Annotated in this window: 56 protein-coding genes (1 of these 56 only partly in view); 37 read left to right on the top strand and 19 right to left on the bottom strand. The window is 66.4% G+C overall.

Features of this window, described 5'->3' with window-relative positions; all coding sequences use genetic code 11:
- Positions 1–99 carry the beginning of a DUF2442 domain-containing protein gene (locus tag ACIGII_RS06735; RefSeq protein ID WP_314103618.1) on the bottom strand. The gene continues 375 nt to the left of window position 1, outside the view, so 99 of the gene's 474 nt are visible here — the first part of the coding sequence; its start codon is at positions 97–99; its stop codon lies off the left edge, out of view.
- A gap of 753 nt (positions 100–852) precedes the next feature.
- Here ACIGII_RS06735 and ACIGII_RS06730 point away from each other — a divergent pair.
- On the top strand, positions 853–1,332 hold the full coding sequence (locus tag ACIGII_RS06730) for a hypothetical protein (protein WP_399635905.1): 480 nt from the start codon (positions 853–855) through the stop codon (positions 1,330–1,332).
- Between the two features lie 187 nt (positions 1,333–1,519).
- Complete coding sequence (locus ACIGII_RS06725) at positions 1,520–1,789, top strand: DUF333 domain-containing protein (protein WP_399635903.1); 270 nt, start codon at positions 1,520–1,522, stop codon at positions 1,787–1,789.
- Between the two features lie 191 nt (positions 1,790–1,980).
- On the opposite strand, the gene ACIGII_RS06720 is transcribed toward ACIGII_RS06725, so the two are convergent.
- The 4 genes from ACIGII_RS06720 to ACIGII_RS06705 form a co-directional block, all read right to left on the bottom strand.
- Positions 1,981–2,103, bottom strand: a complete 123-nt coding sequence (locus tag ACIGII_RS06720; RefSeq protein WP_399635901.1) for a hypothetical protein — start codon at positions 2,101–2,103, stop codon at positions 1,981–1,983.
- Between the two features lie 43 nt (positions 2,104–2,146).
- A complete protein-coding gene (locus tag ACIGII_RS06715; protein ID WP_399635898.1) occupies positions 2,147–3,073 on the bottom strand; it encodes a hypothetical protein in 927 nt (308 codons plus the stop codon).
- 150 nt (positions 3,074–3,223) lie between these two features.
- Complete coding sequence (locus ACIGII_RS06710) at positions 3,224–4,177, bottom strand: alpha/beta fold hydrolase (RefSeq protein WP_399635896.1); 954 nt, start codon at positions 4,175–4,177, stop codon at positions 3,224–3,226.
- Between the two features lie 117 nt (positions 4,178–4,294).
- Positions 4,295–5,215 carry an MBL fold metallo-hydrolase gene (locus ACIGII_RS06705; protein ID WP_399635895.1) on the bottom strand — a complete coding sequence of 307 codons (921 nt, stop codon included), beginning with the start codon at positions 5,213–5,215 and terminating at the stop codon, positions 4,295–4,297.
- 173 nt (positions 5,216–5,388) lie between these two features.
- Between ACIGII_RS06705 and ACIGII_RS06700 the strand changes: the two genes are divergently transcribed.
- Together ACIGII_RS06700 and ACIGII_RS06695 are read left to right on the top strand one after the other, a co-directional pair.
- Positions 5,389–6,150 carry an oxygenase MpaB family protein gene (locus ACIGII_RS06700; protein ID WP_399635893.1) on the top strand — a complete coding sequence of 254 codons (762 nt, stop codon included), beginning with the start codon at positions 5,389–5,391 and terminating at the stop codon, positions 6,148–6,150.
- A gap of 105 nt (positions 6,151–6,255) precedes the next feature.
- On the top strand, positions 6,256–6,510 hold the full coding sequence (locus ACIGII_RS06695; protein WP_399635891.1) for a type II toxin-antitoxin system prevent-host-death family antitoxin: 255 nt from the start codon (positions 6,256–6,258) through the stop codon (positions 6,508–6,510).
- 649 nt (positions 6,511–7,159) lie between these two features.
- On the opposite strand, the gene ACIGII_RS06690 is transcribed toward ACIGII_RS06695, so the two are convergent.
- Complete coding sequence (locus ACIGII_RS06690; RefSeq protein WP_399635890.1) at positions 7,160–9,715, bottom strand: TonB-dependent receptor plug domain-containing protein; 2,556 nt, start codon at positions 9,713–9,715, stop codon at positions 7,160–7,162.
- 311 nt (positions 9,716–10,026) lie between these two features.
- On the opposite strand from ACIGII_RS06690, the gene ACIGII_RS06685 reads away from it, so the two are divergent.
- Positions 10,027–11,178 (top strand): Fic family protein, encoded by a 1,152-nt coding sequence (locus ACIGII_RS06685; RefSeq protein ID WP_399635887.1) that lies wholly within the window; start codon positions 10,027–10,029, stop codon positions 11,176–11,178.
- 3 nt (positions 11,179–11,181) lie between these two features.
- On the opposite strand, the gene ACIGII_RS06680 is transcribed toward ACIGII_RS06685, so the two are convergent.
- The 5 genes from ACIGII_RS06680 to ACIGII_RS06660 form a co-directional block, all read right to left on the bottom strand.
- The gene (locus ACIGII_RS06680) at positions 11,182–11,376 is read right to left on the bottom strand and encodes a hypothetical protein (RefSeq protein ID WP_399635884.1); all 195 of its coding nucleotides are present in this window, start codon (positions 11,374–11,376) and stop codon (positions 11,182–11,184) included.
- A gap of 82 nt (positions 11,377–11,458) precedes the next feature.
- Complete coding sequence (locus tag ACIGII_RS06675) at positions 11,459–13,861, bottom strand: PAS domain-containing protein (protein ID WP_399635883.1); 2,403 nt, start codon at positions 13,859–13,861, stop codon at positions 11,459–11,461.
- The gene (locus ACIGII_RS06670; protein WP_399635881.1) at positions 13,854–14,327 is read right to left on the bottom strand and encodes a response regulator; all 474 of its coding nucleotides are present in this window, start codon (positions 14,325–14,327) and stop codon (positions 13,854–13,856) included. Before ACIGII_RS06670 ends, ACIGII_RS06675 begins: the two co-directional genes overlap by 8 nt.
- On the bottom strand, positions 14,324–16,561 hold the full coding sequence (locus ACIGII_RS06665; RefSeq protein ID WP_399635879.1) for an ATP-binding protein: 2,238 nt from the start codon (positions 16,559–16,561) through the stop codon (positions 14,324–14,326). Before ACIGII_RS06665 ends, ACIGII_RS06670 begins: the two co-directional genes overlap by 4 nt.
- Positions 16,562–16,720: 159 nt before the next feature.
- On the bottom strand, positions 16,721–16,882 hold the full coding sequence (locus ACIGII_RS06660) for a hypothetical protein (protein WP_399635876.1): 162 nt from the start codon (positions 16,880–16,882) through the stop codon (positions 16,721–16,723).
- A gap of 168 nt (positions 16,883–17,050) precedes the next feature.
- On the opposite strand from ACIGII_RS06660, the gene ACIGII_RS06655 reads away from it, so the two are divergent.
- The 12 genes from ACIGII_RS06655 to ACIGII_RS06600 all read left to right on the top strand — a co-directional run bounded on the left by ACIGII_RS06655 (position 17,051) and on the right by ACIGII_RS06600 (position 27,426).
- Positions 17,051–18,013 (top strand): acyl-CoA dehydrogenase family protein, encoded by a 963-nt coding sequence (locus ACIGII_RS06655; RefSeq protein WP_399635875.1) that lies wholly within the window; start codon positions 17,051–17,053, stop codon positions 18,011–18,013.
- Positions 18,001–18,759 (top strand): PIG-L deacetylase family protein, encoded by a 759-nt coding sequence (locus ACIGII_RS06650; RefSeq protein WP_399635872.1) that lies wholly within the window; start codon positions 18,001–18,003, stop codon positions 18,757–18,759. Before ACIGII_RS06655 ends, ACIGII_RS06650 begins: the two co-directional genes overlap by 13 nt.
- On the top strand, positions 18,756–19,343 hold the full coding sequence (locus tag ACIGII_RS06645) for a methyltransferase (protein ID WP_399635870.1): 588 nt from the start codon (positions 18,756–18,758) through the stop codon (positions 19,341–19,343). Before ACIGII_RS06650 ends, ACIGII_RS06645 begins: the two co-directional genes overlap by 4 nt.
- Positions 19,340–20,041, top strand: a complete 702-nt coding sequence (locus ACIGII_RS06640) for a glycosyltransferase (RefSeq protein WP_399635867.1) — start codon at positions 19,340–19,342, stop codon at positions 20,039–20,041. Before ACIGII_RS06645 ends, ACIGII_RS06640 begins: the two co-directional genes overlap by 4 nt.
- Entirely contained in the window at positions 20,041–20,340 is a 300-nt protein-coding gene (locus ACIGII_RS06635) for a PQ-loop domain-containing transporter (protein ID WP_399635865.1), read from the top strand. The genes ACIGII_RS06640 and ACIGII_RS06635 overlap by 1 nt, the downstream gene beginning before the upstream one ends.
- A gap of 152 nt (positions 20,341–20,492) precedes the next feature.
- Entirely contained in the window at positions 20,493–21,350 is an 858-nt protein-coding gene (locus ACIGII_RS06630; protein ID WP_399635862.1) for an STAS domain-containing protein, read from the top strand.
- A gap of 1 nt (position 21,351) precedes the next feature.
- Entirely contained in the window at positions 21,352–21,720 is a 369-nt protein-coding gene (locus ACIGII_RS06625; RefSeq protein ID WP_399635860.1) for an STAS domain-containing protein, read from the top strand.
- A complete protein-coding gene (locus ACIGII_RS06620) occupies positions 21,717–22,118 on the top strand; it encodes an ATP-binding protein (RefSeq protein WP_399635858.1) in 402 nt (133 codons plus the stop codon). Before ACIGII_RS06625 ends, ACIGII_RS06620 begins: the two co-directional genes overlap by 4 nt.
- Entirely contained in the window at positions 22,109–23,125 is a 1,017-nt protein-coding gene (locus ACIGII_RS06615; protein ID WP_399635856.1) for an ATP-binding protein, read from the top strand. Before ACIGII_RS06620 ends, ACIGII_RS06615 begins: the two co-directional genes overlap by 10 nt.
- Positions 23,122–23,982, top strand: coding sequence for a sensor histidine kinase (locus ACIGII_RS06610; RefSeq protein ID WP_399635854.1), 861 nt, complete (start codon positions 23,122–23,124; stop codon positions 23,980–23,982). Before ACIGII_RS06615 ends, ACIGII_RS06610 begins: the two co-directional genes overlap by 4 nt.
- Positions 23,969–25,909: a response regulator gene (locus tag ACIGII_RS06605; protein WP_399635852.1), complete on the top strand. Its 1,941-nt coding sequence runs from the start codon at positions 23,969–23,971 to the stop codon at positions 25,907–25,909. Before ACIGII_RS06610 ends, ACIGII_RS06605 begins: the two co-directional genes overlap by 14 nt.
- A 56-nt stretch (positions 25,910–25,965) precedes the next feature.
- Positions 25,966–27,426, top strand: coding sequence for a SulP family inorganic anion transporter (locus ACIGII_RS06600; protein WP_399635850.1), 1,461 nt, complete (start codon positions 25,966–25,968; stop codon positions 27,424–27,426).
- Between the two features lie 69 nt (positions 27,427–27,495).
- Here the strand turns inward: ACIGII_RS06600 and ACIGII_RS06595 are convergent, their stop codons facing one another.
- Together ACIGII_RS06595 and ACIGII_RS06590 are read right to left on the bottom strand one after the other, a co-directional pair.
- A complete protein-coding gene (locus ACIGII_RS06595) occupies positions 27,496–27,885 on the bottom strand; it encodes a DUF2628 domain-containing protein (protein ID WP_145479098.1) in 390 nt (129 codons plus the stop codon).
- 86 nt (positions 27,886–27,971) lie between these two features.
- Positions 27,972–29,081: an acyltransferase family protein gene (locus ACIGII_RS06590; protein WP_399635848.1), complete on the bottom strand. Its 1,110-nt coding sequence runs from the start codon at positions 29,079–29,081 to the stop codon at positions 27,972–27,974.
- Positions 29,082–29,226: 145 nt separating this feature from the next.
- Here ACIGII_RS06590 and ACIGII_RS06585 point away from each other — a divergent pair, with 145 nt between their 5' ends.
- From ACIGII_RS06585 to hemC, 6 genes are all read left to right on the top strand, one after another.
- Positions 29,227–29,400 (top strand): hypothetical protein, encoded by a 174-nt coding sequence (locus ACIGII_RS06585; protein ID WP_399635845.1) that lies wholly within the window; start codon positions 29,227–29,229, stop codon positions 29,398–29,400.
- Between the two features lie 462 nt (positions 29,401–29,862).
- The gene (gene mdoH / locus ACIGII_RS06580) at positions 29,863–31,767 is read left to right on the top strand and encodes a glucans biosynthesis glucosyltransferase MdoH (protein ID WP_399635841.1); all 1,905 of its coding nucleotides are present in this window, start codon (positions 29,863–29,865) and stop codon (positions 31,765–31,767) included.
- A gap of 50 nt (positions 31,768–31,817) precedes the next feature.
- Positions 31,818–32,492 carry an alpha/beta hydrolase gene (locus ACIGII_RS06575; RefSeq protein ID WP_399635838.1) on the top strand — a complete coding sequence of 225 codons (675 nt, stop codon included), beginning with the start codon at positions 31,818–31,820 and terminating at the stop codon, positions 32,490–32,492.
- A gap of 3 nt (positions 32,493–32,495) precedes the next feature.
- The gene (locus ACIGII_RS06570) at positions 32,496–33,542 is read left to right on the top strand and encodes a sensor histidine kinase (RefSeq protein WP_399635835.1); all 1,047 of its coding nucleotides are present in this window, start codon (positions 32,496–32,498) and stop codon (positions 33,540–33,542) included.
- Positions 33,543–33,552: 10 nt separating this feature from the next.
- Entirely contained in the window at positions 33,553–34,281 is a 729-nt protein-coding gene (locus tag ACIGII_RS06565) for a LytR/AlgR family response regulator transcription factor (protein WP_399635833.1), read from the top strand.
- Between the two features lie 226 nt (positions 34,282–34,507).
- Entirely contained in the window at positions 34,508–35,419 is a 912-nt protein-coding gene (hemC, locus tag ACIGII_RS06560) for a hydroxymethylbilane synthase (protein ID WP_399635830.1), read from the top strand.
- Positions 35,420–35,699: 280 nt separating this feature from the next.
- Here the strand turns inward: hemC and ACIGII_RS06555 are convergent, their stop codons facing one another.
- Complete coding sequence (locus tag ACIGII_RS06555; protein WP_399635827.1) at positions 35,700–36,479, bottom strand: YdiY family protein; 780 nt, start codon at positions 36,477–36,479, stop codon at positions 35,700–35,702.
- 115 nt (positions 36,480–36,594) lie between these two features.
- Complete coding sequence (locus ACIGII_RS06550; protein WP_399635825.1) at positions 36,595–37,242, bottom strand: hypothetical protein; 648 nt, start codon at positions 37,240–37,242, stop codon at positions 36,595–36,597.
- Between the two features lie 59 nt (positions 37,243–37,301).
- Between ACIGII_RS06550 and ACIGII_RS06545 the strand changes: the two genes are divergently transcribed.
- Positions 37,302–38,267, top strand: coding sequence for a helix-turn-helix transcriptional regulator (locus ACIGII_RS06545; RefSeq protein ID WP_399635823.1), 966 nt, complete (start codon positions 37,302–37,304; stop codon positions 38,265–38,267).
- A 99-nt stretch (positions 38,268–38,366) separates the two neighbouring features.
- Positions 38,367–39,161: a MetQ/NlpA family ABC transporter substrate-binding protein gene (locus tag ACIGII_RS06540; protein WP_399635821.1), complete on the top strand. Its 795-nt coding sequence runs from the start codon at positions 38,367–38,369 to the stop codon at positions 39,159–39,161.
- A gap of 75 nt (positions 39,162–39,236) precedes the next feature.
- Here the strand turns inward: ACIGII_RS06540 and glpK are convergent, their stop codons facing one another.
- From glpK to ACIGII_RS06525, 3 genes are all read right to left on the bottom strand, one after another.
- The gene (glpK, locus tag ACIGII_RS06535; protein WP_399635819.1) at positions 39,237–40,736 is read right to left on the bottom strand and encodes a glycerol kinase GlpK; all 1,500 of its coding nucleotides are present in this window, start codon (positions 40,734–40,736) and stop codon (positions 39,237–39,239) included.
- Positions 40,737–40,795: 59 nt separating this feature from the next.
- The gene (gene glpD, locus ACIGII_RS06530) at positions 40,796–42,310 is read right to left on the bottom strand and encodes a glycerol-3-phosphate dehydrogenase (RefSeq protein ID WP_399635817.1); all 1,515 of its coding nucleotides are present in this window, start codon (positions 42,308–42,310) and stop codon (positions 40,796–40,798) included.
- Positions 42,311–42,444: 134 nt separating this feature from the next.
- Complete coding sequence (locus ACIGII_RS06525; protein WP_315387879.1) at positions 42,445–43,077, bottom strand: OmpW family outer membrane protein; 633 nt, start codon at positions 43,075–43,077, stop codon at positions 42,445–42,447.
- Positions 43,078–43,268: 191 nt separating this feature from the next.
- On the opposite strand from ACIGII_RS06525, the gene ACIGII_RS06520 reads away from it, so the two are divergent.
- The 4 genes from ACIGII_RS06520 to lpdA all read left to right on the top strand — a co-directional run bounded on the left by ACIGII_RS06520 (position 43,269) and on the right by lpdA (position 48,192).
- A complete protein-coding gene (locus tag ACIGII_RS06520; protein WP_399635814.1) occupies positions 43,269–43,793 on the top strand; it encodes a DNA-deoxyinosine glycosylase in 525 nt (174 codons plus the stop codon).
- A 156-nt stretch (positions 43,794–43,949) separates the two neighbouring features.
- On the top strand, positions 43,950–45,674 hold the full coding sequence (aceF, locus tag ACIGII_RS06515) for a dihydrolipoyllysine-residue acetyltransferase (RefSeq protein WP_399635812.1): 1,725 nt from the start codon (positions 43,950–43,952) through the stop codon (positions 45,672–45,674).
- A gap of 50 nt (positions 45,675–45,724) precedes the next feature.
- A complete protein-coding gene (locus tag ACIGII_RS06510) occupies positions 45,725–46,366 on the top strand; it encodes a hypothetical protein (RefSeq protein ID WP_399636364.1) in 642 nt (213 codons plus the stop codon).
- Between the two features lie 17 nt (positions 46,367–46,383).
- Positions 46,384–48,192, top strand: a complete 1,809-nt coding sequence (gene lpdA / locus ACIGII_RS06505; RefSeq protein WP_399635810.1) for a dihydrolipoyl dehydrogenase — start codon at positions 46,384–46,386, stop codon at positions 48,190–48,192.
- Positions 48,193–48,299: 107 nt separating this feature from the next.
- Here the strand turns inward: lpdA and ACIGII_RS06500 are convergent, their stop codons facing one another.
- Entirely contained in the window at positions 48,300–49,115 is an 816-nt protein-coding gene (locus ACIGII_RS06500) for a hypothetical protein (protein WP_399635807.1), read from the bottom strand.
- 444 nt (positions 49,116–49,559) lie between these two features.
- On the opposite strand from ACIGII_RS06500, the gene ACIGII_RS06495 reads away from it, so the two are divergent.
- The 8 genes from ACIGII_RS06495 to atpD all read left to right on the top strand — a co-directional run.
- Positions 49,560–49,928, top strand: a complete 369-nt coding sequence (locus tag ACIGII_RS06495; RefSeq protein ID WP_399635805.1) for a hypothetical protein — start codon at positions 49,560–49,562, stop codon at positions 49,926–49,928.
- Positions 49,929–49,959: 31 nt separating this feature from the next.
- Positions 49,960–50,754, top strand: a complete 795-nt coding sequence (atpB, locus tag ACIGII_RS06490) for a F0F1 ATP synthase subunit A (RefSeq protein ID WP_399635802.1) — start codon at positions 49,960–49,962, stop codon at positions 50,752–50,754.
- Positions 50,755–50,817: 63 nt separating this feature from the next.
- Positions 50,818–51,117 carry a F0F1 ATP synthase subunit C gene (atpE, locus tag ACIGII_RS06485; RefSeq protein WP_145479115.1) on the top strand — a complete coding sequence of 100 codons (300 nt, stop codon included), beginning with the start codon at positions 50,818–50,820 and terminating at the stop codon, positions 51,115–51,117.
- Between the two features lie 111 nt (positions 51,118–51,228).
- Positions 51,229–51,699 carry a F0F1 ATP synthase subunit B gene (locus tag ACIGII_RS06480; protein WP_070208722.1) on the top strand — a complete coding sequence of 157 codons (471 nt, stop codon included), beginning with the start codon at positions 51,229–51,231 and terminating at the stop codon, positions 51,697–51,699.
- A 3-nt stretch (positions 51,700–51,702) separates the two neighbouring features.
- Positions 51,703–52,230 (top strand): F0F1 ATP synthase subunit delta, encoded by a 528-nt coding sequence (locus tag ACIGII_RS06475; protein ID WP_399635800.1) that lies wholly within the window; start codon positions 51,703–51,705, stop codon positions 52,228–52,230.
- 44 nt (positions 52,231–52,274) lie between these two features.
- Positions 52,275–53,822, top strand: a complete 1,548-nt coding sequence (gene atpA / locus ACIGII_RS06470) for a F0F1 ATP synthase subunit alpha (RefSeq protein ID WP_399657471.1) — start codon at positions 52,275–52,277, stop codon at positions 53,820–53,822.
- Between the two features lie 80 nt (positions 53,823–53,902).
- Positions 53,903–54,766, top strand: coding sequence for a F0F1 ATP synthase subunit gamma (gene atpG / locus ACIGII_RS06465; RefSeq protein ID WP_102945926.1), 864 nt, complete (start codon positions 53,903–53,905; stop codon positions 54,764–54,766).
- Between the two features lie 39 nt (positions 54,767–54,805).
- A partial coding sequence (gene atpD, locus ACIGII_RS06460) for a F0F1 ATP synthase subunit beta (RefSeq protein ID WP_399657468.1) occupies positions 54,806–55,956 on the top strand: 1,151 nt, incomplete at its 3' end.

Below are 55,956 nucleotides of genomic sequence, written 5' to 3'. Positions count from 1 at the left end.
GAGATCAACAACTACATCAATGCCGTCACCAAACTGCAGCCCCAGGCGACCAGGTGCCAAGGCGGTGACGTTTCGAATCACAAATTGTGGCTGGCTCATGGATTCAACTCCTCCCACTTGGCGCTGAGAACTTGCATGTTTGCCCCAGCCTACGCGAGGGCTTCGGCTAGTTCGCGAGGCTTGATGGAGGCGGACAGTCCTGAATGGCCGGTCCGCGGCCACTATCCATTAAGCGGGTTATGGCGGCAGCCGATCACCTGGTACGCAATCCATTCGCGTAAGAGTGCTTCGGTTGTAAACGAACCGGCGTCAAGGCGGGCCTGGTTGAGGTCGTTGTCCAGCACTTCCAAGCACGCAGTCCACGGCGTATTTGTATGTAAACCGGAGGGCGGTGCAATGCAAAGTATTTGAATCGTAAGGCATAAATGCATGGCACTTGCCTCCGGCTGACGGAGTGAGGCTCTTGCCGATCCAACCTCCAATCTGACCAACATGGAGCCATGAATTTTTCCGTATGCGGAGCTTCTTGGTGGACAACTTATGCCTCCAGGCCGCGGAAAATTTATGCTTCTACGAACAGCCTCCCCTGCATACGTGTATCGCGTAGAGTTGTGGCAAGCCCCATGTCGCGAAAGGCCAGCGATGCCAGTGCATGCTTCACATTTCGTGGGGGACGCTGATACCCCGCGCACAGATCGGTGTCCGCCGCGTTGACGCGCGGCACTTTCAAGAATCAGGATGGTATCGTCACCGCAACATCGGTGGCCGGGATTTGCAGCCCGAAAAGCAAGGCGCATCAGCGCCCAGCCCGTTGCAGGGCGCTGGATCTCAACTCAACTGAGGAATCCCGCCATGTCATCCGAAAATCTCACCGCGCCTACGCGCACATCCGTCGACTTCACCCACTACTTCGGCCAGATCGCCGATACCCTGGAGTGGGGGAGCTCCACCTGGCTTACGCTCGAAGAGCATCTCACTGCCAACGACACGCCGTTCGAGTCGCTTACGCTCAGCGATGTCATTGGTGCCATTCACTCCACCCGCAGCGCACACCCTCACGCACCGGGTACCTTGGTCAACCGGTTGATCGGCGTGGACGATGTATCCAGGACGGATCTGTTCCGGGTCATCCGCGAGCTGCTGCGCATCTATGATCTGCGCATCGTGGAACTGCTGGCACTGATCGACATCCTGGAGCACTGCCCGGGAACCGTGGAAGACCTGACCGTCAGGAACCTGCTGGCGTTGATCTCCGTTGTGGATGTCTACAACTCGCCGCTTACGCCTGCGGCTGTTACGGAAGCCACCAAGGCGGCTGCGGCGGTGCACTAGGGTCCTGCAGATGTCCGTGACTGCCCAGCTGGGGCGCGGATGATGGAGGCGCGGCCCGCATGTTGTCGCGAGCTGGGTGGAGAGTCGCCGGACCAACGGTCCGGCGCTACCGGGGTTGCTGCTACAGGACGTTCACAACTCCGGTCCCACACTGCCTCAGCCACTAGGGCAGTTCTGGAGATGGCTCATGCGTCGCATCAATGTCGCTTTGCTCGCTGCTGCCATCGCGGTCGCCGGAGCAGCGGGATGTTCCCAGCAGAACCAGGAGGCACGCGAGAATGGAGTTCCTGTTGGCATGGCCAACCCGGCGTCCGAGTACTGCGTGAAACGCGGTGGAAAGGTCATGATCGAGAAGGACCGGGATGGCAATGAGCGGGGCATCTGCCACTTGCCGGACGGCAAACGGATCGACGAGTGGGAACTGTTCCGGCGGGACGGCGGGCAGAAGCAGCGCTAACGCCTGTCCGATCCCAACTTTCAATCAAGTTGGCTTAAACGATAGGTGCGACGTATCAACGACCTATAAAGTCTTACTAAGTTTTATAGCAACTTGATAGCAAGGCCATGCGGGCGCATCAGCATCGCAGGCAAACGCCGGACCAACGGTCCGGCGCACCCGGTACCTCGCGACCGCTGACCGCAAGCGCCCTACTTGTACTTCTTGCCGCCCTCTTTGGCCGCACGATCAATCGTATCGGCCACCACCTTCGGCTGGGTCATGAAGACGGCATGGCTCGCAGGCACTTTGGTGATCTGCGCATTGATGGCCACCCTTCTCGCCGCCGTGCAGCTGCTCCTGACCCGGTTTGCCGACTCAGCGCTGAGCCGGGTGCATGCCAGGCAGCGCAATCTGGTTTGCCGCACGGCGGTGCTCGATCACGCGGATCACCTCATAGTCGGTCTTGGCGCCGTTCTGGGTATGCCACTGGGTGACCTTGACCTCGCAGATCAGCACGTCGCCCTTTGAGAACGATGCCTCGTTGGCATCCACGGCGGAGTGGAACGCTGCATCGGAGATTCTTGCGTTGATGGTGTGGTTCCCATCTGACAGCCGCCACTTGTTGTCTTCCTTGAAGGCCAGCGAGACGATGGAGAACGCCATCGTCCGGGTGTCTTCCAGGAGTGGCTCGTCCGGACCGGTCGGCGCGCAGAAGTACCTGCGTTCTTCCTCCCGCACGATCAACGCGAATGAGTGGTCGTCACCCGCAGCGAATGTGTCGATTCCTTCCCGGTCCAGCGGGGCGAGAACACGGTCGAAGGCCTGGCGGACCGGAATATCGCGTAGCAGCACCAGCACCGGGTACTCCACCACCACGGCGTCCTCACCGGAATGAAGGGTGACCTGTCCTTCTTGCGTCATCTGGACGTGGGTGATCCTGCGCCCGCGCAGCCATTGCAGCACCTGGGCGACGCCGGTGTATCCCGTTTTCGCGGCCAGGCCCAGTGCGGTCAGTACCGCAGTGGCGTTGGCGATGGCGGTAATGCCCTCGCCAGCAAAGATGTCCTTCGCGGCCTGCAGCAAGCTGACGGATGTCGTGAAATCGACGCTGAAGCTGCCTGTCTTGAAAGAACCCTTTACATTGATCTGTGCCTTGGCGCGATCGCCCTGGAGTGCGCGCACGCTGGTGTCCAGAAGGTCGGCCATCGCCATCAAGGCAGGAGCCAGTTCCCTGGCATCCATCTCATGTGCAGCGAGCGCCGGGCCGTCATAGGTGATGCGGATCTGTGCCATGTCGTCCATGGTATCGCCCTGATTTCTGTCGGGTCACTCTGGGACGAGCGCGCCAGCATCGCCATAAGCGCTTACCCTGCGTTTGCGTAGGCAAAAAGAAGGCGCCGGATCTTCATCCGGCGCCTCGCGCAACACGGCGGCCATTGGCCGAACGCGACATTACTTCTGCTGCAGGAACGCCAGCAGGTCCTGGTTGACCTTGTCCTTGTGGGTCTCAGTCAGCCCGTGCGGCGCGCCCGGGTACACGATCAGCTTGGCGCCTTTGATCTGCTTGGCTGACATGCGGCCGCCGACATCGATCGGCACGACCTGGTCGTCGTCGCCGTGGATGATCAGTGTCGGGACGTTGAACCGCTTCAGGTCCTCGCGGAAGTCGGTGGCCGAGAACGCGGCAACCGAGTCGTAGGTGTTCTTGATTCCGCCCAGCATGCCCTGCGCCCGCCAGGAGTCGATCAGCGCCTGGTTGGGCTTGGCACCGGGACGGTTGTAGCCATAGAACGGACCGCTTGCCACGTCGCTGAACAACTGCGCGCGGTTTTCAAGCTGGCCCTTGCGCAGGCCGTCAAAGACCTCGACCGGGACGCCGCCGGGGTTGTCGGCGGTCTTGAGCATGAAGGGCGGCACCGCGCTGATCAATACGGCCTTCTTGACCCGGCCGGTGCCATGTCGGCCGATGTAACGCGCCACTTCGCCGCCACCGGTCGAAAAGCCGACCACCGTGATGTCTTTCAGGTCGAGCGTGTTGATCACCGTGGCCAGGTCGTCGGCGTAGTGGTCCATGTCGTTGCCTTCCCACGGCTGGCTTGAGCGGCCATGGCCGCGGCGATCATGCGCGACCACGCGGTAGCCGTGGTTGGCCAGGAACATCATCTGTGCATCCCAGCTGTCCGAATCCAGCGGCCAGCCGTGGCTGAAGGTCACCACCGGGCCATCCTTCGGGCCCCAGTCCTTGTAATACAGCTGCACGCCATCGGCGGTGGTGATGGTGCTGGGGGTGTGGGCAATGGCGGTGACAGCGGCGGGGTTCACCGGTGCAGCGGCCTGCGCGGCGGTACCGGCCTGGACAGCAATGGCCAAGGCGGTGGTGGCCAGGGTGCGGGTAAGCGTGTTCATCGGGTGGTCTCCTGCAGAGGGAAGGGGATGCGACAGGCGCTACATTGGACCCCTCGGGTGGACTGGGGGTGGCTGAAAGTCCCTGAAACTTGACCGAGGGTACAAACGTCAACGAACTCAGAAGTCCCAGAACACCGGCACCCAGCGGAAGACGTCGCCATCGGCCGAGACGCGGCCGACCGACGGGAACGGCAGGTGGGTGGCCACCAGCATCTCGCCGGTACCGGCCAGCTCGTTGAGCAGGGTGATGCGCACCTGCGCGGCGCCTTCTGGATCGTGTTCGAACCCGTTGTGCCAGTTCGGCTGCTCGAAGCCCACTGCGAAAATGGCGTCACCGGCAAAGGTCAGTGCCTCGCCGTTCGAGTTCAGGCGCACCACGCTGTGGCCGGGCGTGTGGCCGCCGGTGCGGTGCGCGGTGACGCCCGGCGCAATCTCCTGGACCTCGTCAAAGGTGCGCACGTAGCTGCCGTACTCGGCCAGGAAGTGGGTAGCGGTGGCGCGCAGCGCATCCGGGAAGCCTGGCGGCATGTTGGTGCGGGTGAAGTCGGGCGCCTTCCAGAAGTCCACTTCGGCGGCGGCCACGTGGATGCGCAGCTCCGGGTGCAGTTGTTCCTTCACGCCCTCCACCAGCAGGCCACCGATGTGGTCCATGTGCAGGTGGGTGATCACCACGTCGGTGATCTCGCCAAGGTTGATACCCGAAGCGCCCAGGCGGCGGATGAGCTGGCCGGCGCGCGGCAGGTTCAGGTCGGGGTCCATGCCCAGGCCGGCGTCGATCAGGATGTTGCGGTCCCCGCTGCGCACCACCATCACGTTCAACGCCCAGTCCAGCGCATCCGGCGGCAGGTACATCTCTTTGAACCACGGCGCGCGCTCGGCGGCGGAGACGTTGTGGCCGAGCATCTGGGTGGGCAACGGCAGCACGCCATCGCTGACCACCAGCACGTCGATATCGCCCACCTTGAGCGCGTACCGTGAGGGAACCAGTTCGTCGAGCGCGGGCGGGGGCGGGGCTACGGTGTTTTCCAGGGTGAACATGAGGAAATCTCCTTGGCGGGATCCACGGCAGGGGCGCCGTGCGGGATCAGCCTAGGGAAGGGCGCGCGCGGCCAGTAGATCCGCGCAGGGGCTCACACTGTTGCCGATCACGCAGCAATGCCGGCGCGTTACCGGTGACGGCGAACCCACATGCGGGTATCTAGACTGGGCCCATGCCCAACCCCACACCTGTCCGCTTGGCCGATATCAACATCGAGTCCTACATCTTCTTCGGTGCAGGCGCGGCGGTCGCGTGGCAGCTTGCCGACCCCGGCGTGGGGCGCGGCGTGGCCCGCCACAGCCAGACATTAAGGCGGCCGTTCTCAAGGCTGCGGGCCACCATGAGCTACATCTACGCGGTGTCGCTGGGTACGGACGAGGACCGGGCGAGCATTGCCCGCCATGTCAATCGCGCGCATGTGCCCGTGCAGGGCGAGGGCTACAGCGCATTCAATCGCGACCTGCAGTTGTGGGTCGCGGCAACGCTCTACCGCGGCGGGCTGGAGATGTACGAACTGTTCGTTGGCCCGGTTCCTGAAAGCAGCCGCGAACCGTTGTATCAAGAGGCGTGGGCCTTCGGTCGCACGCTGCAGGTGGCAGACGAGCAGTGGCCGCCCACGGCCGATGCCTTCGATGCATGGTGGGAGAGTCGTCAGCCGGAGCTGCGCGTGGACGGGGAGGTCCGCGCCTATCTGCACGCCGTGCTGGGAAACGGCGCGCCGTGGTACCTGCGCCCGGCACTGCCACTGCAGGCGTTCGTCACCCGCGCATTGCTGCCACCGCACATAAGGCAGATGTTCGGCCTGCCGTGGACCGAAACAGACGAGAGGCGCTGGGCGCGCTTCCGGCGCTGGGCGCCGCGTCTGTACTGGCTGCAGCCACGCTGGTTGCGACACCTCCCGGCGCATTACTTCCTGGGCAAGTTGAGCCGGTAAAGGCCTGTATGACTGCTCCCCCATGAGCTGACGCCAGCAGCACTCGCCAGATTGACCCTAAGAGGTTGTTGTAGAACGTACTACGTTGATGGCAGGAGGTGCGTCGTGGCGATTACTACCCTATCAAGTCGAGAGCTGAATCGGGATGTCACCAAGGCCAAGAAGGCCAGCAAGAATGGGCCGGTCTTCATCACTGATCGGGGCAGGCCTGCGCATGTACTGCTGAGCTTTGAGGATTACCCGCGCCTGGCCAGACAGCGTCGCAAGATCGCCGATGCCTTGGCGATGCCTGGCGCTGAAGATATTGACTTCGCTCCGCCCCGGGTCAGCTTGGCCATCAAGGCGGCTGAATTTGAATGATGTACGTCCTTGATACCAATGTCGTGTCCGAGCTTCGAAAAATCCGCTCGGGTAAGGCGGACGCGAACGTCATGGCATGGGCGGACAGCGTCGGAGCGACCAACAGCGCTGGTGCACGGCATGGCAGTGGTACTCCGCAACGTAGCGGACTTTGAATCGAGCGGAGTTGCCGTCATCAACCCGTGGGAACCACTGGCCTAAAACGTCATTTGACGCGCCAGCCGAGGTGCAAGCACCCAGATGAGCGATTCATGGAAGCAGACGTGTCCCGGGAACGCTCTACTACGCCTTCGCCGTGTGTGGCGAGAAACCCCGAATGCAGTCGTTGGCAACGGGTTATGGCTGTATGAAGCAGAGAGGATGCGTTGCGGACGCGGGTTCGATTCCCGCCAGCTCCACCACATGTGCACCAGCCTTGGTGCCCAGCTGAAGGGGCTGCACTGGTTTCGACGTGGCGAGCAGTCAATGTGGACAGCCCGAGAGGCGACCGACGTAATCGGCGCAAACACTGTAATCGCCAATGCTGATTACTACGATCAGAACGAACAGGACACCCTGCTCGCAGCCTGATTCACGCAAGCGCACGTGATTACCGAACGCGCAACCACCCCGCCGGCAACGGCGGGGTGGCTTCATGCGTCAATTGGCATCAGAACTTCCAGCCCACCCGCGCGTAGTAGAAGCCGCCGTTGAAGCCGTACGGTGAATGCACCGGGTACTCCGCACCTGCCACGCCGGACCACGGGTTCTTGGCCGGGGTGCGGTCGAACAGGTTCTGCGCGCCCAGGCTGAAGTACAGGCCCGAATCGAACTTCCAGCCCACTTCGGCATCCACGATCAACGCGCTGCCGCCGTAGATCGGCAGGCCGCCGTCCGCCGCGGAGATCACGCCGCTGTCCAGGTGATCCTCGTACCACGAGCTGTAGTAATTGAAGCGCAGGTTGGCGTTGAAGATCTGGCGCTGGTGATGGATGCTGAAGTAGCCCTTGGTCTTGGGCAGCGACTTCTCCAGCTTGTACACGCGCGCTTCGTCGATGAAGTCCGGGTCGAAGCGGTCGACCTCGGTCCGGTTCCAGTTGGCGGCCAGCGAGTAGGTGGTGTCGCCCCCGAAGTGGGTGCTCTTGAAGCTGGTGACCAGGTCGACACCGGTGGTAGTGGTATCAAACGCATTGCCGAAGTAGGTCACCTGCGAGATCGAGGCCGCTTCCGGGTTGCCGCCGGCCACCAGCGCGGCACGTTCTTCCGGGGTCACCGCGAAGCTGGTGCTCAGCGCGATGCGGTCTTCGACCTTGATCTGGTAACCGTCCAGGGTGATCAGCCAATCGCCTTCGGTCCACACCGCACCCAGCGAAACGTTCTTCGACTCTTCCGGGGTCAGCGGCTGGGCGCCTTTGAGCTGGGCGATGGGATTGGTCGGCGGCAGGGTGGCGATGTCTTCCAGTGCGGTGCCACCGAACACGGTGCTGATCTGGCTGATGTTCGCCTGGCCGGGGGTCGGGGCACGGAAGCCGGTGTTGTAGGCACCGCGCAGCGCAAAGTGCTCGTTGAAGTCGAAGCGCGCGGTGACCTTGCCGTTGGTGGTGCTGCCGAACGAGTCGAAATCTTCGAAGCGCAGCGCGCCGGCCAGCAGCAGGCGCTCGGTGACCTGCGCTTCCAGGTCTGCATACGCGGCCCAGTTGCGGCGGTCGAAGGTACCGGCGGTACGCGTGCTGAACCCGTTGAAGCCGTTGGAGCCCAGCGCGAAGCCCTGTTCGGTCAGCGGACCGATCGCGGTGGACGGACCGCCGCCGGGACTGATCTCGAAGCTCTCTTCGCGCCACTCGGCACCCATTGCCAGGCGCAACGGTTGGCTGGTGAAGCTGGTGGCGATATCACGGCTCACGTCGATGTTGGCGCTCTTCTCGGTCTGCGTATTGCCGCCGGGGCGGAAGTACAGGCCGGCCGGCTGGTCCGGGCCGAGCGAGGCATTGACGGTGTTGTAGATGATGAACTCGATATCGTTGCGGCCCCACGACCCGCTCACGTCCCAGTACCACTCACCCCAGTTGCCCTTGGCACCGGCGTAGATGGAGCTGTCTTCCAGCTTGCCGCCGAAGCGCGGGGTGAACCCGCCCGGCAGGCTGGACAGGAACGTGTAGCAGTTGGCGGGCAGCGCAGCGACCGCGCCGCTCACCGTGCTGTACGGCAGCAGGTTGCCACCACCATCGCGCAGCGCGATGGTCGGGCAGGCGCCGGCCCCGGTGAGGTTGCCGACCAGCAGCGTCTCGCCACCGTCGTTGGAATACACGCCCGAACGCGCGGTGGGATCGCGGAAGTAGAACCCGCCGTCCACGTCGCGCTTGGCGTAGTTGCCGAACAGGTAGAAGTCCACGCTGTCGGTGCTGAGGCCGAGGTTGGCGACCAGCTTGAGGTCGTCGTCCACCTTCGGCGATCCCCAGACCTGCGCCGGCTCACCGACACCCGGGTAACCGGCTGCGATGGCGGCTGCCGCGTCATCGCGCTGCACGCTGCGCGAGGTGTCGTCGACCTTGCGCCACTCGGCGGTCAGCGTGGCGAAGCCGCGCTCGGTCAGGGGCAGGCCGATCTGCGCCGAGTACTGGGTGGTAAGTCCGTCGCCCTCGTAATACTTGCCGGTGAACACTTCGGCGGTGCCCCCTTCGCGCAGTTTCTTCAGCCCGAAGTTGATGACGCCCGCGATCGCATCGGAACCATACTGTGCCGCGGCGCCGTCGCGCAGCACGTCCACCTGTTCCAGCGCGAGTGAGGGGAACACCGAGAGATCCGGGCCCTGCGCGCCATCAGAGAGGCCGTGGCCGAGGAAGGTGATGACCGCCGCGCGGTGGAAGCGCTTGCCATTGACCAGCAACAGGGTGTTGTCCGGCGGCAACCCGCGCAGGTTGGCCGGTCGGATCAGGCTGGCTGCGTCGTCGATGGGAATGGTGCTGACGTTGAAGGAGGGCACCAGCACCTTCAGCTGGTCCAACGCGTCAGTTGCGCCCTGGTTGCGGAATTCTTCGCCGCTGATGATGTCGATCGGCACCGCGGAGGAAGAGACGGTGCGGGGCTTGGTGCGGCTGCCCAGAACCGAGACAGTGTCCAGGGTGGATGTCTCAGGTGTTGCCGGTGGGGTGCTGTCCTGGGCCACTGCGATGGAACTGGTGAGCAGCAGTGCGGCGGCCAGTGCCGCCTTTACTGCAGATGCCAAGGGCGAGATTGCGGTTGGAGCGTGAACACACTTGCCAATGCCGTCGTTCATGCATGCACCTTGCAGTCGGGTTGTAGGTCGGTGGTCTCGTCAGGTCTTCATCGGGTTGATGCTCCTTGCGTGCCAGAGGGCCTGGTGCGCTGCACAAAGAATTAACAGAACGTAAACAGTACTGCAACGTATCTTTCGTTTTGACGTCATATCCGAGACGCAGGGCACGTCATGAGGCGAATACTCGCGTTATCCGCCTCACTCGATGAGGTGAATAGGTGGTTTAATCGCCTCAATAAGCCGAAATGGGGTGGAGGGACATGCCGACGACGTGGATCTGGCAGCGACCGGATTGGCCCACGTTCCGCTGGGAGCAGGCGTCGCTGGCGTCACTGCTTCGGGCCTGCGTGCAGGCGCAGGGTCACCTGATCGGATTGGCCAGCGCCGAAAGCGAGCCTGAGCGCGCCGACGACGCGCTCGACACGCTGCTGGCCAGTGTCATCACTTCATCGGCGATCGAGGGCGAGCGCTTGAACGTAGCCTCGGTACGCGCTTCGCTTGCACGACGCCTTGGCATGGATGCACCGGTGGCGATCAGCGCGCGCAGCGAGGGCCTTGCCGACCTGACCCTGGACGCCATCAGCCAGCACGACCAACCGCTGGACCTGGCACGCCTGCTCCAATGGCACCGCTGGTTGTTCCCCGCCGATGACAGCTTTCTTCCGTCCCGGATCCGGGTTGGAGCCTTGCGGGGCACCGAGCCCATGCAGGTTGTCTCGGGGCGCATCGATCGGCCCACGGTCCACTTCGAGGCGCCGCCCCGGGAGGGCCTGGACGCACAGGTGGAGGCCTTCATGGCGTGGTTCGCCGCGAGCCGGGATGACGCAACCCTCGATCCGCTGCTGCGGGCAGGCATCGCGCACTTCTGGTTGATCACCCTGCATCCCTTCGACGATGGCAATGGTCGCCTCAGCCGCGCGGTGACCGATCTGGCGCTGGCGCAGGCCCAGCCGCAGGTGATCCGGTTCCACGCACTGTCGGCGAGCATCCTGCACGACCGGGCCGGCTACTACCGGGTGCTTGAGGCCGCTCAGAAGGGCGATCTGGACATCACCGCCTGGCTGGAGTGGTTCCTGGCCACCCTGCAGCACAGCCTGGTGCAGGCGATCCATCGCATCGATGCGGTGCTCGCCAAGGCGCGGTTCTGGCGGCAGCATCGCCAGCTGGTGCTGTCTGCAGCGCAGATGACGGTCCTCAACCGCCTGCTTGATGACGGCGAACGCGGATTCGAAGGCGGAATCAACAGCAGCCAGTATCAGGCGGTGGCCAAGGTGTCGCGCGCAACCGCGTCGCGGCACCTGGCGGAACTGGTGGAACTGGGATGCCTGCGGCGCCTGCCGGGAGGCGGGCGCAGCACCCGTTACCAGATCAGCGACCGCCCGTTGGCCGATCCCGTGTCACAGGAACGCTGAGGCTCACGGCGTTTCCAGCGACGCCTGCAGCGCGGTTGCCAGCGCTGCATCGCCGTTCACCAGTGCTTCCCAGCGCAGGTCCAATCCCTTGCGGTGGCCTTTGCGGACCAGCTTCAAGCCTTCCGGATCCACCGTGAGCGTGTAGCTTTCGTCGCCGATCCGGACTTCGCGGCGCAGCGGTTTGTCGAGGGGCGTCATGGCGGCCGGCACGAGGGGAGGGTGGCCGCAGCGTAGCGCTTGCCGTGTGCGGCCAGCGTTACGTCACTGCGGACCGCCCCGCTCAGCTGCGGGGCAACTCCTGCAGCGACTGTCGGATCGATCCGGCCAGGTCGCTACGGGTGAACGGCTTGGACAGGATGGCGACGTTCCGGCCGACCGCGCCGCTGGCGTCGATATCGCGCGGATACCCGGAGGTGAACAGCACGCGCAGTCCCGGCTGGTGCGCCAACGCACGACGGGCCAGCTCCCAACCGGACATGCCCGGCATCACGATGTCCGAGAACAGCAGGTCGACCTCGACGTCGGTACGTTCCAGCAGGCGCATCGCCGACGCGCCATCGTGCGCTTCCAGCACCCGGTAGCCCAGTTGCCGAAGCGTGTCCACGGTGTAGGCGCGCACGTCGTCGTTGTCCTCGGCCACCAGTACGGTGGCTTCGTCCTGTGCTTCGTAGCCACCCAGCGCCGATCCCTCGGCGAGCGGCTGGCTCGGCAGCGCGGCGGTCGACCGCGGAAACAGCAGGGTGATCGAGGTGCCGACACCGACCACCGAGTCCAGCACCACATGGCCGCCGGACTGCTTGGCAAAGCCATACACCATGGACAGGCCCAGCCCGGTGCCGCGGCCGACTTCCTTGGTGGTGTAGAAGGGCTCGAACACCCGCGCCATCACCTCGGCCGACATGCCCTCGCCGTTGTCGCGCACGCGCAGCATCACGTACTGGCCAGCGGGCACGTCGGGGTTCTGGGTGGTGAAGTCCTCGTCCAGGTGGGCGTTGTCGACCTCGATGGTCAGTCGGCCGCCATGCGGCATCGCATCGCGGGCGTTGACCGCGAGGTTGAGCACCGACGCTTCCAGCTGGCTGGGGTCGATCTCCACGCACCACAGGTCCGGGCTGTGCACCACTTCCAGCTGCACCAGGTCGCCAAGCGCGCGCCGCAGCATGTCCTGCATGTCGCGCAGCTGCAGGTTGAGGTCCACCGGCACGCTCTTGAGCGGCTGGCGGCGCGAGAAGGCGAGCAGGCGCTGGGTCACGTTGGCCGCACGCATCACGCCCTTGAGTGCGTTGTCCAGCGCGCGCGCCGAATTGCCGGCGGCATCGCCCAGCCGGTCGGTGAGGAGCTTTGCGTATTCGACGTTGCCGGCGATCACGGTCAGGATGTTGTTGAAATCGTGCGCGATCCCGCCGGTGAGCTGCCCGACCGCCTCGATCTTCTGGCTCTGGCGCAGGGCTTCTTCGGCCTGGCGGCGCGCGGTGGTTTCGACCGCTTCGGACACCACCGCGGTGATCGCGCCCTGGTGGTCAAGCAGCGGCCGGAACGAAAATTCGAAGGTGCGCACGCCGGTCGGCAGGCGCAGTTGCAGTTCGTGGCGGGACGCATTGCCGGCGGCCGCCTCGAGCACGGCCTGGCAGACGATGGCCGGCACGCCGTCGGTATCGGCGAACCAGGCCGACTCACAGTACACGGCGTCCCGCACCTCGTCCTTGCTGGCCAGGATGGCGGCCAGCGAAGCGGAATTGGTGTCGATGATGCGGCCGTCCAGGGTCAGCAGGTTCTGATGCTGGAAACTGGACTCGAACAATGCCTGCAGCCGGCTTTCGCTGCGGTGCAGGGCGGAGGTGCGTTCGCTTACCTGCCGCTCCAGCGATTCGTTGCTCGCTTTCAGCAGCGCCTGGGCGTCCTTGAGCTCGGTGATGTCGCGGGCCATGGCGTAGTAGCCCATGACCGAACCGTCGGCATCCAGCTCGGGGACGAAGTCGACCTGCGCGTGGCGCGGGGCGCCCGCGCGGCGGTGGGTGAGCGCCTCGAAGCTGACCTTCTGGCCGGTCAGTACCTTGTCGAAGTGTTCCTGCAGCAGCTGGAAGCCGTCGTCCCCGACCAGGTCGCGGGCATGCAGCCCGACCACGTCTTCCGGGGCCAGGCCATGCCATTCCACGTATGCCTGGTTGGCAAAGCGGTAATGATGGCCGCGGTCCAGGTACGCAATCAGGGCCGGCAGCGAATCGGTGATCAGGCGCAGGCGCTGGCTGCTTTCCTGCAGTTCGCTCTCCACCCGGCGCAGGCGGCGGCGCTCCTGGGCTTCCTTGATCGCGCGCAGCACGGCTTCGGGCAGTCGCTGCAGGCGCGACTTGACCACGTAATCGCGCGCGCCGCGCTTGAGCGCTTCCACCGCCAACTCTTCGGTCAAGGTGCCGGAGACGAAGATGAAAGGCACTTCGGGCGCCAGCTCGCCTGCCACGAGCAGGGCCAGGTCGCCACTGAAGCCGGGCAGCACATGGTCGGCCAGGATCACGTCGAACTGCTGCGTTCCCAGTGCATCGCGCATGCCCTGGTCCGACCAGGTTCGCTCGACCGTGAACGGCAGGCCGGCGCGGCTGAGCTGCAGGGTGATCAGCTCCGCATCCAGCGCGCTGTCTTCCACCATCAGGATGCGGATCGACCTGCCGCTTGCATCGTCAGCCATCTTTTCGACTCTTGGCGCCAAACAGCGTGCCGTGCGGCGGCGGTTGGTTGGTGATGCCCCAGAACATGCCCAGGCCCTGGATGGCTTCCAGGAATTCCTTGAAGTCGACCGGCTTGACCACGAACGCGTTTACCCCCAGTTCGTAACTGCGGATAAGGTCCTGTTCCTCGCGCGAAGAGGTGAGCATCACCACCGGCGTGCTGCTGATCGCCGCATCGGTGCGGATCTCGCGCAGTACTTCCAGCCCGTTGAGCTTGGGCAGTTTCAGGTCCAGCAGGACCACCACCGGTCCCCCGTGCATGGCGCCCTCGTACCGGCCTTCCGCCCGCAGGTACTCCAGCGCTTCCACACCGTCCCGCACATGGGTGACATCGTTCAGCAGCTGGCAACGGGCTAGTGCAGCCATCGTCAGCTCAGCGTCCTTCGGATTGTCTTCCACGAGCAGAATCGGCCGCAGATCTCTCATACTTTGTCTCCACTAGCAAAGGGAATGCTGAAATAGAATCTGGCGCCCGCGCCTACCTCGCCTTCCGCCCAGGTCCTGCCGCCGTGGCGGGTGATGATGCGGTGCACGTTGGCCAGGCCGATGCCGGTACCTTCGTACTCGTCGGCATGGTGCAGGCGCTGGAATACGCCGAAGAGCTTGTCCACGTAGCGCATGTCGAAGCCGCAGCCGTTGTCCTGCACATAGAACACGTGCTCGGTATCGGTGCGGTAGCAGCCGACTTCAATGAGCGGGTCGGGCGTATCGCGGGTGAACTTGATCGCGTTGGACAGCAGGTTCTGCCAGACCAGGCGCAGCATGCCCGGGTCTGCCTGAACGCGCGGCAGATGCGGTATCACCCAGCGGATGCTGCGGCCGTCGTACTCCATGTCCAGTTTGTGGCGGACGTCCTCGACCAGGGCGGTCATGTCCATTGCGATCTGACCCATCGTGGACCTGCCCATCTGCGAGAAACTGAGCAGGTCGTCAACCAGCGTGCCCGCCGATTGTGCCGATTCGACGATGGTGTCGAGAAATCTCTTTTCTGAATCGTTTAGTCTCTCGCCGGCCGATGCCCACAGCAGCTCCGAATACCCCACGATATGCCGGAACGGCGCGCGCAGGTCGTGGCTGACCGAATACGAGAAGGCTTCCAGTTCCTTGTTGCTGCGCAGGAGCTGTTCGTTGAGTGCGGCCAGTTCCTCTGCCTTGCGCAGCACGATGTCGACGATGGCGGTGCGCAGTTCCAGCGCGGCGTCGCGGTCCACGTCGTTCCAGGGCAGGGACTGGCGTTGCACCGTTTCCTTCCAGCCTTCGAACGACGTGCGCGGTGACAGCGGCAGGCCGGTGTCCTCCTTTCGCGGGTCGCCGCCCCAGCGCACGGTGCGGACCACTTCGGGACGGAACCAGAGCACGTAGCTGTCGTGGATCTGGGAAATGGAAATGGCCAGCACGCCGCTGGCGACATCGGCGAAGGCCTCGGCGGGTGCCCAGTCCAGCGGCAACCGGTCGGTACAGACCAGATCGCTGTCATGCTGCTGCGCGGCCAGCCACTGCACCACCGACATCACCTGCTGCTCGGTCGGGCATTCACCGTGCAGGATGCATTCGCCGCGATGCACGATCGCCGCGCCGGCGGACTGGGTCAGCGCCAGCAGGCTCTGCTGGTCGCGTCCCAGGGCGGCCATGAAATCCTGGTCGCCGGCCATGCGACCCAGCAGGCGGACCTGGAATGCGCGGCGGGCGATGCGCTCTTCGACCATGGCCGCGCGTTCCTTCAGCGAGATCTGCAGCGACAGGATCTGGCCAATGAACTCGCAGGCGGTGCGCACGTGGTAAGGCACCCGCTTGGGCGCCTGGTTGTGGCAGGAAATCAACCCCCACAACTCACCCTCGCGCAGCAGCGATACCGACATCGATGCGCCCGTGCCCATGTTGCGCATGTACTGCAGGTGCACCGGCGAGACACTGCGCAGCATCGAAGGCGAGAGGTCGGTAGGCGGCGCATCGGCGTGGGCGGCCTCGCGCACCAGTGGAACGGCCTGGTAATCGCTGTCGGCGATCAGGCGGACGCGGTTCTGCCGGTACAGTTCGCGGGCCTGCGCGGGAATGTCCGATTCGGGAAAGCGCAGGTCGAGATAGCTGGGCAGCACGCCGCTGCCATCCTCGGCCACCACCGCGCCGTTCCAGTCCTTGTCGAACTGGTACACCAGGGTGCGGTCGAAGCCGGTGAGCTCGCGGATCTGCACCGCGGCCAGCTCGCAGAGGTCCTGGGTACTGCCGACCCGCTCGATGGCGCCCATGAAGCGACGGATTGCCGGGTACAGGTCTTCCAGCGATCCCGGTTCACCGGCGACCGGCGCCTCGAGCTCGATGATCAGGTCGTTGCCGTGCCGATGGGCGAGCACGTGGTGCCGGCCGTAGTCACCGACCGGATGGGACCCGAGGAACTGTGAGCTGTCGGGCGCCAAGGCCTCGATGACCGGCCGGCAGGCGGCCAGCGTGCCGCCCAGCACCCCTTCCACCGGCTGGCCCAGCGGGTCGCCGAAGCGTTCGATCAACCCAGGGTGCGACAGTGCGCGCTCTTTGACATGAAGGCTTGCAGGGTCCAGGACGAGCAGCACGCCATACGGTTGAATGGCGCCCGGCGTACGAATCGGCTCTCTTGCACAACTGTTGAGATCCAACGCGGGTTCACTCACTTTCCAGGACGACATTCGTTGACCCCCATCGGGTACCGTTGGCAAAAGATACTGCTGAAACACCGCAGGCCCCGTGCACCGGGCGTGGTAACCACGCCGCGGTTCGAGGCTCGCGCATATAGCTTCGCATATCAGTGACCCCGTTCCGTGAGGAAACGGGGTCGGAGCGGCCGGTCAGGGCGTCGGGCGTTCGTAGTCCTGCGGCGTGGCGGTGGTGTCCTGCTCGGGCATGTCCTTGTCCTTCCACTTCGCCTCGTCGTTGCGAAGTTTTTCCGGCGTATGCGCCTTCTGCTGGTCGTCCTTGCCTTCCAGCGGGTTGGTGTCAGGGGAGTTCATGGGCGGCCTCTAGCTTGGAGCGGGAGGTTTTCAGCTTGGGCCGGCCCAGGTGACGGCGGCGTCCGCAGCCGCTGCACGGCGCGGACACATCACAGTCACCGTGTGGCCACGTCGCGCGCGGTATCCCTTGATGGACCTGCCCGAAGACCACGGTCGCCCGCTTTCTCCATGGATCAGATTTCCGAACATGCCGCGCCGGCGCTGGCGTCGGCGGCACGCGAGGTGCTGGCCCGCCAGCCCACGCTTCCGCTGCCCGGACGCGGGCACACGCTGGAGCGTTGGCGCGCGCTGGCGGCCATTGCCGGTCGCGACCTGTGCGTGGCGAAGGTGATGGAGGCGCACTACGACGCCCAGGCGATCCTGGCCGACCTGGACCAGCGCGCGCTGGGTGACGGAACGCTTGCCGCGGTGTGGGCGGCGGAAGGCCCGCAGGCCACGCTCTGCTACGACGAGGAGACCGGCACCGTCAGTGGCGCCAAGCCATGGTGCTCGGGTGCGGGGCTGGTCGATGTGGCCCTGGTCACCGCACGCTGCGGGGACGGATCGCGGCTGGTCTGCCTGCGCACCGATGCACCGGGCGTGCTGCTGCAGCCACAGAGCTGGCATGCAACCGGCATGCGCGGCATTCCCAGCGGCATGGTGCAGTTTGACCAGGTACAGGCCGCACCGGTGGGGGCGCCCGGCGCCTACCTGTCGCGACCCGGCTTCTGGCATGGCGGTGCCGGCATTGCCGCGTGCTGGTATGGCGCCGCAGTGGCCCTGGCGTCTCCGCTGCAGCGCTCGGCGCGCGTGGAAGACGATGCCCAGGCGGCGGCGTTGCTGGGCCAGGTGGACATGGCGCTGCAGTCGTCTGCGGCCGTGCTGCGTGAACTGGCCGCGTGGATCGATGCGATGCCCGCGCAGCCGCATCGCTTCGACGTCATACGGGCGCGAAGCGTGGTGGAGCGTACCTGCACGCAGGTGCTGGATGCGGTCGGGCGCGCACTGGGACCTGCCCCCATGTGCCTGGACCCGGGCCACGCCCAGCGCTGGGCCGATCTCACCGTGTTCATCCGCCAGAGCCACGCGGATCGCGACTGGGCCGACCTGGGGCGGGCGGTCCAGCGCCAGGAGGGGCCATGGACCCTGTAACCGTGCGCATCGAGGGCCGCGGCACGCCCGAATCGGCGTGGCAGGCCTGCGCTTGGCTGGCCCGGTTGCCGCTGGTCGAGGCCGACGCCGTGCTGCGCGATGCCCGGTGCCTGGTGGTGGTTTCGCCACACCCGGACGACGAGGTGCTGGGCTGCGGCGGGCTGATGCAGGCAGCGCTGGCCAAGGGCTGCAGCGTGCATGTGGTGTCGGTCAGCGATGGCGAAGCCTGTTATCCCGACCACCCGCAGTGGCCAGCGGCACGACTGCGCGATGCCCGGCGGCGCGAACTGGCCAGCGCCCTGAAGGAACTGGGCATGGACGCGACCCACGTCAGCGCGCTTGGCCTGCCGGACGGGGCGATCGCCGCGCATGAAGCCCAGCTGGCCGCCCATCTGGTGGCACGCCTGTCGCCCCGCGACGTAGTCATTGCGCCATGGGTCAACGACGCCCACCCCGACCACGAAGCGGCCGGCCGCGCCGCACGCGTGGCGGCCGCCAACGCAGGGGCGCGATTCCTGCAGTACCCGGTTTGGGCCTGGCACTGGCTGGATCCGTCAACATCGGCCGGCCCCTGGCCGCGCGCCCAGCGCATCGCGCTGGATGCGGACGCCCAGGCGCGCAAGCAGCGTGCGATGGCGGCCTTTGCCACGCAGACCGGTGCGGTGGACGGGCTGGACCGTGAGCCGGTCTTGCCCGGCCACGTGCTGGACCGGTTCCGTCGCCCCTTCGAGGTCCTGATCGGATGAACACCGCCGCCTACTTCGAGCAGCTCTATGAGCGTCCCGATCCCTTCCAGTACCGCAATCGCTGGTACGAAGCGCGCAAGCGGGCCCTCACCCTGGCCTGCCTGCCCCACCAGCGCTATCACAATGCCTGGGAACTGGGCTGTTCCAACGGTGTGCTCACCGCTGCACTTGCAGAGCGCTGCGATGCGCTGCTGGGTACCGACCTGAGCGCCGCGGCGCTGGCCGATGCGTCCGTGTCGACGCAGGCGCATGCCAACGTGCGGCTCGAGCAGGCCTGTCATCCTGCCCAATGGCCGACGGGACGCTTCGATCTGATCGTGGTCAGCGAAGTGGGCTATTACCTGGCCCCGCAGGAGGTGGTGAGCATGGCGGCACAGCTGCGCGGCAGCCTGGCCGACGGCGGCCTGCTGCTGGCGTGCCACTGGGTGCATCCGTTCGCCGAGGCGCTCACTTCGGCCGCACAGGTGCACCGCGCCTTCGCGCGCGGGCTGGAAGAGGCGTTCTGTTACCAGGACGCCGACATGCTGCTGCAGGGCTGGAGCACCGGCCCGATCAGCGTTGCGCGCTGGGAAGGGCTGCGATGATCGCGGTCATCGTTCCCGCCCACGACGAAGCGCATGCGATAGGACGCTGCCTGGCATCCATCGCCGTTGCCGCTGCCGATCCCCGGCTGGATGGCGAAGCCGTGCTGACCGTGGTGGCGCTGGACGCCTGTACCGACGGCACCGCTGCCGTCTGCGCCACGCACGGTGCGGTCACGCTTGAAGTGGCTGCGCGCTGCGTGGGTACCGCGCGCGCGGCGGCGGCCGAGCATGCGCTGGCGCGCGGGGCGCGCTGGATCGCCAGCACCGACGCCGACACCGAAGTGCCGCCGGACTGGCTGTGGCGGCAGCTGGGCTGCGGCGCCGACGCGTTCTGTGGCGTGGTCGAGGTCACCGACTGGCTCGATTACCCCGATGGGGTGCGCCGTGCATTCTCGCGGCGCGAGGCCACGCAGGACGGTCACCGGCATGTGCACGGCGCCAACCTGGGCCTGAGCGCGGCGGCGTACCGCGCCGTCGGCGGTTTTCCCGCGCTCAGCACCGGCGAGGACGTCGCCCTGGTCGAAGCGCTGACCGGCAGCGGTGCCCGTATCGCCTGGCTGGCCCGGCCGGTGGTGGCCACCAGCGCCCGCCGCAGCGCCCGCGCGCCGCACGGCTTCAGCAGTTTCCTGCGCGCGCTGGAGCGCGAGGTACTGGGTGCGGGCGGGCCGCTGCGACCCTCGCAGCTGGTGCCGGAGTAATGGAGCAGCCGGCCGACCTGCTGGGGTGGGCGGCGACGGTGGTGCTGATCGCCACGCTGGTCAGGCAGATCGTCAAGCAGCACCAGGCCGGTTCGATGGAAGGCGTCTCCACCTGGCTGTTCGTTGGCCAGATCACCGCCTCGGTATTGTTCATCGCGTATAGCGCGTTGCTGGGATCGGTCGTGTTCGTGGTAACCAATTCGCTGATCCTCATCACGGCAGTGGCAGGGCAGCTGCTGGCGGTGCGGCGGCGGAGGTCCGCCAAAGACCGCAACGAAACGCAGGTGCAGCGTCGATAGCTGAACAAGTCAGGGTTGTGCGCCTGGCCTTCACGCGGCATGGGGTGTCGTGATGGTCCGTCTACCTGAATTCATTTAAGCTCAGGTGAAACCCAGGCCCCGTCACGTCCTCGTGGCGGGGCTTTCCCACCTTCCCAGCAGGAAACCACCCCATGGCGGCTTTGCAGCAGCGCACGATCGACCTCATCCGCAGCCACCAGGACGCCGTCGTGGCGCAGTGGGTGGAACAGCTGGCCGCTACCGGGCAAAGCCAGGACAGCCGCTTGTCCGCCCGCGAGGTCGACGCTCAGGTGCGCGAGTTCTGGCGCCTGTTCCAGGCCGCCCTGTCCACCTCCGGTACCGGCGTGGCCGGCAGCGAATGGCAGGAGCTTCGGCATTACCTCGAGCAGCTTTCGCGTGAACGCGTGCTCAAGGGCTTCACCTCGTCGGAAACCGCCAGCTTCCTGTTCTCGCTCAAGCGGCCGCTGTTCGAGCTGGCCCAGCAGCACCTCGCCAGCGATCCCCAGGCGCTCGGCGACCAGCTGTGGGCAATCTCCGAACTGATCGACGGCCTGGGCCTGCACAGCGTCAAGGTGTACCAGAAGACCCGCGAGGACGTGATCCAGCGCCAGCAGGAAGAAATGCTGGAACTGTCCACCCCGGTGGTGAAGCTGTGGGAAGGCGTGCTGGCGCTGCCGATGATCGGCACGCTGGATTCGCAGCGCACCCAGGTGGTGATGGAGTCGCTGCTGCAGCGGATCGTCGATACCGGGTCGGAAATCGCCATCATCGACATCACCGGCGTTCCCACCGTGGACACGCTGGTGGCCCAGCACCTGCTCAAGACGGTGACCGCCATCCGCCTGATGGGCGCCGACGCGATCATCAGCGGCGTGCGGCCGCAGATCGCGCAGACCATCGTCCACCTGGGCCTGGACCTGCAGGGCATCGTCACCAAGGCCAACCTGGCCGACGCACTGGCACTGGCGCTCAAGCGCACCGGCCAGATGGTCACCAAGGCCGCCGTCTGAAATGGATCGCATCCCGATCCTGCAGATGGGCGATCTGCTCCTGGTGACCATCCAGGTGGACATGCATGACCAGCTTGCGCTGACCCTGCAGGACGACCTGAGCGAGCGCATCCAGAACACCTCCGCGCGCGGCGTGCTGATCGACATCTCGGCGCTGGACATCGTCGATTCGTTCATCGGCCGCATGATTTCCACCATCTCCGCACTGGCCCGCATCATGGATGCCACAACGGTGGTGGTTGGCATGCAGCCGGCCGTGGCGATCACGCTGGTGGAGCTGGGCCTGACCCTGACCGGTGTGCAGACCGCGCTCAATGTCGAGCGCGGCATGAAGCTGCTGCAGCAGCGCAACGACGAAGACGCGCCATGACTGCCGTGCAGGGGTCGCTCCCCATCCTGGTCGAACAGGACGTGGTGCTGGCGCGCCAAGCCGCCCGCCAGGCGGCCGTGGCCTGCAAGCTGCGCCTGATCGACCAGACCAAACTGGTCACCGCTGCCAGTGAGCTGGCCCGCAACGCGGTCATCTATGGCGGTGGCGGCAGCATGGAGTGGGACGTGGTGGAATCGGGGCTGCGCCGTGGCCTGCGCCTGGTCTTCTCCGACAATGGCCCGGGCATTCCCGATACCGCCCAGGCGCTGACCGATGGCTGGTCCTCGGGCAGTGGCATGGGCCTGGGCCTGTCCGGTTCGCGGCGGCTGGTGGATGAATTCGAACTGGACAGTGCACCCGGCAAGGGCACGCGGGTTGCCATCACCAAATGGATCTGAATTTCTCCGGCCGCGTCACCCGGGTCGTGGCCGTTGAAGAAGTCTCGCAGGTGGGCCAGGCCCGACGCGAAGCGCTTGGCATGGCCGACGGCATCGGATTCGATGCCATGGACGCCGGCCGCGTGGCCCTGGCCGCCACCGAGCTGGCCACCAATGTGATCAAGCACGGGCGCGGCGGACGCATGTACCTGTCGGTGGTGTGCGGCCGCGGCGGCGAGGGCATCGAGCTGGTGACGCTGGATGCCGGGCCGGGCTTTTCGCTGGCCCAGGCGCTGCCCGACGGTTACTCCACCGGTGGGACGCAGGGCCTTGGGCTGGGTGCCATCCAGCGCCAGGCCGGCGTGCTCGAGGTGTGGTCCGACCACAAGGGCTGCGTGGTGGTCGTCCGGATCTACCCGAGCCGTGCCGCGCGCGACGTGGATGTGCCCTACGGTGCGCTGCGGCTGGCCATGCACCACGAAGACGCCTGCGGCGACGCCTGGCACCTGCGCGCGGACGCGCAGTCGGTGGGGGTGACCCTGATCGACGGTCTGGGGCATGGGCTGCCGGCAGCGGATGCTGCGCAGGCCGGCACGGCAGCGGCCACCCAGCGCGGTGCCGCCCCTGCGGCGGACGTGATTACCGCGTTGCACGCAGGCATGTCCGGTACCCGGGGCGGCGCGGCCGCCGTGGCCCGGGTCGATGCGGCCACCGGGGCGGTGGACTTTGCGGGTATCGGCAACATCGCGGCGACCCTGTGCGAGCCTACGACGACCCGTGGCATGGCCTCTCACCCCGGCATCGTCGGGGTGCAGTTCCGCAAGGCACAACCATTCCATTTTCACGCGGCGGCAGGCACGCTGCTGCTCATGCACAGTGATGGACTGCAGTCGCGCTGGACCCTGCGCGACTACCCCGGCCTGTTCCACCGCCACCCGGCGCTGGTCGTGGCGGTGTTGCAGCGCGACTTCGATCGTGGCCGCGACGACACCAGCATCATTGCCCTGCGGCTCGGAGACCTGCATTGAACGACGTTGCCCCCGAACAGGAACTCCAGCAGCTGCGCGCGCAGGCCGACGCGCTGCGCGCCGAACTGGAGGAAACCAACCAGGGCGTGCTTGCCCTGTACGCCGAACTGGACCAGCAGGCTGAACAGCTGCGCGAGGTGTCCGAACTCAAGAGCCGGTTCCTGTCCTACATGAGCCACGAGTTCCGTACGCCGCTGGGGTCGATCCTGAGCATGACCCGCCTGCTTGAAGATGGCCTGGACGGGCCGTTGAACGACGAGCAGCGCCGCCAGGTGCGCTTCATCAGCGGCTCGGCCAGCGAGCTGCGCGAAATGGTGGACGACCTGCTGGACCTGGCCAAGATCGAAGCCGGGCGGATCACCATTTCCCCGGCCTGGTTCGACCTGATGGACCTGTTCTCGGCCCTGCGCGGCATGTTCCGCCCGTTGATCGAAGGCAACCAGGTCGACCTGGTGTTCGAGGATCCGCCGGCCCTGCCGATGCTGTACACCGACGACAAGAAGCTGGCGCAGATCCTGCGCAACTTCATTTCCAACGCGCTCAAGTTCACCCCGAACGGTCAGGTGGTGGTGTCGGCCTGCCTGGTCGACGATCAGTCGGTGCGGTTCAGCGTGCGCGATACCGGCATCGGCATCCCGCAGGACCTGTTGTCGACCCTGTTCGAGGATTTCGTCCAGGTCGACACGCCGCTGCAGAAGCGCCTGCGCGGCACCGGCCTGGGCTTGTCGCTGTGCAAGCGGTTCGCCGAGCTGCTGGGTGGCGATGTCGGCGTGACCAGCGAGCTGGGGGTCGGTTCGGATTTCCATGTGACCTTGCCGCTCAAGCTCGCCGCGGAGACCGCCGATGCCAACGCGTGACCGGATCCTGGTGGTCGATGACAACGCGGCCACCCGCTACGCGGTTCGCCGGGTGCTGGAGCACCACGGGTTCCGGGTGGAAGAGGCGGGAACGGGCGGCGAAGGACTGGTCCGGCTGAGGTCGGAGGATTTCGGCGCGCTGGTGCTGGACGTCAACCTGCCCGACATGAGCGGCTTCGATGTCGTGCGGCAGTTGCGCGAGGAGCCGCGCATGCAGCTGCTGCCGGTGGTGCACGTCTCGGCAGCATCGATCGCCACCGGCGACCTGATCACCGGGCTCAACGCCGGTGCCGATGCCTACCTGGTGCATCCGGTCGACCCGGACGTGCTGCTGGCGACGCTGCGCAGCCTGCTGCGCGCGCGCCGTGCGGAAGAGGCGCTGGGTGAAGCCGAGGCGCGCTTCGGCGAGATCTTCCGCCAGATCTACGCACCGATCGGCGTGCTGGATGCCCAGCTGCAGGTGCACGAAGCCAATGACGCCTTCAAGCGGTTGCTGGGCGAGGGCAATGCTGCAGGCACCATCGAGTCGCTGCTCGAGCACCAGGTCGGGCCGATGAGCGCGATGAAAGTAGCGCTGGCCGAAGGCGAGCGCTGGCACGGCACGTTCGCCCTGCAGCTGCAGGGCAGTCGGCGCATGACCGAGTGGCGGGTCACGCCCTACAGCGCACCGGGCCTGGGCCTGGTGCTGGTGGAGGACATCACCGAGCGGCATGTGCGGGAGCTGGAACAGCGCCAGGAACTGGAAAGCGCCAACAGCGAACTGGCGTTCCAGATCGCCGAGCGCGAGCGCACCGAAATGGAGCTGATGCAGGCCCAGAAGATGGACTCGCTGGGACAGCTGACGGGCGGCATCGCACACGACTTCAACAACCTGCTGACCACCATCATCTCCGGCCTGGACATGATCGAAATGGCCGCTGACAGCGGCAAGTGGGACAAGGTCAGCCGCTACGTCGACATCGCCACGGCATCGGCGCACCGCGCGGCCGGGCTGACCCAGCGCATGCTGGCCTTCGCACGCAAGCAGCCGCTGGACCCGCAGCCCTTCGATGTGGTCGCGCGGGCCCACTCGCTGGAAGACATGCTGCGCCGCTCGATCGGCGAGAACATCGAGCTGGAGCTGGAGCTGGGCACGGAACCGCTGGTGGCGGTGGCCGATTCCAACCAGTTCGAGAATGTCATGCTCAACCTGGTCATCAACGCGCGTGACGCGCTGGCCGGGCACGGCCTGATCCGGCTGCGGGCCGGCCGGGTGCACATCGACCGGGACCACGAGCTGGCCCCGGGCCCCTACATCAGCGTCAAGGTGATCGACAACGGCAGCGGCATTCCGCTGGAGCTGCGCTCCAAGGTGTTCGAGCCCTTCTTCACCACCAAGCCGCAGGGGGAAGGCACCGGCCTGGGCCTGTCGATGACCTACGGCTTCGCGCGCCAGTCCGGCGGCAGCGCCCGCATTGCCAGCGAACCGGGCGAGGGGACCGAGGTCGAGCTGCTGCTGCCGGAGGGCCGGCAGCCGGCGGCGGAGCCGCAGGCCGATCCGGTCCAGCTCCAGCGCGGGGAGGCCGAGCGCATCCTGCTGGTGGACGACACCGACTCGGTGCGCATGATGGTGCGCGAGATGCTGGTCGAATCCGGGTACCAGGTGGTCGAGGCCATCAATGCCCAGCAGGCCCTGCTGGAACTGCATTCGGCGCGGGAGGTCCACCTGCTGCTGTCGGATGTCGGCCTGCCGGGCATGAGCGGCCGTGAGCTGGCCGATGCCGCGCGCGCGCTGCGACCGGCGCTGCCGGTGCTGTTCATCACCGGCTACACCGAAAGTGCCGCGGTACGCGATGAGTTCCTCGGTGAAGGCATGTCGCTGCTGCCCAAACCGTTCAGTGTCCACGAACTGCTGCGCAGCGTGCGGGGCATGTTCGGCGGGCCCTGACCGCGCCGCAGGTAGGGTATCCTGCGAGCCGCCGACCTTCATGCCGCGCCCCTCCCATGCCCATTTCCTATCCGCTGCGCCAGCAATGGCTCGGCAACATCCGCGGTGACCTGTTGTCGGGCACCGTGGTCGCGTTGGCGCTGATTCCGGAAGCCATCGCGTTCTCCATCATTGCCGGGGTCGACCCCAAGGTCGGCCTGTACGCCTCCTTCTGCATCGCGGTGGTCACCGCCATCGCCGGTGGGCGGCCGGGCATGATCTCGGCGGCGACCGGTGCGATGGCGCTGGTGATGGTCGATCTGGTCAAGGACCATGGCCTGCAGTACCTGCTCGCCGCCACTATCCTGGCCGGGCTGTTGCAGATTGTTGCCGGCGCGCTGAAACTCGGTGCGCTGATGCGCTTCGTTTCGCGCTCGGTGATCACCGGATTCGTCAACGCGCTGGCGATCCTGATCTTCCTGGCCCAGATGCCCGAGCTGATCGGTCGTTCCTGGCAGGTGTGGGCGGTCTGCGCCGCAGGCCTGGCGATCATCTACCTGCTGCCGCGGCTGACCCGGGCGGTGCCTTCGGCGCTGGTGGCGATCGTAGTGCTGACCGCCCTGTCGATCGGCCTGCACTGGGACATCCGTACCGTGGGCGACATGGGCGCGCTGCCCGACAGCCTGCCGACGTTCCTGTTCCCGGACGTGCCCTTGACCTGGGCAACGCTGGAGATCCTGCTGCCGGTGTCGGCAACGCTGGCCGTGGTGGGCCTGCTCGAATCGATGATGACCGCGCAGATCGTCGAGGACATGACCGACACCCCCAGCCAGCGCAACCGCGAGTGCGCGGGGCAGGGCCTGGCCAACATCACTGCCGGGTTGTTCGGCGGCATGGGCGGCTGCGCGATGATCGGGCAGTCGGTGATCAATGTGTCGTCCGGCGGCCGCGGCCGGCTGTCGTGCCTGGTCGCCGGCGTGCTGCTGTTGCTGCTGGTGGTGTATGGCGCGCCGTGGGTACGGCAGATTCCGATGGCGGCCCTGGTGGCGGTGATGATCATGGTCAGCATCGGCACCTTCCACTGGCGCTCGTTCGCCGAATTCCGCCTGCACCCGAAGAGTTCGTCAGCGGTGATGCTGGCCACGGTGGTGGTGACCGTGGCCACCCATGACCTGGCCAAGGGCGTGTTGACCGGTGTGCTGCTGTCGGCACTGTTCTTCGCGCGCAAGGTCGGCCGCCTGATGCGCGTCGAGGACAGCACCGGTGCCGATGGCGTGCGCACCTACCGGGTGCGCGGCCAGGTGTTCTTCGCCTCGGCCGGCCAGTTTGCCGAAAGCATCGATTACCAGCGGGTGCCCGCCCGGGTGGTGATCGACCTCACCGATGCACACTTCTGGGATCTCAGTGCGGTGGGCGCATTGGAACGGGTGCAGCACAAGCTGCGCACACATGGCGCGCACGTGGAGGTGATCGGGTTGAACGCCGCCAGCCAGACCCTGGTGGAGCGCTTGGGGCGGCCGCAGCCCGGCGGACACTGACGTCCCGGCTGCGCGCACGAAAAAACCCGGTCATCGACCGGGTTTTTTCTTGTCAGTGCCTTGTGCCGGTTACCAGCGCATGCCCTTGAACGGGTTCCAGCTGGTGTCGCCCTTCACCTGTTCCAGGTAGTAGTTGTAATTGGTGGTCAGCGCGATGAACAACGACCACGCGGCGGCCAGGCCGCGGCCGATCGGATCTGGCAGGAAGGCCAGCACCACGCCCAGGACCAGGGTCAGCCCGAGGATGGTCAGTGCCTTGCGCCACATGCCCAGGATGAACAGGTAGATGCAGCCGAAGAACAGCGCGAAGAAGTTGAAGTTGACCTTGATCTTCTGGCCGAACGGCAGTGCCTTGTAGGCCGCCTTGAAGGTCGGCGTGTTGGGCGCGCCGTGGGCGTTGAAGAAATCGAAACGAAACTGCCACTTGGGGCTGTGCGATGAGGCGATGTTGGAGTCCATATCCACTTGCGGGTTGTGTAAACGGTTACATGATAGACGCTGCATATCGTTTTGCGCCAGTTTTCTGACGCGGCAAGGGGTATCACTCAGGCCGTTGAACGCACGGCAGCGCGCGCGCTGATCATGGCCAGAACACGGTGGCCGGCACGGATCCCTGGCGTTTCCACCAGGCGGAATCCAAGGTGGGCCAGCGGCAGTGCAACGGCGAGGGTGAGCAGCGCGCAGGCCAGGTAGGCCAGATCGGGATGCGGCACCGCAGCTTGAAGGCGGCGGAACACCGGGATCAGCACGGCGATCACGATCGGGTGGATGAGGTACAGCGAATAGCTGACCTGGCCCAGGTAGCGCGTGGCGCGGTTCACGATGACCGCCAGGTGCACGCGCGACAGCGCCACCAGCAGCACCGCATAGCTCAGCCCGAACAGCATCCAGGCCGGGCCGGATGCAATGCGGTCCTGCGCCGATGTCACCACCACGGCGATCCACAGCACCGTCGCCGCCAGCAGCACTACCATGCCGAGGGCGCCGCGACGGTCCGCCTGTTCGTCATGCAGCCACGAGAACACGTGGTAAGCCAACAGTCCGTAGGCAAACACCGGCAGGTGGCGCAGCAGGCCATAGTCGCCGGTTGCAGCGCGGCCGGTGTCGCCGAATACGCCGGCATGGGCGAGCAGCATGGCGGCGGTGGCCAGCAGGGCCGCAATGAGCGCGCGCATCGGCGTGGTCACCACCCGGTACAGCAACGGAAACACCGCATAGAACAGCATCTCCACGCCAACGGCCCAGCTGGCCCAGACAATGCCCTGCTCCCAGCCACGGAACAGATTGAAGGTGAAGGTCAGGTTGGCCAGGATCTCGCCAGGCGGATGACCGGCATGGCTGCCGCGGCCGTCGCGCCAGATCGAGAACAGCAGCAGCACCAGAAACAACGGCGCGATGCGGAACACCCGGTGCAGGTAAAAGCTCAGCAGGGGCGTGCCCGATGCCTGGTGGCGGGGCATGGTGTAGCACAGCGAAAACGCACTGATGACGAAGAACAACGCCACGCCGGTGCCGCCGGCGGCAAGCACGGCGCCAGACACCGGCCCGGCCGGCAGGGTCGGTGCCGGCATGGCCATGACATGGAAGAGCACCACATAGATCGCGGCAAGGCCGCGCAAGGCGTCGAGAAAGGCGAGTCGGTGCAGTGCGGCCATGCGGGCTCCCAAGGGCAGGCCCGCATGCTAGCAGCCTGCTGCGCGGCCGTGGCCTCGTCACACATCCGTCCACGATTTCCTATAGGGTGCGCATTCCGTGGGGCGGGGGGTCCTGCGGCATATTGGAAGGAACGAGATAGAGAACATGTCGAGCGTCGTAACGTTGCCGCAGCGGCCCGAAGCGGGTCCGCGCATCCTGCCGTGTCCGGTGGCCACCCAGGCCCAGCATCTGCTTGCCCAGCTCCAGTTTTCCCAGGCCGGCTCCCGCGCGCTGGCACGGGCGCCGGTTGCGCCGGATATTGCCCCGCGCACCCCGTAACAGCCGCCTGCCGGCCACCGCGCCTCCACCCGCGGTTCGCCGTCGCCTGCACCCGTTTGCGCATTTGACCGGATGTCGCAGGCCCGACCGCAGGGCGGGCCGGGAGGCCGCCGCACAGTGTGACAGCGGCCCAGGCCGAGCAAGACTGAATGCGCGGCCTTAGCGCCACAGGGCGCGGCGCCGTTTGGATCGATTGAAGAAATCTCCCGCCCCCATACTGATTCCTGAATGGGGAGAATGCGGGGAAAGGCCCTTCGCACCCGGCTTACATTTGGCCCCCTATGCTGAGCCGCATTTTTCGCCTTAGCGCCGTGGAGAGTTCGTGGGTTCGGGTAGTCACACACATCAGCAGGGCGCCGCCCGTGGCCGCGCCGTGGCAGGACCCAACCGTGCCCTTGTGCGCGCCAGGATCGGGACGATCCACCGCCAGCCGGCCTTGACCGGCGCGCAGGATAGCCACGCATGAGTGTGCAGCACGTCAATGCGGTGCTGGATGCCGGACGTTCCGTGCTGCCTGCCGAAACCCCGCTGGGCATGCCGGAGCAGAGCTTCACCGACGGTCGGCTGCAGGTGGCGCGCCAGCGCACCGCGCCGCGCATGATCGCGCTGCGCCGTTTCTATGTCTTTGGCGGCACCGCCGCGATGACCGTGGCGGCCACGGCAATGATGTGGAAGGTGCTGGCGGTCAATGGCGTCACCGTCCTGGAGGGCTGCCTGCTGCTGCTGTTCGTGGCGCTGTTCGCCTGGATCGCGCTGTCGTTTGCCGGCGCCTTGGCCGGGTTTCTCACCGCGGTGTTCGACCGCGGCTACAAGCTGGGGATCGACCCGGACGAGCCGCTGCCACAGGTGCATACGCGCACCGCGCTGTTGATGCCCACCTACAACGAAGACCCGCGCCGGCTGCTGGCCGGCCTCCAGGCCATCTACGAATCGGTGGCCAGCACCGGGCAGCTGGAGCAGTTCGACTTCTTCGTGCTCAGCGACACCCGTCGCGATGACATCGGTGCGGCCGAAGAGCAGGCGTTCGCCGAGTTGTGCGACGCGGTGGATGGGCACGCACGCCTGTTCTACCGGCGTCGTGGCGACAACAGTGGGCGCAAGGCCGGCAATATCGCCGACTGGGTGCGCCGCTTCGGCGGCGGCTACCCGCAGATGCTGATCCTGGACGCGGACAGCCTGATGACCGGCGACACCATCGTGCGCCTGGTCGCCGGCATGGAACACAACCCCGACGTGGGGCTGATCCAGACCCTTCCGGCGGTGATCGGGGGTCGTACCCTGTTCGCGCGCATGCAGCAGTTCGGCGGCCGCGTGTACGGCCCGGTAATCGGGCGCGGCGTGGCCTGGTGGCACGGCGCCGAGAGCAATTACTGGGGCCACAACGCGGTGATCCGCACCGAAGCCTTCGCCGGGAACGCCGGCCTGCCGCCGCTGCCCGGCCGGCAGCCGTTCGGCGGGCATGTGCTGAGCCATGATTTCGTCGAGGCGGCCCTGATGCGTCGGGGGGGCTGGGCCACCCACATGGTGCCCTATCTCAAGGGCAGCTATGAGGAAGGTCCGCCAACCCTGACCGACATGCTGGTACGCGACCGTCGCTGGTGCCAGGGCAACCTGCAGCACGCCAAGGTGGTGGGGACGCGTGGCCTGCACTGGGTCAGCCGCATGCACATGATGATCGGCATCGGGCATTACTTCACCGCGCCGATGTGGGCGATGCTGATGCTGATCGGCATTGCCATCCCGCTGTTCCAGGGGGGCATCGACTTCAACGACGTGCTGCATCTGTCGCCCGGCGTGTACTGGCGCCAGCAGGACGAAACCCAGGTCATCCGCATGTTCGCCATCACCATGGCGGTGTTGCTGCTGCCCAAGGTGCTGGGCTACCTGGCCATGTTGATGGATTCGACCGAACGCCGTGGCTGCGGCGGCGGCATCCGCGCGCTGTTGTCCATGCTGCTGGAAACCATACTGGCGGCGCTGATGGCGCCGGTGGTGATGTACGTGCAGTCGCGCGGCGTGGCTGAAGTGCTGGCCGGCAAGGATTCGGGCTGGGATGCGCAGCAGCGCGACGACGGCGGCATTTCATGGCCGGCGCTGATCAAGGGCTACGGTGGGCTGAGCGTGTTCGGGCTGTTCATGGGCGTGCTGGCGTATGCGGTGTCGCCGTCGCTGGCTGCGTGGATGGCACCGGTGGTGGTGGGCATGGTGCTGGCCATTCCGGTCGTGGCGCTCACCTCTGACCGCCGCGCCGGTGCGCTGTTGCACCGCCTGCGGTTGATGGAAATACCGGAAGAAACCAGCCCGCCGACCATCCTGGTGCGCGCGGCGCAGCTGCGTCGCGCCGCCGCCGAGCGCGCCGGGCACTGATCCGGCGCACATCTACCCCATAATGGCCCGGAATGATCTGGAGCCGGACGATGTCGCACCCGCTGGAAACCGTAGTCAACGAAACCGCTGCCAACCCGGAATGGGCCGTGATCTGGCTGCATGGCCTGGGCGCCGATGGCCATGATTTCGCACCGATCGTGCCCGAACTGCTGCGCCCGCATTGGCCTGCGATCCGCTTCGTGTTTCCGCACGCCCCGGTACAGCCGATCACCATCAACAACGGCGTGCCCATGCGCGCCTGGTACGACATCCTTGGCATGGACTTCCGTTCGCGTGCGGACAAGGATGGGGTAGCTGCGTCGGTCCAGGCGCTGGGCGCGCTGGTCGATGCGGAGATCGCCCGTGGCATTCCCGCCAAGCGCATCCTGCTGGCCGGTTTTTCGCAGGGCGGGGCGGTCATCCTGAGCGCGGCATTGCGCTGGACCCGGCCCATTGCCGGCCTGATCGCACTGTCCACCTATCTGCCGGACCTGCAGGCAGCTGCCGACGCACGCGTGGCCGACGGCATCCGGCCGCCGGTGTTCATGGCCCATGGCCAGCATGACCCGGTCATTCCGCTGGCGGTCGCGGTGGATACCGCCGGCGTGCTGAAGACGCTCGGCTTCCCGATCCAGTGGCATGCCTACCCGATGGCCCACGCGGTCTGCGCCGAGGAACTGCAGGCGCTGGGCGATTGGCTGGACGCGCGCCTGGCTGCGGCCTGAGCCATGAACGACCCGCGCCAGCAACCCTGGTTGCCGGAGCTGTGCCGCCTGCCCCGGCTGGGCGCGATGCTGGGCCTGGCCGAACTGGTGGTGGTGGTGGTTGCGCTGGCACCCGATGGCAGCCGGCAGTGGAGCCTGCCCGACTTCCTGTCGGCCAGTGGCCTTGCGCTGTGGCTGGCGCTGGCGGTCACGGTCAGCCTGTGCGCTGCGCGCACCGTGCTGTCGCGGCTGCCTGAAGCGGTCGGCGCGGCCGTGGCGGTGGCGATGGCGGCACTGATCGCTGCGGCGTGCACCGGTATCGTGCACGCGTTGTATGCGGTGCTGGACATGCGCGGTTTCACCGGGGAAGTGGGCTTCTGGCGCTTCACCCTGGGCTGCGCCACGGTGACCGCGTTGATCGTGGCGCTGGCGTTGCGCTACTTCATCGTGAGCGACCGCTGGAGCGCGCAGACCGTGGCCAATGCACGCGCGCAGGCCGATGCGCTGCAGGCGCGGATCCGCCCGCACTTTCTGTTCAACAGCATGAACCTGATCGCCAGCCTGGTCCGTCGCGATCCGGAGGTGGCCGAGCGCGCGGTGCTGGACCTGTCCGACCTGTTCCGGGCCGCGCTCGGTGCGGGCGAAGGCGATTCCACGCTGCAGGCCGAGTGCGAGCTGGCCGAGGCATACCTGTCCATCGAATCGCTGCGGCTGGGTGAGCGGCTGCAGGTGGAATGGCAACGCCAGGAGCCGCTGCCGATGCAGCTGCCGATGCCCCGGCTGGTGCTGCAGCCGTTGGTGGAGAACGCCGTGCTGCATGGGGTTTCACGGCTGCCGGGCGGTGGCGCCATCGTCATTTCACTGGCGTGCGAAGGCAACCAGCTGCACCTGCGGGTGCGCAATCCGGCGCCCGACCCCGAGGCGCGTGCCCTGCCGCTGATGCAGGGCGCCGGTCACGCGCAGCGCAACATCGCACACCGGCTGGCATGGCGGTTCGGCCCGGCCGCGCGGATGACGGGGGCATGGGCCGACGGCTACTATGCCTGCGACATCTTCGTGCCCGTCCAGTGAGGAAGCCTGCTTGAGAGTGGTCATCGCCGACGACGAACCGCTTGCCCGCGAGCGCCTGCGCAGCCTGCTGGCCGAGCAGCCCGGGGTTGAGGTGGTGGCCGAGGCCGAGAATGGCGAACAGGCCCTGCACGCCTGTGCCGAACTGCAGCCGGACCTGGTGCTGCTGGACATCGCCATGCCTGGACTGGACGGCCTGGAGGCGGCCCGCCACCTGGCCACGTTCGAGCCGCGGCCGGCGGTGGTGTTCTGCACCGCCTACGACGCGCACGCGCTGTCTGCGTTCGAGGCGGCCGCCATCGATTACCTGATGAAGCCGGTGCGCAGTGAGCGCCTGGCGGCCGCGCTTGAACGTGCGCGCACGTTCCTGGCCGGTCGCAACGGCCAGCCTGCCGCGCCCAGCCAGCAGGCGCGCACGCTGCTGTGCGCCCGCCTGCGTGGCAGCCTGCGGCTGATTCCGGTCGACGATATCCACTACCTGCAGGCCGAGGAAAAGTACGTGGTGGTGCACCACGCACGGGGTGAGGACCTGATCGAGGAGTCGCTGAAGTCGCTGGAGGAAGAGTTCGCCAGCCGGTTCGTCCGCATCCACCGCAACTGCCTGATCGCCCGCCATGAGCTGGTGGAGCTGCGACGCAATGGCGCAGGCCAGGTACAGGCCGTGCTGCGTCATGGCAAGGCCCCGCTGGAAGTCAGCCGCCGCTGCGTGGCAACCCTGAAGCAGGACCTGAAACACCTGTAAAGCGCGCCACGACCAACGGTCGTGGCCTACCCGCTGTTGCCGTGGACGCGTGACCGGCTCGTCCGCCGCTGCCACCGCGCCCGCTGCTGCCATCGATGCGTGACGTGTCCCGTCCGCCGCTGCCATTGATGCGTGAGGCGGCCCGCCCGCCGCTGCCATCGATGCCTGACGCGCGGCGGTAGGTCACGACCGTTGGTCGTGACGCTCCCTCCGGCGATAATGGCGCATGGATACCCTGCGCATCGCCACCCGAAAGAGCCCGCTTGCCCTGTGGCAAAGCGAACACGTTGCCGACCGCCTGCGCCAGGTCCACCCCGGGCTGGAGGTGGTGCTGGTGCCGATGAGCACGCGCGGGGATGAAGTGCTGGACCGCTCGCTGGCGGCGATCGGCGGCAAGGGCCTGTTCCTCAAGGAGCTGGAACTGGCCATGCTGCGCGGCGACGCCGATTGCGCGGTGCACTCGCTGAAGGACGTCCCCATGGAACTGGATGCGCCGTTCGCGTTGCCGGCCATGCTCACCCGGCACGACCCGGCCGACGGTTTCATCTCCAACCTGTACGCCTCGGTGGACGCCCTGCCGATCGGGGCGCGGGTGGGCACCTCGTCGCTGCGCCGCCAGGCCCAGTTGCGTGCGCTGCGCCCGGACCTGGAGCTGCAGGACCTGCGGGGCAACGTCAACACCCGCCTGGCCAAGCTCGACAACGGCGGCTACGACGCCATCGTGCTGGCAGTGGCCGGGCTGGAGCGGCTGGGGCTGGGGCAACGCATCGTGGCGCGGCTGACCGCGCCGGACTGGTTGCCGGCACCGGCCCAGGGCGCGGTCACCGTCGAATGCAATGGCGACGATGCCCGGGTCGTGGCGCTGTTTGCCGCCCTCGACGATGCGCGCACGCGCGCCTGCGTGGAAGCCGAGCGCGCCATGAACCGGGCGCTGCATGGCAGCTGCCATGTGCCGGTGGCGGGCTACGCGCAATGGGAAGGCGAGGACCTGTACCTGCAGGGGCTGGTCGGCGGCGTCGCCGACGGCCGCCTGGTCCGCGCTGAAGCGCGTGGACCGGGACGGGATCCGGAGGCGCTGGGGAAGGCGGTGGCGCAGGGGTTGCTGGACGGCGGCGCCGGTGAGTTGCTTGCCGTCTGATGGAGTGTACCGACCAACGGTCGGTACCTACCGGTTGAATCGCCGGGGCGTACCGACCAACGGTCGGTACCTACTGGTTGAATTGCCGGGGGGTACCGACCAACGGTCGGTACCTGCCGGTTGAATTGCCGGGGTGTACCGACCAATGGTCGGTACCTGCCGGTTGAATTGCCGGGGCGTACCGACCAATGGTCGGTACCTGCCGGTTGAATTGCCGGTCGGTGCCAACCGTTCGCGTTGCGGGTAGGTGCCGACCGTTGGTCGGCACACGGCGCAGGAATTATTTGAACTTGTACACCACGTTCATGGTGGTCAGCGTATCGGTCTTGCGCTTGTCCTCGGCGACGTCGCTGTTGTAGCGCGCCTGCCAGGCCGCCTTCAGCGCGAGGTGCTCGTTCATGCTTACCGACACGCCGAAGTCGTTCTGGCCGAAGGTGTTGTACGAGCCCGATTCCACCAGCAGCGTGTTGATCAGGTCGGTGTTGGGGGTCAACGAATACTTCACGTCGAACAGACCACGACCGATCAGCCCGGTGCGGGTTTCATCGTCTTCGGTGTTGTGGGTGCGGCGCACACCAGGACCGATCTGCGCGTCCATGTAGAAGCGGTCGCGGTCCATCAGCCGGGTGCCGTAACCCAGACCGAACGAGCTCTGGCGGTCGTAGGTGGCGAAGTCATCGCGCTCGTAACGCACCGTGGCGGTGATCTGGCGGTGTTCGCCCAGCTGCAGCGCGCTGCCGGCGCTGCCGGTGTAACGGTTGGCGGTGGTGTTGCTGCGCTTGGTGACGGTGCCGTCCACCTCGTTGGTTTCGGTGTATTCCGAACGCGAACGCAGGCCGAACAGGTCCATGCTATGCACCCAGTCGTCATCGGTGTAGCGCAGGCGCAGGCGGCCGTTGGCGCTTTCGGTGTTGCTGTTGCCGCGTGCCGACGCAAAGCCCAGTTCGCCGCCGCTGCCGCTCCAGGGCGAGGTCATCGCAGCCGGGTCGGTGGTGTCCTGGGCGAAGGCCACGGGGGCACTGAGCAGCAGGGAGGCAAACAACGTAACGCGCAAGGACATCTACGGTTCTCCGGATCAGGCAGGGGGAGGAGCAACGCGTGATGATACTTGATGCCTTCACGCCGTTTTTCCTTTTTGCGCCCGTGCTTTAGGAGAGGTTTGGTCTTTTCCCTGTTCAGGGCAGCGCGATCTGCAGCGTGGGGTCGTTGAAGCGGCTGTACTCCACGGTCGCGGTGAACGCCTGTCCCTGGGTCTGGCCGCGACGTTGGATACGCAGCGGCAGGCCCTGCGCGCCGATCCAGTACAGCAGCCCGTCGGGCGCTGCCGTGGCATGGTGCACGCGGTAGCGCCGCGCCGGGAGGCCTGCGATGGGATCCTCGCCCAGATCCTCGACGTTGAGGTCGGCGGCCACCGCATCGGCCGGCAACGGGCTGCGCCACTGCGCCAGCATTCCCGGCGGCACCGGGACCTGGCGGACCTCGCCACGGCGCTGCAGGAAGAACGTGTCGCCGATGATGGTCTGGGTACCCTCGCCGGTCTGCAGCCGGTAACGGTCCGGCGCCACGAAGTCCAACGCCGCCTCCAGCGTGCGTGGCCCGTCCATGCGCAGCGTGGCGTGGAAACTCTGCAGCTGGCCGAAGCGCTGGCTGGCCGCCAACACCGCCTGGGCCGCATCGGCGGCGGCCGGCACCGTCGACGCCGGGCCCGCAGCCGGGGAGGCGGGTGCTGGCGCGCGCCCGCAGGCGGAAAGCAGCAGGGACAGCACGGCAACGGCAATCAGCAGGCGCATGGCAGGAGCGGCGGGGGTGGGCAGGGGCTTCACGATAGCCGAAGTTCGGGTCCGGGCCGCCACAACGGCGGCGACTCGGACATAATCGGGTCATGGACCGATATGAACGTATCAACGCCCTGCATCGTCTGCTGAAGTCCGCCCGCTATCCGGTCACGGTGGCGACCCTGCAGGAAAAGCTGGCCTGTTCCCGCGCCACCGTCTACCGCGACCTGGCTTTCCTGCGCGACGCGCTGATGGCCCCGGTAGAGGGCGATGGCGAGGCTGGCTTCCGCTACCAGGATGACGAAAGCGCCCGCTTCGAGCTGCCCGGGCTGTGGCTCAGCTCCGAAGAGCTGCATGCGCTGCTGGCCTCCCAGCACCTGCTGGCGCGTACCGGGGGCGGCGTGCTGTCCTCGGTGCTGGCGCCGCTGCAACAGCGCATCGAGGGCCTGCTGGCGGCACAGGCCGGTGTCTCCAGCTGGCCGGTGGACCGCGTGCGGGTCATTCCGCACCGTGGCCGCAAGTTCGACGAGGCCAGTTTCCGCGCGGTGGCCTCGGCGGTGCTGGAGCGCAAGCAGCTGGCCTTCGAGTACCGCGCCCGTTCCACCGATGAGGCGACCAAGCGCACGGTTTCCCCGCAGCGCATGACCCACTACCGCGACAACTGGTACCTGGACGCCTGGGACCACGGTCGCGAAGGCCTGCGCAGTTTTGCCGTGGACCGCATCTACAAGGCCAGGGTGATCGACACCGTCGCGCGCGATGTGGACGACAGCGAGCTGGACGAGCAGCTGGGGGCGAGCTACGGAATTTTCTCCGGCCCGCCCAAGGGCTGGGCGACCATCGTGTTCAGCGCCAAGGCCGCACGTTGGGTGGCGGACGAGCATTGGCATTCCAGACAGCAGGGGCGGTTCCTGGCCGACGGCCGCTATGAGCTCAAGGTGCCCTACAGCGTCTCGCGCGAATTGCTGATGGACGTCCTGCACTATGGTTCGGACGCGGAGATCATCGAGCCGGCCATGCTGCGCGAGCAGGCCAAGTCGCTGCTGGAGCTGGCGCTGACCAACTACGCCTGACCCCGCGCCCGGCCGGCGCCGCGCGGGGTCGGGATACCCGCGGTGCCGGGCCTTGCGGTATGGTTGAACGCTGACGCAGCCCCCCGGATTCCGCCCCCCATGAAAAAGTACCTGTTGCTCCCGCTGCTGGCCGCCTCGCTGGCCCTGGCCGCCTGCGGCAAGCCTGCTGCCGACTCCAGCAAACTGGTGGTCGCCGCCACCGCCGTGCCGCATGCCGAGATCCTGGCCGTGGTCAAGCCGATCCTGCAGAAGGAAGGGCTGGAGTTGGACGTGAAGGTGTTCAACGACTACGTCCAGCCCAACGACCAGCTGGTGCAGAAGCAGGTGGACGTGAACTACTTCCAGACCGAGCCCTATCTGGACGCCTACAACCGCGACCGCAAGACCGACCTGACCAAGGTCATCGGCGTGCATATCGAGCCGTTCGGTGCCTACTCGCGCCGTTTCAAGACGCTTGAAGAACTGCCCACCGGCGCCGACGTGGTGATCCCGAACGATCCAAGCAACAACAGCCGCGCGCTGATCCTGCTGCACAAGGCCGGCGTGATCACGCTGAAGGACCCCAGCAACGCACTGGCCACCCAGCGCGACATCACTGCCAATCCGAAGCAGCTCAAGTTCCGCGAACTCGACTCGGCCATGTTGCCGCGCGTGCTCGACCAGGTCGACCTGGCCCTGATCAACACCAACTACGCGCTCGACGCCGGCCTCAACCCGACCCAGGACGCGCTGGCGATTGAAAGCAAGGATTCGCCGTACGTGAACTTCCTGGTGGCGCGCCCGGACAACAAGGACGACCCGCGCGTGCAGCAGCTGGCCAAGGCGCTGACCAGCCCGGAAGTCAAAGCCTTCATCGCCGGGAAATACAAGGGCGCCGTCCTGCCGGCGTTCTGATTGGCATCGCGTGCGAGCCGACCAACGGTCGGCTCCTACCACCTCTGGTAGGTACCGACCGTTGGTCGGTACGCTTCAAGCGACCCGGAACCCCATCGTCGCCTCGACCGCCTGTTGCCAACCGGCGTACAACGCCTCGCGTTGTTCCACCGCCATCTGCGGTACGAAGCGGCGATCCACCGCCCACTGTTCGGCGATCTCCGCCCGGCTGGCCCAGAACCCGGTAGCCAGCCCGGCCAGGTAGGCCGCGCCCAGCGCGGTGGTTTCGCCCACCTGCGGGCGCAGCACCGGCACGCCGAGCAGGTCGCTCTGGAACTGGGCCATGAAGTCGTTGGCGATCGCGCCGCCATCGGCGCGCAGTTCGCTCAGTGCGATGCCGGCATCGGCCTGCATCGCCGCCAGCACGTCACGGGTCTGGTAGGCCATCGACTCCACCGCGGCGCGGATGAAGTGTTCCTTGCTGGTGCCACGACTCAGCCCGAATACCGCGCCGCGCACGTCGCTGCGCCAGTAGGGCGCCCCCAGGCCGACGAACGCCGGCACCATGTACACCCCGCCGTTGTCCGGTGCCCGTTCGGCATACGCCTGGCAGTCGCTGGACTTGCCGAACATGCGCAGGCCATCGCGCAGCCACTGCACCACCGAACCGGCCACGAAGATCGAACCCTCCAGCGCGTACTCCACCTGCCCGTCGATGCCCCAGGCAATCGTGGTGAGCAGACCGTGGCTGGACGCCACCGCGCGCGTGCCGGTATGCATCAGCATGAAGCAGCCGGTGCCATAGGTGTTCTTGACCATGCCCGGTGCGAAGCAGGCCTGGCCGAACAGCGCCGCCTGCTGGTCGCCGGCGATCCCGGCGATGGGAATATGCTGGTCGAAGAAGAACTGTGCGCGGGTGCTGCCGTATATCTCGCTGGAGTTGCGCACCTCGGGAAGCATCGCGCGCGGGATGTCCAGCAGCGCCAGCAGGTCGTCGTCCCACGCAAGCGTATGGATGTTGAACAGCAGCGTGCGTGCGGCGTTGCTGTAATCGGTAACGTGCGCCGCGCCGCCGGTGAGGTTCCATACCAGCCAGCTGTCGATGGTGCCAAACAGCAGTTCGCCAAGTTCGGCACGTGCCTGCGCGCCGTCCACGTGATCGAGAATCCAGCGGATCTTGGTTGCCGAAAAGTAGGCGTCCACCAGCAGGCCGGTGCGTTCACGGATCAACGGCTCGTGACCCTCGGCCTTGAGCCGTTCGCAGATGGCGTGGCTCTGTCGCGACTGCCAGACCACCGCGTTGTGGATCGGTTGGCCGGTGGCCTTGTCCCACACCACCGTCGTTTCGCGCTGGTTGGTGATGCCGATCGCAGCGATCTGGCGCGGGTCGACCTGCTCGCGATTGAGCAGCTCGGTGAGTGTGGTGTAGACGCTGGTCAGGATCTCCCGAGGATCGTGTTCGACCCAGCCCGGCTGCGGGAACAGCTGGGTGAACTCGCGCTGGGCCATGCCGGCCACGCGCCCGGCGCGGTCGAACAGCATCGCGCGCGAACTGGTGGTGCCCTGGTCGATGGCGAGTACGAAAGTCTTTTCCATGCAGACACCCTGGGCCGTGACCCCCGGAGGATACCCGACGGGCCGCGCAGCGGTCGGCGCTACGGATGCGCCGCCGGCATCCGGGCCTCCGCCACGGTGGCACCCAGGTATGCCGCCAGCGCCGCCTGCTGCGTCGCGTCCAGGCGCAGGCCGGCATGCGAGCGCCGCCACAGCACATCCTCCGCCTGCGAGGCCCATTCGTGCGCCACCATGTAGTCGACTTCGCGTGCATGCAGCCCTGCGCCGAAAGGCGTGCCCAGGTCGTCGACCGTCCGCGCGTCGCCAAGCACCGCGGGCACGCGCGTGCCGTGCCGCCGGGCCAGGTCGTGCAGCAGCGACCCGGGCAACTGCGGGTAGCGCGCCTGCAACGCAGGCAGCAGCGCGTCCGCGTTGCCGCCATCACCACCCGTCACGGGCGGGCCTTCGGCGGTCCAGGCCGGCGTGTTGCGCCCCAGCGCCGTGGCCAGCTGGTTCACTGCCTCCTCGGCCAGGGTGCGGCAGGTGGTCAGCTTGCCGCCCAGCACGCTCAGCATCAGGGCCTGCTGCTGGTCAAGATGCAGTCGGTAGTCGCGGCTGACCTTGGCCGCGTCCAGGTGATGATCGGCCAGCAGCGGGCGCACACCGCTGTACTGCCACACCACGTGCTCGGGCCGCACCGGGTGTCGCAGCCACGCACTGACGGCCGTGCACAGGTACGCCACCTCGGCAGGCGCAGCGTGCACCTGGGCCGGGTCGCCGTCGTAGTCGATATCGGTGGTGCCGATCAGGCTGTAGTCCTGTTCGAACGGGATCACGAACACCACGCGTTGATCCGGCTGCTGCAGCAGGTAGGCGCTGTCGTGCGCGTACAGGCGAGGCACCACGATGTGGCTGCCCTGGACCAGGCGCAGTCCAATCGGCACGTCCATGCCGGCACGCTCCAGCAGGTTGCCCGCCCACGGACCGGTGGCGTTGACCACGGCCCGCACGCGCATGCGCTGCACCGTGCCGTCGGACTGGCGCAGCACTGCCAGCCAGTGGTCGCGGTGACGGATCAACTGTTCGCAGCGGGTACGCACCCGGACATCGGCGCCACGCTCGCGTGCATCCATCGCCGTGGCGATCACCAGCCGCGCGTCGTCCACGCGCGCGTCGCTGTAAGTGAAGGCGGTGCGGAAACGCGGCTGCAGCGCCGCACCGCGCGGGTCCCTGCGCAGGTCGACCCGACGGGCGCGTGGAAAGGCGGGGCCGGCGTCGGCCAGATGGTCGTACAGCCACAGGCCGGCGCGCAGCATCCAGGCCGGACGCAGATGCCGCGCGTGCGGCAGCAGGAAGGGGGTGGGGGTGACCAGGTGCGGGGCCAGCCGCTGCAGCACGCTGCGCTCGCGCAGGGCCTTGCGCACCAGCGTGATGTGGCCGAACTGCAGGTAGCGCAGTCCACCGTGGATCAGCTTGGTACTGGCGCTGGAGGTATGTGCGGCCAGGTCATCCTGTTCGCACAGGGTCACCGACCAGCCGCGACCCGCCGCATCGCGTGCGATGGCCACGCCGTTGATACCGCCGCCCACGACCAGGACATCCCGGATGTCGTCCATCGTCCGTTCCCCTTGCATCCGCCCGGAGTATCAACAGGCCAGCGGCAAGGCCAAATGAAAATGCCTTGGTCGGAAACGACAATGGGCCCCCGGAAGGGGGCCCATTGCAGGTGCAGGGGTCTTGCCTCGGCTGCTTAGAAGCGCGCACCGATACCGAAGCCCACGGTCCACGGGTCCAGCTTGGCCTCGTCGCCGGTGCCATTGCCGTTGACGGTCAGCTCCGGGCGCGAGTGCATGTAGCGCGCATCGGCACGGGCGAACCAGGTGCTGTTGATGTTCATGTCCACGCCGACGGTGCCGATGGCGCCCTTGGCGGTTTCCAGCCCGATGTGGCCGACGTCGCTGGCCAGCTTCTCGTTGCTGAAGTTCGATTCGTAGTAACCCACGCCGACGAACGGACGGAACACGTTGTCGGCCTGGCCGAAGTGGTACTGGCCGCTCAGCGCGATCGGCTGCTGTTCAACCGTACCCAGCTTGGCGTTGTTGGCGCCGCGCACGCGGTGGTCGAACTTGTCGGCTGCGCCCCACAGTTCCACGGCCCAGTTGTCGTTGATGTAGTAGCTGAAGCTGAGCGTCGGCGCCGGGCCGCCATCGACCTTGTCGATGCCTTCCAGCGGATCGTTCTTCGGCTGCAGCAGCGCAACGCCGCCGACAACGGCGAAATGCTTGCCCGACGCGGTATCGGTGGTGCTGTCCTGCGCGAAGGCGGCAGGCGCGAAGGCAAGGGCAGTCAGGGTAGCCAGGGTCAGGGTGCGGATGGAGCGCATGGGGGAATCTCCTCAGGTATTTTTTTGTTCTGGGCCCCCTTTGCAGCGGGGCGAGGCAAACGTAGTCCCCGCAACATGAATCGAATCCGACGCACGTTAAATTTTAGTTTGTTCTGTTCAGCCTGCAGCGCGAAACCATTGCCGCGCCGCGCGATCATGCACGCCACGACATTCATGCATCTGGAGAGAGCGTGACGAACGCCGTGCATTGCATCGGCCTGCCTGCGCAGGTAAACGCGACGTGCCGCGTGCTGGTACTGGGCTCGATGCCGGGCGTGGCATCGCTCCAGGCCGCGCAGTACTACGCGCACCCGCGCAATCGCTTCTGGCCGTTGATGGCGGCACTTGCCGGCATGGATGCAGGCCTGCCCTACGCCGCGCGCGTGCGTGCACTTCAGCGGGCGGGCGTGGGCCTGTGGGACGTGATCGGTGCCTGCGACCGCCGCGGCAGCCTGGACACGGCGATCGTGCGCGGCAGCGAGGTGCCGAATGCAGTGCCGGCGCTGATCGCGCGGCTGCCGAACCTCCAGGCCGTGGCCTGCAACGGCGGCACGGCGCACGCCGCCTTCGTGCGGTTCGTCCTCCCGCGGCTGGACACCCGCGCGGCGTCGCTGCCGGTGTGGTCGCTGCCCTCCACCAGTCCGGCCAATGCAGCCTGGCCATTGCCGCGCCTGCAGGCAGCGTGGCAGCCGGTGGCCGATGTCCTGGCGGGCTGAGCGGGACCACCACCGGACAATACGGTACCGACTGGTGGCAGCTGCAACAGGCTGTCCCGGGACAGACGTATTGAAAATTGCCCAAGCTGGTTGGCGCTGGAGCCGCATACCCCCACAATAGGCGATTCCCTACACCAGATTGCCGGAGTTATCCCCATGGCCGAAATCAAGGAAGCACTTGTCCCCGATATCGGTGACTACAGCGATATCCCGGTAATCGAGGTGCTTGTCGCCGTGGGTGACACGGTCAAGAAGGACCAGGGCCTGGTCACGCTCGAGTCTGACAAGGCCACGATGGAAGTGCCGTCTTCGGTCGCCGGCGTGGTCAAGGACATCAAGGTCAAGGTCGGCGATACGCTGTCCGAGGGCAAGGTCGTGGCCCTGATCGAAGTGGCTGACGCGGCCGCAGCGCCTGCCCCGGCGGCTGCGCCGGCACCCGCTGCCGCCCCGGCCAAGGCCGCTGCTGCCGCCGCCCCGGCCCCGGCCACCCAGAGCGCGCCGGCCGCTGCGCCGGCTGCCGGTGGTGGCCCGGTGGAAGCGCTGGTACCGGACATCGGCGATTACACCGACATCCCGGTGATCGAAGTGCTGGTCGCCGTGGGCGACACGGTCAAGAAGGACCAGGGCCTGGTCACGCTGGAGTCGGACAAGGCCACCATGGAAGTGCCGTCGTCGGTCGCTGGCGTGGTCAAGGAAATCAAGGTCAAGGTCGGCGACACCCTGTCGCAGGGCAAGGTGGTCGCCATCATCGAAGCCGAGGGCGCTGCCGCCCCGGCGCCGAGCCAGGCCGCCGCTGCCGCCGCCCCGGCTGCGGCCGAAACCGGCACCAAGGTGGAACCGGTCGCCGTACCGGCCCAGCCGGACAAGCTGGCCGCGCGCGAAATCGCCAGCGCCCCCTCGGCCGGTGCCCCGAGCAGCCCGCCGGTGCCGTTCAACGCCGACAGCGTGCTGCCGTCGAAGGTTCCCTATGCCACCCCGGCGGTGCGCGTGTTCGCCCGCGAGCTGGGCGTGGACCTCAACCAGCTGACCGGCACCGAGAAGGGCGGGCGCATCACCAAGGCCGACGTGCAGAAGTTCGTCAAGTCGGCACTGACCGGCGGCGGCGCTGCCGTTGCCGGTGGCGCGGTCGCCGCCGGTGGCGGGCTCAACCTGCTGCCGTGGCCGAAGGTGGACTTCAGCAAGTTCGGTGAGGTCGAGACCCAGCCGCTGTCGCGCATCAAGAAGATCTCCGGTGCCAACCTGGCGCGCAACTGGGCCATGATCCCGCACGTCACCCAGTTCGAGCAGGCCGACATCACCGACCTGGAAGGCCTGCGCGTAGCGCTGAACAAGGAAAACGAGAAGGCCGGCATCAAGCTGACCATGCTCGCCTTCCTGATCAAGGCCAGCGCCGCGGCGCTGAAGCAGTTCCCGGAATTCAACGCATCGCTGGATGCGGCCGGTGAGAACCTGACGCTGAAGAAGTACTTCAACATCGGCTTCGCCGCCGACACCCCGAACGGCCTGGTCGTTCCGGTGATCCGCGACGTGGACAAGAAGGGCGTGGTGCAGATCGCCCAGGAAACCGGCGAGCTGGCCAAAAAGGCGCGCGACGGCAAGCTGGGCCCGGCCGACATGAGCGGCGGCTGCTTCTCGATCAGCTCGCTGGGCGGCATCGGCGGCACCGCGTTCACCCCGATCGTCAACGCGCCGGAAGTAGCCATCCTGGGCGTGTCCAAGTCCTCGATCCAGCCGGTCTGGAACGGCAAGGAATTCGCCCCGAAGCTGATGCTGCCGCTGTCGCTGAGCTACGACCACCGCGTCATCGACGGTGCCCTGGCGGCGCGCTTCACCACCTACCTGTCGCAGGTGCTGGCCGACATGCGGCGCGTGCTGCTGTGAGGCTGGCCCGCGCGGTAGTGCCGGGCGCTGCCCGGCAGCGTTTCGTGCAGCTGGGCACGGCCCTGCTCTACGCCGCTGTGGTGCTTGCCGCTGCGCCGGCGGCGCATGCCGCGTGCACCACCGATCTCGGCCACGGCTGGCCGCCGGCGGTGGGCAACTACGGCCAGGCCGTGGAAACCCTGTTCCATGGCAAGGCCCAGCCCCGTCTGGCGCTGACCCTGCTGCCCAAGGGCGGGGTCGAAACCGCGGTGGCGTTGCTGCCCGGCACCCGGGAGGGGGAATGGTCCGTGCGCTACAGCCAGGCCGACAAGCGCGTGTACAACTGGAACAACAGTGCACGTGGCGGCGGTCTTGAACTGCGCGTGGACCAGGAGCCGGACCAGTACCAGGTCGCCATTCCGGCGGCGCTCGCCCAGCGCCTGGCGCGCAGCTGGCGGCAGGCGCTCGATTCGGGCGTCCCGGCCGACCGCAAGGCCCCGGTGACCGATGGCGAAGTGCTGTCGTTCCAGGTGGACGGCGAACGCTACAGCGGCCCGCGCTGGGAGTGCGGCGCCGGCAAGCTGATGATGAAACAGGTGGCGCTGCTGATCGAAGCCAGCGACACCAAGGAAAAGAAGCTCGACCGTCGCTGGCAGGATCTGGACGAGTCGCTCGACGAACTGCAGGAACTGCTCGGTCGCAAGGCCGGCTGAGCACCAGGAGAACACGAATGGCCGCTATTGAAATCAAGGTTCCCGACATCGGCGATTACACCGATGTCCCGGTGATCGAAGTGCTGGTCGCCGTGGGTGACACGGTGAAGAAGGACCAGGGCCTGGTCACGCTGGAGTCGGACAAGGCCACGCTGGAAGTGCCGTCGTCGGCGGCCGGCGTGGTCAAGGAAATCAAGGTCAAGCTGGGCGACACGCTGTCCGAAGGCGCCGTGGTGGTGGTGTTGGAGGCCGAAGGCGCCGCCGACGCAGCTGCGGCCCCGGCGTCTGCCCCGGCCAAGGCCGCTGCCCCGGCCAGCAAGCCGCCGGTGACCCCGTCGCATCGCGCCCCGGCCGAGCCGGCCGCGCCGCAGCCGGCGCTGTCCAGCGGCAAGCCGGCCGACATCGAATGCCAGATGGTGGTCCTTGGCGCCGGCCCGGGCGGGTACACCGCCGCGTTCCGCTCGGCCGACCTGGGCGTGGACACCGTGCTGATCGAGCGCTACGCCAGCCTCGGCGGCGTGTGCCTCAACGTGGGCTGCATTCCGTCCAAGGCGCTGCTGCACGCTGCCGCGGTGATCGACGAAGTGGCCCACGCGGGCGATTTCGGCGTGGAATTCAGCGCGCCGAAGATCACCCTGGACAAGCTGCGCGGCTACAAGGAAAAGGTGGTTACCCAGCTGACCAAGGGCCTGGCCGGCATGGCCAAGCAGCGCAAGGTGCGCACCGTGCAGGGCGTGGCCACGTTTGTCTCGGCCAATGAGCTGGAGATCGTCGGCGACGACGGCACGACCCAGCTGCTGCGCTTCCAGCAGTGCATCATCGCCGCCGGTTCGCAGGCGGTGAAGCTGCCGAACTTCCCGTGGGACGACCCGCGCGTGATGGATTCCACCGACGCACTGGAACTGGCCGACATCCCCGGCTCGCTGCTGGTGGTCGGTGGCGGCATCATCGGCCTGGAAATGGCGACCGTGTACGCCGCGCTGGGCAGCAAGGTGACCGTGGTGGAGTTCATGGACCAGCTGATGCCGGGTGCCGACAAGGACCTGGTCAAGCCGTTGGCCGACCGCCTGAAGAAGCAGGGCGTCGAGGTCCACCTCAAGACCAAGGCCTCCGGCGTGACTGCGGACAAGAAGGGGATCACCGTGACCTTCGACGCCGCTGCCGAAGGCGAGAAGCCGGGGCTGGAGCAGGGCACCTTCGACCGCGTGCTGGTGGCCGTGGGCCGTTCGCCGAACGGGAAGAAGATCGGCGCGGAGAAGGCCGGCGTGGGCGTCACCGAGCGTGGCTTCATTCCGGTGGACCGCCAGATGCGCACCAACGTGCCGCACATCTTTGCCATCGGCGATATCGTCGGCAACCCGATGCTGGCCCACAAGGCCACGCACGAGGGCAAGCTGGCCGCCGAAGTGGCCTCGGGGGAGAAGAAGGAGTGGGTGGCGCGGGTGATTCCGTCGGTGGCCTACACCAACCCGGAAATCGCCTGGGTCGGCGTGACCGAAACCGAAGCCAAGGCGCAGGGCCTGAAGGTCGGCGTGGCCAAGTTCCCGTGGGCGGCCAGCGGCCGCGCCATCGGCATCGGGCGTACCGAAGGCTTCACCAAGCTGATCTTCGACGAGGCCACCCACCGCATCATCGGCGGCGCGATCGTCGGCGTGCACGCGGGCGACCTGCTGGCCGAGATCGGCCTGGCCATCGAGATGGGGGCCGAAGCCGAAGACATCGGCCACACCATCCACGCCCACCCGACGCTGAGCGAATCGGTGGCGATGGCTGCGGAGATCTACGACGGCACCATCACCGACCTGTACATCCCGAAAAAGAAATGACCACATGACCCGGTAGGTCACCACCGTTGGTGGTGACGCGGATGCAAACGAAAAACCCGGCGTTGCGCCGGGTTTTTCGTGCGGTAACACACCAGCCAACGGCTGGATCAGAACGAAACGCTGATACCGGCCACCGGGCCCTTGAATTCCTGCTTCAGGCCGATGGTGCCATCGCGGCCGCTCTGGTCCACGTCCAGACGGAACCAGTCGTAGCCGGCGAACAGGCCGAAGTTCTCGGTGAACTTGTAGTCCACGATCACGTTGGCGCGGGTCAGGTCGCCATCGTAGTCATCGAAGTTGCCCCAGTCGGTGTTGAGGTACTGGCCCTGCGCGGTGATCATCCACTTCTCCGAGGGGGTGATGGTGAAGCGTGCACCCACCACCGGTGCAATACCGTCCGCCTTCTCGTCAACGAACTGACCCTCGTACAGGGTGCCCAGGTCGGCGTAAGCCTTGGTGCTCACCTTGGCGTACTCGGCGCCCAGCTGCAGGCCCAGGTCGAAGGTTTCGGTGTCCACCACCGAGTAGTCATACACCAGGCTGGCCACCTGGTACTTCAGCTCGCCCTTGACGAAGCTGCCGGCCGGGACGGTTTCGCCGCCGAAGCTGATGCCCTGGTCCAGGGTTTCGCGGCGGTCCTTGTCGTACTTGAAGTAGTTGAAGATCAGGCGCTGGCGGTCGCTGATGCGGAACAGGCCGTCCACGCGCGGCTCCCATTCCTTGCCGCCCAGGCCGAAGTCCTCGTCGAAGCCGACATCCTGGCCCAGCACGGTCGTGTTGCCACGGATGGTGTTGTCCGAATCGATGTTCATCGCGCCAAGGCGCAGGGCGAAGCGGTCGTCGCCCTCGGCCGCGCTGGCGGACGTGGCGTGGGTAAGGGCGGCCATGGCCAGCGGCAGGGCAAGCAGGGGAAGCAGACGCATCGGGGGTGTCCTTGCAGTGATTCGACGAAGTGCCGTCACTGTGCCGTAGCGTCGCGTCCACCATTCGTGAACGTATGGTGGAGGAAGTGTGTACCGTTCATTCCCGAGGGCCGGAAAAGAGCGGCCCCGGAGAGAGCTCGGGGCCGCTCGCTGTTGGCCTGCACAGGGGCGTCGACGAGGATCGAATGGACAGGCCGTACCATGGGACCGCGAACCCCGGCCAAAGTTCAATCTGCTGCGCCGCGACATGAATAGGCGAGGCGGCTGACGCGACCGGCCCCGTCCTGCCCGCAAAATCTGTGGCAATGCAGCAACTTGCGCCATCCGGGATGAACAGGGGGCGGTTGTCTCGCAAATTGTCCCCTTGCTATAATTCGGCGGCTCGACGAGGCAATGCACCCTCAGCCTCGGCCATCCTTCCCACAAACCATGCAGGACATACGTGTGCTGAACTCCGTTGACGCGGGTCGGCGACTGATGCTGCGCGCAGCGGTCTACCCGCTGGCTGCAGTGGCTGTCCTGGCCCTGGCCTTCCTGCTGCTGGCGGGTCCGGCGTACGCCCTCGGGGCGCTCGCCTCGGGCATTGCGGTGTCGGCCGGCGGCTGGGTCGCGGCGCGGATGGCGCTGGGGGGCGGGGTACAGGCGGCAGGCTCGGCCATGTCGCGGCTGATCCTTGCGGTGGTGGCAAAGTGGGCGCTCGTATTCGGTGTCCTGGTGGTGGGTTTCGTGGTCTTCAAGCTGCCTGCACTGGCGCTGCTGGCCGGAATCGCCGTCGGGCTTATGTTCCAGGTCCTGGCTCTGGCCAGGCGCTGATCCCATTTATTTAACTCAAGGTTCCGGACACATGGCAGGCGAGGCGCTTACACCCACCTCCTACATCCAACATCACCTGCACAACCTGACGTTCCATATGCAGGAAGGTGGTTTCTGGGCTATTCACGTCGACACCATCGTGACTTCGGTCCTGATGGGCCTGTTGATGGTGTTTGCCTTCTGGATGGCCACCCGCAAGGCCACCGCCGGCGTGCCGGGCAAGTGGCAGGCGTTCGTGGAGATCTGCCTGGAGTTCGTTGACCGCCAGGCCAAGGACACCTACCACGGCACCAGCAAGCTGGTGACCCCGATCGCGATCACGATCTTCTTCTGGATCCTCCTGATGAACCTCATCAAGATGATCCCGGCCGACTTCATCGCCCTGCCGCTGGAAGCGCTGGGCGTGCCGTACTGGAAGCCGGTCCCCACCGCCGACGTCAATGCCACCCTGGGCATGTCGATCAGCGTGTTCTTCCTGATGCTGTTCTTCGCGCTGCGTGCCAAGGGCCTGGGTGGCTTCACCAAGGAATTCCTGACCGCGCCGTTCGGCAAGTGGATGATGCCGTTCAACCTGATCCTCAACATCGTCGAGTGGCTGAGCAAGCCGATCTCGCTGGCGATGCGACTGTTCGGCAACATGTTCGGCGGCGAAATCGTGTTCCTGCTGATCTGGGTGCTGGGCAGTGCCGGCATCATGGGCGCCATTGCAGGCGGTGCCTTCGGCCTTGGCTGGATGCTGTTCCACCTGCTGGTGATTCCGCTGCAGGCCTTCATTTTCATGATGCTGTCGATCGTGTACCTGAGCCTGTCGGAAGACGCTCACTGAGTTTCCGCTTCACCCTTCATCCGTTTCATTACCCTTAGCTACTTAAGTTTCCGGAGATAACCCATGTACTTTGCCGTCCTGACCAACCTCGCCCAAGTCCAGAGCTCCACCGTCCTCGCCGTCGGCATCATGATCGGCCTGGCCGCGCTGGGTGCCGGTCTCGGTCTGGCCATCATGGCCGGTAAGTTCCTGGAATCGGCTGCCCGCCAGCCGGAACTGATCCCGGTGCTGCAGGTCCGCATGTTCATCACCGCCGGCCTGATCGACGCCGCGTTCATCATCTCGGTCGCCGTCGGCCTGCTGCTGGCCTTCGCCAACCCGACCATCGCTGAATTCGTTGCGCGTCTGCCGGCTGCTGGCTGATCCAGCGAAAGCGAAACGATCAGGCGCCTTGTGCGCCTGATCGCGGATGAAGGAACGGATGCGCCGCTCCTGCGGCGCCTCCACCCCATCACCCCAGATTGAGCGAACCCCATGGAAATCGGTTTTACCCTCGTTGCCCAGGCACTGGCGTTCGCCGGTCTGATCTGGATCATCGCGACCAAGATCTGGCCGCCGCTGATGAACGCCATCGAAGAGCGCCAGCAGAAGATCGCTGAAGGCCTCGCCGCTGCCGACCGCAGCCAGAAGGATCTGGCCCAGGCGCAGGAAAAGGTCAACGAAGCACTGAAGGACGCGCGCACCAAGGCCAACGAGATCATCGACCAGGCCCATGCCCGCGCCAACCAGATCGTTGACGCCGCCAAGAATGAAGCCATCGTCGAAGCGAACCGCCAGAAAGAACTGGCCCACGCCGAGATCGAGGCTGCCGCCAACCGTGCCCGTGAAGACCTGCGCAAGCAGGTGTCCGTGCTCGCCGTGACCGGTGCCGAAAAGCTGCTCAAGCGCGAAATCGACGCCAACGCCCACAAGGCGCTGCTCGACGAGCTGGCCTCGGAGATCTGATCGATGAGCCAGGCCCTCACGCTTGCACGCCCGTATGCCCGCGCCGCGTTCGCGACCGCGCGCGACGATGGCACGTTCGCGCCGTGGTCGGAGGCGCTTGCGTTTTCCGCCCACGTAGCCGCCGATCCGCGCGTGGCGGCCCTGCTGTCGAACCCGGAGCTGGGCCGTGACGATGCCGTCGCGCTGCTGGCGCCGGAAACGGCGGGCGAGTCGTTCGGTCGCTTCCTGGCCATCCTGGCCGAAGCGCACCGTCTGCCGCTGCTGCCGGAAATCGCAGGCATGTACGACCAGCTCCGCGCTGAAGCCGAACACGTGGTGAAGGCCACGGTGACCTCGGCCGCCGAGCTGTCTTCCGCTGAGCTGGACGCCATCAAGGCCGCGCTGCGCAAGCGCTTCGGCCGAGAGGTCGAGGTCACCACCGCCATCGATGCGTCGCTCATCGGCGGTGCGGTGATCGACGCTGGCGACGTGGTGATCGATGGCTCGCTCAAGGGCAAGCTGTCGCGCCTGCAGACCGCGCTCGCTAACTGAATTCATTTAACGTCCGGCGTGATCGCCGGCACTAGGACTTGACGATGGCAACCACGCTCAACCCCTCCGAAATCAGCGAACTGATCAAGAACCGCATCGAGAAGGTCAAGCTGGCCGCGGAATCGCGCAACGAAGGCACCGTGACCAGCGTGTCCGACGGCATCGTGCGCATCTTCGGCCTGGCCGACGTGATGCAGGGCGAAATGATCGAACTGCCGAACAACACCTTCGCCCTGGCCCTGAACCTGGAGCGCGACTCGGTCGGCGCCGTGGTCCTGGGTGGCTATGAGCACCTGCGCGAAGGCGACGTGGCCAAGACCACCGGTCGCATCCTGGAAGTGCCGGTTGGTCCGGAAATGCTCGGCCGCGTGGTCAACGCGCTCGGCGAGCCGATCGACGGCAAGGGCCCGATCGCCGCCCAGCTGACCGCGCCGGTGGAGCGCGTTGCACCGGGCGTGATCTGGCGCAAGTCGGTCGACCAGCCGGTGCAGACCGGCTACAAGTCGGTCGACTCGATGATCCCGATCGGCCGTGGCCAGCGCGAGCTGGTCATCGGTGACCGCCAGACCGGCAAGACTGCCCTGGCCATCGATGCGGTGATCAACCAGAAGGACACCGGCATCAAGTGCGTGTACGTCGCGATCGGCCAGAAGGCGTCGACCGTGGCCAACATCGTGCGCAAGCTGGAAGAGAACGGCGCCCTGGCCCACACCGTGGTCGTGGCCGCCACCGCCTCCGAATCGGCTGCCATGCAGTACATCAGTGCCTACTCGGGCTGCACCATGGGTGAGTACTTCATGGACCGCGGCCAGGATGCCCTGATCGTGTACGACGACCTGTCCAAGCAGGCCGTGGCCTACCGCCAGATCTCGCTGCTGCTGAAGCGCCCGCCGGGCCGTGAAGCCTACCCGGGCGACGTGTTCTACCTGCACTCGCGCCTGCTGGAACGCGCAGCCCGCGTCTCGGAAGAGTATGTCGAGCAGTTCACCAAGGGTGAAGTGAAGGGCAAGACCGGTTCGCTGACCGCCCTGCCGATCATCGAAACCCAAGCCGGCGACGTCTCGGCGTTCGTGCCGACCAACGTGATCTCGATCACCGACGGCCAGATCTTCCTGGAAACCGACCTGTTCAACTCGGGCATCCGCCCGGCCGTGAACGCCGGTATCTCGGTGTCGCGCGTCGGTGGTGCGGCCCAGACCAAGATCATCAAGAAGCTGTCGGGCGGCATCCGCATCTCGCTGGCCCAGTACCGCGAGCTGGCTGCGTTCGCGCAGTTCGCCTCGGACCTGGACGAAGCCACCCGCAAGCAGCTCGAGCGCGGTCAGCGCGTCACCGAGCTGATGAAGCAGAAGCAGTACGCCCCGATGTCGATCGCCAACCAGGCGCTGTCGATCTACGCCGTCAACGAGGGTTACCTCGATGACGTGCCGGTCAACAAGCTGCTGGCCTTCGAAGAAGGCCTGCACGCGCACTTCGCCAACACCCAGGGCGAACTGATTGGCAAGGTCAACGCCACCGGCGGTTGGGACAACGACATCGAAGCGGCCTTCAAGAAGGGCATCGCCGAGTTCAAGACCACCGGCAGCTGGTAAGACGAATGTGTGGCGGGGCCTTCGGCCTCGCTTCACCGTTGAAGGTAGCGGGGCAGAGCCCCGCTCTACGGGAATAAGAGATGGCTAGCGGTCGCGAAATCAAAACCAAGATCAAGAGCGTGCAGAACACCCGCAAGGTGACCCGCGCGCTGGAGATGGTGTCGGCCTCCAAGATCCGCAAGGCGCAGGATCGCATGAAGACCTCGCGTCCGTATGCGCAGGCGATGAAGCAGGTGATCGGCCACCTGGCCCAGGCCAGCACCGATTACCAGCATCCGTTCCTGGTCCAGCGTGACGAGGTCAAGCGGGTCGGCTACATCGTGATCTCGTCCGACCGTGGCCTGGCCGGCGGCCTGAACAACAACCTGTTCCGCAAGATGCTGGGCGAAGTCCGCCAGTACCAGGAAAAGGGCGCCGAGATCGACGTGGTGACCATCGGCCAGAAGGCGTCGACCTTCTTCCGCCGGGTCAAGGTCAACATGGTCGGCAGCGTCACCCACATGGGCGACGTGCCGCACCTGGAACAGCTGATCGGCGTGATCAAGGTCATGCTCGACGCCTTCACCGAAGGCAAGGTCGACCGCGTGTACCTGGTCTACAACCGCTTCATCAACACGATGGTGCAGAAAGCCAGCTTCGACCAGCTGCTGCCGTTGCCGGCGGCCGAGAAGCAGGTGGCGCACCATGACTGGGACTACCTGTACGAACCCGACGCCGCCACCGTGCTCGAGCACGTGATGACGCGTTACGTGGAATCGCTGGTGTACCAGGCCGTGCTGGAAAACGTTGCCTCCGAGCATGCCGCGCGCATGGTGGCGATGAAGTCGGCCAGTGACAACGCCAACAAGCTGATCGGAACCCTGCAGCTGGTCTACAACAAGGCCCGCCAGGCAGCGATCACCCAGGAAATTTCCGAAATCGTCGGCGGCGCGGCAGCAGTCTGACGCGCACAGTCAAACGCATTTAATTTAGAGGATGCAGCAATGAGTCAGGGCAAGATCGTTCAGATCATCGGCGCCGTCGTCGACGTGGAATTCCCCCGCGAGTCGGTGCCGAAGGTGTATGACGCACTGAAGGTGGACAACACCGAAATCACGCTGGAAGTGCAGCAGCAGCTCGGCGACGGCGTGGTCCGTTGCATCGCGCTGGGCTCCACCGACGGCCTGAAGCGCAACCTGGTCGCCACCAACACCAACCGCGCCATCTCGGTGCCGGTCGGTGCCGGCACCCTGGGCCGCATCATGGACGTGCTGGGCCGTCCGATCGACGAAGCCGGCCCGGTGGTTGCCAGCGACAGCTGGGAAATCCATCGCGAAGCCCCCTCGTACGAAGACCAGTCCCCGGCCACCGAGCTGCTGGAAACCGGCATCAAGGTCATCGACCTGATGTGCCCGTTCGCCAAGGGCGGCAAGGTCGGCCTGTTCGGCGGCGCCGGCGTCGGCAAGACCGTCAACATGATGGAGCTGATCAACAACATCGCCAAGGCGCACAGCGGTCTGTCCGTGTTCGCCGGCGTGGGTGAGCGTACCCGTGAGGGCAACGACTTCTACCACGAGATGAAGGACTCCAACGTCCTGGACAAGGTCGCGATGGTGTACGGCCAGATGAACGAACCGCCGGGCAACCGCCTGCGCGTCGCGTTGACCGGCCTGACCATGGCGGAATACTTCCGCGACGAGAAGGACGAGAACGGCAAGGGCAAGGACGTGCTGCTGTTCGTCGACAACATCTACCGCTACACCCTGGCCGGTACCGAAGTGTCGGCACTGCTGGGCCGCATGCCGTCGGCCGTGGGTTACCAGCCGACCCTGGCCGAGGAAATGGGCGTCCTGCAGGAGCGCATCACCTCGACCAAGAACGGCTCGATCACCTCGATCCAGGCCGTCTACGTGCCGGCCGATGACTTGACCGACCCCTCGCCGGCGACCACCTTCGCCCACCTGGATTCGACCGTGACCCTGTCGCGTTCGATCGCCTCGCTGGGTATCTACCCGGCGGTGGATCCGCTGGACTCGACCAGCCGCCAGATGGACCCGCTGGTCATCGGCCACGAGCATTACGACACCGCCCAGCGCGTCCAGCAGACCCTGCAGAAGTACAAGGAACTGAAGGACATCATCGCCATCCTGGGCAT

Origin of the sequence: Stenotrophomonas sp. NPDC077420 (assembly GCF_044543385.1) — a bacterium.
Classification (GTDB): domain Bacteria; phylum Pseudomonadota; class Gammaproteobacteria; order Xanthomonadales; family Xanthomonadaceae; genus Stenotrophomonas.
This window is presented reverse-complemented; position numbering and strand designations above follow the sequence as displayed.

Excerpts from the sequence above, each read along its gene's own strand:
- ACIGII_RS06730 (WP_399635905.1), top strand. The coding sequence starts at position 853 with ATGTCATCCGAAAATCTCACCGCGCCTACGCGCACATCCGTCGACTTC.
- ACIGII_RS06725 (WP_399635903.1), top strand. The coding sequence starts at position 1,520 with ATGCGTCGCATCAATGTCGCTTTGCTCGCTGCTGCCATCGCGGTCGCC.
- ACIGII_RS06715 (WP_399635898.1), bottom strand. The coding sequence starts at position 3,073 with ATGGACGACATGGCACAGATCCGCATCACCTATGACGGCCCGGCGCTC.
- ACIGII_RS06710 (WP_399635896.1), bottom strand. The coding sequence starts at position 4,177 with ATGAACACGCTTACCCGCACCCTGGCCACCACCGCCTTGGCCATTGCT.
- ACIGII_RS06705 (WP_399635895.1), bottom strand. The coding sequence starts at position 5,215 with ATGTTCACCCTGGAAAACACCGTAGCCCCGCCCCCGCCCGCGCTCGAC.
- ACIGII_RS06700 (WP_399635893.1), top strand. The coding sequence starts at position 5,389 with ATGCCCAACCCCACACCTGTCCGCTTGGCCGATATCAACATCGAGTCC.
- ACIGII_RS06685 (WP_399635887.1), top strand. The coding sequence starts at position 10,027 with ATGCCGACGACGTGGATCTGGCAGCGACCGGATTGGCCCACGTTCCGC.
- ACIGII_RS06680 (WP_399635884.1), bottom strand. The coding sequence starts at position 11,376 with ATGACGCCCCTCGACAAACCGCTGCGCCGCGAAGTCCGGATCGGCGAC.
- ACIGII_RS06675 (WP_399635883.1), bottom strand. The coding sequence starts at position 13,861 with ATGGCTGACGATGCAAGCGGCAGGTCGATCCGCATCCTGATGGTGGAA.
- ACIGII_RS06670 (WP_399635881.1), bottom strand. The coding sequence starts at position 14,327 with ATGAGAGATCTGCGGCCGATTCTGCTCGTGGAAGACAATCCGAAGGAC.
- ACIGII_RS06665 (WP_399635879.1), bottom strand. The coding sequence starts at position 16,561 with ATGTCGTCCTGGAAAGTGAGTGAACCCGCGTTGGATCTCAACAGTTGT.
- ACIGII_RS06660 (WP_399635876.1), bottom strand. The coding sequence starts at position 16,882 with ATGAACTCCCCTGACACCAACCCGCTGGAAGGCAAGGACGACCAGCAG.
- ACIGII_RS06655 (WP_399635875.1), top strand. The coding sequence starts at position 17,051 with ATGGATCAGATTTCCGAACATGCCGCGCCGGCGCTGGCGTCGGCGGCA.
- ACIGII_RS06650 (WP_399635872.1), top strand. The coding sequence starts at position 18,001 with ATGGACCCTGTAACCGTGCGCATCGAGGGCCGCGGCACGCCCGAATCG.
- ACIGII_RS06645 (WP_399635870.1), top strand. The coding sequence starts at position 18,756 with ATGAACACCGCCGCCTACTTCGAGCAGCTCTATGAGCGTCCCGATCCC.
- ACIGII_RS06640 (WP_399635867.1), top strand. The coding sequence starts at position 19,340 with ATGATCGCGGTCATCGTTCCCGCCCACGACGAAGCGCATGCGATAGGA.
- ACIGII_RS06635 (WP_399635865.1), top strand. The coding sequence starts at position 20,041 with ATGGAGCAGCCGGCCGACCTGCTGGGGTGGGCGGCGACGGTGGTGCTG.
- ACIGII_RS06630 (WP_399635862.1), top strand. The coding sequence starts at position 20,493 with ATGGCGGCTTTGCAGCAGCGCACGATCGACCTCATCCGCAGCCACCAG.
- ACIGII_RS06625 (WP_399635860.1), top strand. The coding sequence starts at position 21,352 with ATGGATCGCATCCCGATCCTGCAGATGGGCGATCTGCTCCTGGTGACC.
- ACIGII_RS06620 (WP_399635858.1), top strand. The coding sequence starts at position 21,717 with ATGACTGCCGTGCAGGGGTCGCTCCCCATCCTGGTCGAACAGGACGTG.
- ACIGII_RS06615 (WP_399635856.1), top strand. The coding sequence starts at position 22,109 with ATGGATCTGAATTTCTCCGGCCGCGTCACCCGGGTCGTGGCCGTTGAA.
- ACIGII_RS06605 (WP_399635852.1), top strand. The coding sequence starts at position 23,969 with ATGCCAACGCGTGACCGGATCCTGGTGGTCGATGACAACGCGGCCACC.
- ACIGII_RS06600 (WP_399635850.1), top strand. The coding sequence starts at position 25,966 with ATGCCCATTTCCTATCCGCTGCGCCAGCAATGGCTCGGCAACATCCGC.
- ACIGII_RS06595 (WP_145479098.1), bottom strand. The coding sequence starts at position 27,885 with ATGGACTCCAACATCGCCTCATCGCACAGCCCCAAGTGGCAGTTTCGT.
- ACIGII_RS06590 (WP_399635848.1), bottom strand. The coding sequence starts at position 29,081 with ATGGCCGCACTGCACCGACTCGCCTTTCTCGACGCCTTGCGCGGCCTT.
- ACIGII_RS06585 (WP_399635845.1), top strand. The coding sequence starts at position 29,227 with ATGTCGAGCGTCGTAACGTTGCCGCAGCGGCCCGAAGCGGGTCCGCGC.
- mdoH (WP_399635841.1), top strand. The coding sequence starts at position 29,863 with ATGAGTGTGCAGCACGTCAATGCGGTGCTGGATGCCGGACGTTCCGTG.
- ACIGII_RS06575 (WP_399635838.1), top strand. The coding sequence starts at position 31,818 with ATGTCGCACCCGCTGGAAACCGTAGTCAACGAAACCGCTGCCAACCCG.
- ACIGII_RS06570 (WP_399635835.1), top strand. The coding sequence starts at position 32,496 with ATGAACGACCCGCGCCAGCAACCCTGGTTGCCGGAGCTGTGCCGCCTG.
- hemC (WP_399635830.1), top strand. The coding sequence starts at position 34,508 with ATGGATACCCTGCGCATCGCCACCCGAAAGAGCCCGCTTGCCCTGTGG.
- ACIGII_RS06555 (WP_399635827.1), bottom strand. The coding sequence starts at position 36,479 with ATGTCCTTGCGCGTTACGTTGTTTGCCTCCCTGCTGCTCAGTGCCCCC.
- ACIGII_RS06545 (WP_399635823.1), top strand. The coding sequence starts at position 37,302 with ATGGACCGATATGAACGTATCAACGCCCTGCATCGTCTGCTGAAGTCC.
- ACIGII_RS06540 (WP_399635821.1), top strand. The coding sequence starts at position 38,367 with ATGAAAAAGTACCTGTTGCTCCCGCTGCTGGCCGCCTCGCTGGCCCTG.
- glpK (WP_399635819.1), bottom strand. The coding sequence starts at position 40,736 with ATGGAAAAGACTTTCGTACTCGCCATCGACCAGGGCACCACCAGTTCG.
- glpD (WP_399635817.1), bottom strand. The coding sequence starts at position 42,310 with ATGGACGACATCCGGGATGTCCTGGTCGTGGGCGGCGGTATCAACGGC.
- ACIGII_RS06525 (WP_315387879.1), bottom strand. The coding sequence starts at position 43,077 with ATGCGCTCCATCCGCACCCTGACCCTGGCTACCCTGACTGCCCTTGCC.
- aceF (WP_399635812.1), top strand. The coding sequence starts at position 43,950 with ATGGCCGAAATCAAGGAAGCACTTGTCCCCGATATCGGTGACTACAGC.
- lpdA (WP_399635810.1), top strand. The coding sequence starts at position 46,384 with ATGGCCGCTATTGAAATCAAGGTTCCCGACATCGGCGATTACACCGAT.
- ACIGII_RS06500 (WP_399635807.1), bottom strand. The coding sequence starts at position 49,115 with ATGCGTCTGCTTCCCCTGCTTGCCCTGCCGCTGGCCATGGCCGCCCTT.
- atpB (WP_399635802.1), top strand. The coding sequence starts at position 49,960 with ATGGCAGGCGAGGCGCTTACACCCACCTCCTACATCCAACATCACCTG.
- atpE (WP_145479115.1), top strand. The coding sequence starts at position 50,818 with ATGTACTTTGCCGTCCTGACCAACCTCGCCCAAGTCCAGAGCTCCACC.
- ACIGII_RS06480 (WP_070208722.1), top strand. The coding sequence starts at position 51,229 with ATGGAAATCGGTTTTACCCTCGTTGCCCAGGCACTGGCGTTCGCCGGT.
- ACIGII_RS06475 (WP_399635800.1), top strand. The coding sequence starts at position 51,703 with ATGAGCCAGGCCCTCACGCTTGCACGCCCGTATGCCCGCGCCGCGTTC.
- atpA (WP_399657471.1), top strand. The coding sequence starts at position 52,275 with ATGGCAACCACGCTCAACCCCTCCGAAATCAGCGAACTGATCAAGAAC.
- atpG (WP_102945926.1), top strand. The coding sequence starts at position 53,903 with ATGGCTAGCGGTCGCGAAATCAAAACCAAGATCAAGAGCGTGCAGAAC.